Origin of the sequence: Pseudomonas sp. BLCC-B112 (genome assembly GCF_028550695.1) — a bacterium.
GTDB classification, from domain to species: domain Bacteria; phylum Pseudomonadota; class Gammaproteobacteria; order Pseudomonadales; family Pseudomonadaceae; genus Aquipseudomonas; species Aquipseudomonas danubii.
Genome location: NZ_JAQQGK010000014.1, coordinates 80712 through 132002, shown reverse-complemented (window position 1 = coordinate 132002; position 51291 = coordinate 80712). Strand labels below are relative to the sequence as shown.

Below are 51291 nucleotides of genomic sequence, written 5' to 3'. Positions count from 1 at the left end.
CAATAAATGCACATGTTTCAACCGATCGGGTCATCAAGGCAGCTAAAACGAGAAGACCTTGAAAGGGATGGCTGTAAAGGCGAAACCATCAGCGGCCATGACCACAGGAATGAATATCTACCCCGTCCTTCTAGCCGCAAAGCCGGCAAAGGCATCCACCCAGACGCTGCACGCCTCACGGGCCCCTTCGCCGGCAAGCCGCTCCTACAAGGCGGCGGCAGGTTGCAATTGACGCTTGCGCTGCATCAGGTAATAGGCGCCATAGCACAGAGCGATAAAGCCCGACCCCCAATACAACGACGGCCGCTGTGTTTCATCCATAGCCAGAAACACAAACAACGAGCTGCACAGCACGATGCACAGCAATGGCACCAGGGGAAACCAGGGCGCGCGGTACTTGAGCTGCTCCAGTTGCCCACCCTCGCGCAGGAACTGGCGACGGAAACGGTACTGCGCCAGGGCGATGACGATCCAAGTCACGGTGCCGGCCATGCCGCTCACGGCCATCAGCACCATGAACAGGGTGTCGGCAGCGATAAAGCTGGTCATCAACGAGATCAGGGCAAAGCACAGAGTGATGAACAGGGCACGCAGGGGCACGCCCTGTTTGCTCAGGGGCGACAGGGCCTTGGGCGCCATGCCGGATTTGGACATGGCCCAGAGGATGCGCGTAGAGGCATACAACCCGGAGTTGCCCACCGAAAGAATCGCCGTGAGGATCACGAAGTTCATCAGGTCGGCAGCGTAGGGAATGCCCACCATGTCGAACACCTGGACGAAGGGGCTTTCCACCAGCCCGGCTTGCTGCCAGGGAATGATCGCCGCCAGCACCATCACCGCCAGGACGTAGAAGATCAGCACGCGGAACACCACGTTGCGCACGGCACGCGGAATGCTTTTTTCCGGCTGGTCGGTTTCGCCAGCGGCCACGCCCATGATCTCGCAGCCCTGGAAGGCGTAGACCACGGTCATCATCACCGCGAACACCGCCGGCAGGCCGTTGGGGAACAGGGAGTCGCCCTTGAGGTTGTCGAACATCGGCGCCGGGGCGCCGCTGGGCAGGTCGATAACGCCGAAGATCACCAGCGCGCCCACCACGATGAAGCTCAGGATCGCCAGCACCTTGATCCCGGCGAACCAGTATTCGGCCTCGCCAAAGGCCCGGGTGGCCAGGGCGTTGATGCCGAACAGCAAGGCCACGAACAGCGCCGACCAGTACCAGATCGGCACATCGGGGAACCAGCGCTGCATCAGCATGCCGGCGGCGGTGAATTCCAGGCCCACGGTGGTGGCCCAGCTCATCCAGTAGACCCAGCCGATCATGAAGCCGGTGGCCGGGCCGATGTACTTGGTGGCGTGGGCCTGGAACGAGCCGGACACCGGCATCTGCACCGACAGCTCGCCGAGGCAGACCATCACCAGGTACATCAGGAACCCGGCCACCAGGTAAGAGAGGATCGCCCCCCAGGGGCCGCCCTGGTTGATGGTGACCCCGGAGCCCATGAACAGCCCGGTGCCGATCACCCCGCCCAGGGACAGCATGAAAATGTGCCGGCTCTTCAACGAGCGGGTCAGGTGGATGCCTTTACGTTCAGTGGTGGTTGTCATGGCGCACCTCAGCAGTCGGTAAGGCGCGGGGCGCGGAGCGAAGGGGTGTGGCGGAAGGCGGAAGCAGCTTGCAGGCAGTTCATTATTATTATCTCCAATAAGCTTCGAAGACCGCGGCGGGCGCGGCTCAAGCGATTATTGGAAAGCCATGTAAGTTCGGATTGAACGCCAGGATCGAAGATGTAAAAAGTCGTAAGGATTTTGTACGTCAGGCCGCCAACAGCTGTTGCAGCAAGGCCCGGGACTGTTGCCAGGACGGATGCAGGCGCGCCGCCAGGGCCGTCAGCGCCGAGCGATCCGTCTGCTGCGCCGCCTCCTCCACTTCCCGCAGCACCCGGGCCAGGGCGCAGAAGCCCAGGGAATCGGCGCTGCCCGCCAGGCGATGGGCCAGGTGCTGGACTTCGGTGCAGTCTTCGGCGGCCAGGGCATCGGTCAGCAGGGGCAGTTGCTGATCCAGGGCATCGGCCAGGACTTGAAGCAGGCTGTGTAATTTCTGCTCGCCCAACAGGCTGCGATGGGTGTCCAGCAAGCCCTGGTCGAGCAAGCCCTCCTCTGTGTCGGCCTGCGGCAACTGCGCCTGCCCGGCCAGCACCTGACGCAGGCTCTCCAGCTGCAACGGCTTGCCAAGAATGCCTTGCATCCCGGCCTGCAGATAACCGCGCACCACGGACGGCTGGACGCTGGCGGTCAGGGCGACAATGCGCACCTGCCGGTTGGGCCCGGGACGCTGGCGGATCTCGCGGCACAGCTCGACTCCGCTGATGCCCGGCAAGTGCACATCCAGCAGCAACAGGTCGAAGGCTTGCTGCTGACACAGGGCCAGAGCGCTTTCACCGTCTTGCGCCAGCCACACCTGATGGCCGTCACGCTCAAGCAGTCCGCTGGCCACTTCGCGATTCAGGGCCACGTCTTCCACCACCAGGATTTTCAAAGCCTGCGTCGGCAGCTGAAGCGCGGGCGCCGACAAGGGCTCCTGGCCGATGCCCAACGCCAGCTCGAACCAGAAACAACTGCCCTGCCCCAGCTCGCTGTCGACGCCGATGCGTCCGTCCAGTTGCTGCAGCAGATGCTTGCAGATGGCCAAGCCCAGGCCGGTGCCGCCATAGCGCCGGGTCACCTCGTCACTGGCCTGGACGAAACGCTCGAAGATCTTCTCGCGCATCGACGCAGCAATGCCGATGCCGTTGTCGCGCACGCAGCAGCGCAGGCGCTGGCCCTCGGCGGCGCTGTGCAGCACATGCACCTCGACCCGCACCCAGCCGTCTTCGGTAAAACGAATGGCGTTGGCCAGCAGGTTGCTCAGCACCTGGCGCAGGTACTGCTCGGCGCCCTGCTGACGCGGCGCCAGTTGTTCGTCGATGTGCAACTCCAGGCGGGTGCGGTTGGCCTCGGCCCGGGGCTGCAACAGGGTGGTGACTTCTTCCAACAACTGACGCAGGGAGAAGTCCCGTAGTTCCGGGCGGCTTTCGCCCTCTTCCAGGCGGGCAAAGGACAGCACTTCGTTGAGGATGCTCAGCAAGCCCTCCCCGGCCTGATGCAAGGCCTGCAAACGCTGACGGTCCTGCTGGTCCAGGGGCGCCTGACGCAGCAGTTCGGCCATGCCGAGGATGCCGTTCAACGGGGTGCGCAGTTCATGGCTCATGGTCGCCAGAAAGCGCGACTTGGCGAGGTTGGCGGCTTCGGCCTCGTCCTTGGCGTGCATCAGGCTGGCGGTGCGGCGCTGGACCATTTTCTGCAATTCGTCGCGCTTGTCCTGCAAGGCCAATCGGTCGGCTTCTCGGCGCTGCACATCGTCGAGCACTGCCCGGCGCATGTCGTCCAGGGCCCGGGCCACGGTGTCGATCTCGTCGCCGCCGGGGCGCTGGCGCTTGTCCAGATGCAGGGGCTCGTGCAGCTCGCCGGCCGCCACACGCCGGGCGAAATCGGCCATCACTTGCAGGTGCCGGGTCACCAGACGGTAGAACAGCCCGGACAAGGCCACCGCCAACCCGCAGAGAAACACGCTCATCCACAACAGGCTGGCCAGCCCGGTGGCGTACAGGCGCCGATACACCGCCCCCAGGTCGGTGCTGACCTGCAACTCGCCCAACTGGCGCAAGGGCCCGGATGGCGGTTGATAGCTCAAGGGAAAACGCTCGACCCGCAGCGGCCCGATCAGCTCGGCGCTGCCCTGCTGCAAGTCGAAATCGTTGCTGATCAGGTGCACCCGGGCCACGTCGGAAAAGTCCACCAGCCCCTGCAACTGCACGGTCAGTTGCTCCTGGTTGAGGTCCCACAGGTTGCGTTCTAGGCTGCCCAGGTAACCGGCGCGAATCAGCTCCATGCGGCTGTCGATCTCGCGCATTTCCCGGCGGTATTCGAAGTACAGCTGCACGCTGCTGGCGAGCACGGTGAAGCACAGGCTGAACAGCAAGATAAACAGCAGCAGGCGGCGCAACAGGCCGGCGGAACGCAGGGAGATCATGGCGCCGTCCCCCGTTGCGCCTTGAGCATGGCGCGGTAGTCGTCCTGGCTTTGCGCCAGCCAGCGCTGCACCGCGCCGCTGTCCACCTGCTGCTGCAAGCGGGCGTCGATCTCGGCCATGCGCGGCGCCAGGGGCGAATGGCGCGACACCGCCAGGCGCAGGTAGTCGACGCTCACCGCCTGGGGCAAGGCGATGATGTCTTCGGCACCCGGCAACTGCTCGATATACAGCTGCCCGGTGCGGCGTTCATGGGGGATGAAATCGATGCGCTGGCGGATCAGCTTGCCGAAGTTCTGCTGACTGCTGGACACCCATTCGATGTTGCCGTGCTGCACCACTTCGCGGTCGAAATCCTGGCCGTAGCTCTCGCCGAACAGCAGGCCGCCGCGATAGGCCCGCAAGTCCTGCAAGTGCGTAAAACGCGGCAGATGGCGGCGGTTGACGAACAGCGCGACTTCTTCGCGCAGCACCGGCACCTGGGAAAACAGCAGCTCCTGCTGGCGCTGGCTGGTGCTGTAGGCCAGCACCACATCCACCCGGCCTGCGGCGGCGTCCAGCAGGCAGCGCTTCCAGTTGCCCAGCACCACCACCTGCACCTGATAACCCAGGTCCCCCAGCACCTGACGCACCAGGGTCGGCGCCAGCCCGCGCACTTGCTGGCCGTCGCTCCAGGAAATCGGCGGGTACACCGGGTAGTCGCAATAACGCAGCACGGGCCGGGGTTCAGCGAACGTCGGGCCGGCCAGCAGGATCAAGCACAGGCTCAGGCACAGGCCCAGTGCGCGGCGCAGCAATTCAGGCGGCCACACTGGCGGTGAACAGGTAACCGGCACCGTGGATGGTGATGATCAGCTCCGGCTCGGCCGGGTCGTCGTGCAGCTTGCGCCGCAGGCGGCCCACCAGCACGTCGATGGAACGGTCGCTGGGCACCCATTCACGGTTGCGGATCTGGTCCATCAACTGGTCGCGGCTCAGGGTGTGGCCGCTGTTGCGCAGGAACACGCTGAGCAACTGGTACTCGCCATGGGTCAGCAGGGTTTCAGCGCCCCCGGCATCGATCAGCCGACGGCGGTCGGTGTCCAGGGCCCAGTCGGCGAACTGCTTGACCGGGCTCGGGCTCGACGCCTGGGGTTGCGGCTGGCGCGCATGACGCACCCGACGCACCAGGTTCTTGGCTCGGGACACCAGCTCGCGCGGATTGAGGGGTTTGATCACGTAGTCGTCGGCGCCGCATTCCAGGCCGACGATGCGGTCGATGTCGTCGTTGCGCCCGGTGATCAGGATGATCCCCACTTCCGAACGCACCCGCAGTTCCCGGGTCAGGGTCAGGCCGTCCTTGCCCGGCAGGCGGATGTCCAGCATCAGCAGGTCCACCGTGTGCTGGCCGAGAAAGCTCTCCGCCTGCTCCGCGGTGGCGGCGCAATGCACGTCGTAGCCTTCCTGAGAGAGATAAGCCTGAAGCAGTTCGCGAATCAGCGGATCGTCGTCGACGATCAAAACCCGAGGAGTCATCGCCTGTTTCCTGATTATTTTTATTAGAAAAGAAACCTTGTGCGCAGCAGCCTAGCCATTACTGAACAACCGATCAACAGCCCTATGTCGGCCTGATAAACCCGCGCCCCTGGCTGGCCAGCAAGCCCTCGACCCAGGCTTCACAGATCTGCACGCCCTGCTGCGGGCTGAAGGTCCCGGGGTTGAGCCCGGACTCCAGCCACAGGCCGTCGAGCAAGGCACTGAGGCTGATGGCCGCCAGATCGGCGTCGAACTGCGCCCAGCCCTGCTCCCCGGCCAGCCGGGTCAGCAGGCTGGCCAGCTCGTTGCGGTATTCGCCGTAGGAATGTTCATGGGCCAGGTTGATCGCCTCGGCGGTCTTCACCGCGCCCCAGAACGCCAGCCAGGCGTCCAGCAGCTTGGGGTCCAGCAGTTCGGCGCAGAACGAGGCGCGGAAGAACGCCGACAACCGTTGCCTAGGAGTGGGCGCGGCCTGCTCCATGGCCTCGCGCAGCAGGCTCATGACCCGCCCGGTGACCGCCCGATACGCCTGGGCCACCAACTCGTCCTTGCCGGCGTAGTGATGGCTGATCAGCCCCACCGACACCCCGGCCTCGGCGGAGATCTTGCGGATCGACGCACCCTGAAAGCCGTGGCGCTTGAGACAGGTCAGGGTCGCCTCGATCAGCTCGGCCTTGCGCAGGTCGGGTTCCAAACGGGAAAAGCGCGCTTCCTGGCTCATGGGGCGGGTTCCTTGGAGAGTGGCGGGAAATTGAAACTGAACGACTGTACAACAGGCCTTTCGTGGCGATCCAGCGTTTGTGTGGCCGCCCAAGCCGCACCGCTTCCTGTAGCCGCTGCCGAAGGCTGCGAACGGTCTGGGCGGCATTCCGTCGTAGGGACGCAAAGATCCTGCGGGCGCCACAGGTTCGGCTGAAGATCGTCAAGCAAGGCCCTGCGGGCCTTTTCGCAGCTTCGCCGTGGCTCAGCAGCGGCTACACATGACAAAGCCGGGAGCACCGTGACAAAAACAACAAACGGCGCGGTCCCTGTAGCCGCTGCCGAAGGCTGCGCACGGCCCGTAGGGACGCAACGATCTTTAAGACGACACAGGTTCGGCTGGAGATCGTCAAGCAAGGCCCTGCGGGCCTTTTCGCAGCTTCGCCAGGGCTCAGCAGCGGCTACAGGTAGATACAAACCCACAGGGGGTCAGGCGCGGTAGTCGGGGGCGATGCGCTCCAGCAGGCGCAGCAACGCTGCCCAGGCCAGTTGCATGGCGTCCGGGTCGTTGAGTTCACCTTCCTGCAGCGGCCGCCCCGGGTCGTTGAACTGGCGCTCGGTGTGGGCACAGACCGCGTCAGGCGGCAGGACGATCTCCCCTGCTGCCTGGGCCGCCAGCTGAATCTCGCAGGCTTTCTCCAGGTAGTACATGCGCAAAAACGCCTGGCTCACGGTTTCACCCACGGTGAGCAAGCCGTGGTTGCGCAGCATCAGCACGCTCTTGTCGCCCAAATCAGCCACCAGCCGTTGCTGCTCGCCCAGGTCCAGGGCCACGCCTTCGTAATCGTGGTAGGCCACGCGGCCATAGAACTCCATGGAAATCTGGTTCACCGGCAGCAAGCCGCATTTGAGCGCCGCCACCGCGCAACCGGCCTTGGTGTGGGTGTGCAGCACGCATTGGGCGTCTTCGCGGGCGCCATGAATCGCGCTGTGAATCACGAAACCCGCCGGGTTCACCGGGTACGGCGACGGCTCAACGGCTTCGCCGTTAAGGTCGATTTTCACCAGGTTGGAGGCGGTGATTTCCTCGAACATCAGGCCGTAGGGGTTGATCAGGAAGTGATGCTCGGGCCCGGGCAGGCGCACCGAGATGTGGGTGAAGATCAGGTCGGTCATGCGAAAGTGCGCGATCAACCGGTAGCAGGCCGCCAGCTCTTCGCGCAGGCGCTGTTCCGTGGCGCTGCGCTCGGTCAGGGCGTGGGGGCTGGGAGCGATATTGTTCATTGTTGGAGTCCTCCAGGCGGGTGGGCGGGCAAACGGGGTCGGTAAAAAGAGCCGGCAAACAATAGGACCGGACGCCCGCAGGCGTCCAGCCCGTTGCGCTTACTTGCTGGCCCAGGCGTTGAAGCGCTCTTCCAGCTCCTCGCCATGATCCACCCAGAACTCCACGTTCATCGCCAGGGCGTCCTTGAGGTTCTGTTCCGAGGTCGGCACCCACTGCGCCAGGGCCGGGTCGAGCTTGGCCGCGGCCAGGGTGTTGGTCGGGCCATAGGGGATCTGCTTGACGTAGTCGACCTGGACCTCGGGGCGGTTGGCGAAGGCGATGAAACGCTTGGCCTGATCCACGTGTTTCGAGCCCTTGATGATCGCCCAGTAGTCCATGCCGTACAGGCTGCCGGGCCAGACCACCGCCTGGGAGGCGCCGCCCTGGGCCGCCACGGCGATACGCCCGCTGTAGCTGGAGGTCATCACCACATCACCGGCGGCCAGCCACTGCCCCGGCTGGGCGCCGGCTTCCCACCACTGGATGTAGGGCTTGAGGTCGGTCAGCTTGGCGAAGGCCCGTTCCACCCCTTGGTGCGTGGCCAGGACCTTGTACACGTCCTCGACCTTGACCCCGTCGGCCATCAGGGCGAATTCCAGGTTGTACACCGCGCGCTTGCGCAGGCCGCGCTTGCCGGGGAACTGCTTGACGTCCCAGAAATCCGCCCAGGACGCCGGGGCCTTGGCCAGCTTGTTGCGGTCGTAGGCAATGGCCACGCTCCACACCAGCACCGCCGAGCCGCAGGGCTGGGCGGCGTCGGCAATCAGCTGGTCGGCGCGGCCCAGGGCCTTCCAGTCCAGGGGTTCGTACATGCCTTCGTCGCAGCCGCGCATCAGGTCCGGGCCTTCGATCTGCACCAGGTCCCAATCGACGTTGCCGGTGTCGACCATGACCTTGATCCGGGCCATTTCGCCGTTGTATTCGCTCTGGATCAGCTTGCTGCCATCGGCCTTGCTGAAGGGTTGGAACAACGCCACATCCTGGGCTTTTTGTCCGGCTCCGCCGTACGCCACGACCACCATGTCGGGGGCTGCCTGGGCCTTGTTGTGAATCAGCGGCTGGCCCAGGGTCAGACCCAAGGCCAGGCTCAGGGCCAGGAAAGAACAACCGTGCTTGCGGGTGAGCGCTTTCATCTGTGAATCCTCGTCGCGGTGCCACACCGGCAGGCGCCGGCACAGCCCTTTTTTATTGTTGTGAGGTTCGCGCCAAAAGCGGGCGCAGGTCGAAGCTACTGCAAGCCTTAGTAAAAAAACAAGTTGATTTTTTACTGGAGGTAAATTTTGATAGACCAACAATAACAACGCCAAGGCTGTGCTCCCCTGCCCTTGGCCCGCCTGGAGTCACCGCAATGACCAGCGCCTTCCCGCACCTGTTCGCACCCTTGCAGATCCGTGGCAAACGCCTGAAGAACCGCATCATGTCCAGCGGCCACGACACCTCGATGCCCACCGACAACCTGGTCAACGAACAGCTGATTGCCTACCACCGCGCCCGGGCCGAAGGCGGCGTGGGCCTGATCGTGCTGCAGGTGGCCGGGGTCCACGACAGTGCGCGCTACACCAGCCACGTGCTGATGGCCACCGACGACGCCTGCATCGACGGCTACCGGCGCCTGGCCGAAACCTGCCACGCCCACGGCACGGTGGTGCTGTCGCAGATCTTCCACCCGGGGCGGGAAATCATGGAGTCCGCCGACGGCCTGCTGGCCGTGGCCTACGCCCCTTCGGCGGTGCCCAACGAACGCTTCCGGGTCATGCCCCGGGCCCTGGACCAGGACATGATCGACGAGATCATCCAGGGCTACGCCGACGCCGCCCGGCGCCTGCATCAGGCCGGGCTGGACGGCGTGGAACTGGTGGCCAGCCACGGCTACCTGCCGGCGCAGTTCATCAACCCACGGGTCAACCGCCGCACCGATGGCTACAACGGCGAACTGGAACAGCGCCTGCGCTTTATCCGGGAAATCCTCGGCGCCATGCGCGCCAGCACCGATGCCGAGTTCATCATCGGCCTGCGCATTTCCGCCGATGAGCGCGACCCCGAAGGCCTCACCGAAGACGAATCCCTGGCCGCCGTGCAATTGCTGCAAGGGCAACTGGACTACGTGCACATCGTCGCCGGCACCTCCGCCTCCCTCGGCGGCGCCGTGCACATCGTCCCGCCCATGGCGGTGGAAGCGGCTTATCTCGCCCGGGAAGCCGGCACCTTCAAGGCCGGGCTGTCGATCCCGCTGTTCGTCACCGGGCGCATCAACCAGCCCCAGGAAGCCGAGGCGATCATCGCCAAGGGCCAGGCCGATGTGTGCGGCATGACCCGCGCGCTGATCTGCGACCCGCAAATGCCCAACAAGAGCGACAGCGGCCACGCCGAAGACGTACGCGCCTGCATCGCCTGCAATCAGGCGTGCATCGGCCACTTCCACAAGGGCCTGCCGATCTCCTGCATCCAGCACCCGGAAACCGGTCGCGAACTGCTCTACGGCCAGCCCAAGCCCAGCGCCCGCGGCAAACGCATCCTGGTGGTGGGCGGCGGCCCGGCCGGGATGAAAGCCGCTGCGGTGGCCGCCCAACGCGGCCACCGCGTGACCCTCTACGAAGCCAGCGCGCAACTGGGCGGCCAGATCCAACTGGCACAACTGCTGCCCCGGCGCAGCGAGTTCGGCGGCGCCAGCACCAACCTGCAACGGGAAATGCAACTGGCCGGTATCGAAGTGGTACGTAACACCCGGGTCGACCGCACCCTGATCGAGCGCGAAAACCCCGACCACGTGATCATCGCCACCGGCGCCCAACCCTACTGGCCGAACTTCGAACGCGGCGGCGACCTGCAAGTGGTGGACGCCTGGCAAGTACTGCGCGACGAAGTGCAACTGGGCCGCAGCGTCGTGGTGGCCGACTGGCGCTGCGACTGGATCGGCCCTGGCATCGCCGAGCGGCTGGTGCGCGCCGGGCACCAAGTGCAACTGGCGGTCAACGGCACCCACTGCGGCGAAAGCCTGCCGCTGTACGTGCGCGACCAGATGGCCGGCGAACTGCACAAACTGGCGATCCCGATCATCCCCTACGCCCGCCTCTACGGCTGCGACGACAGCACCGTGTACCTGCAACACACCGCCAGCGGCGAACCCATGCTCCTGGAAAACGTCGATAGCCTGGTCCTGTGCCAAGGCCACCAATCCGTGGACGACCTCGGCCAGCAACTCAAAGGCCTGGTGCCCTTCCAACGCATCGGCGACTGCTTGGCACCGCGCACCGTGGAAGAAGCCATCCACGAAGGCTTGAAAGTCGCCTGGGCGCTTTGAGGCTGCTTTATACTCCAGGCCTTTTGCAGGACGGGTGCCCGGACGCGCCCGTTCACCTGGTCCGGAGCCCGCCATGAACCCCAGCAGCAAGACGCCGCCCGCGAGCCGCCCTCCCGCACCGGAGCCCGGCACCGACAACCAAGCCCCTGGCGGCCCGCAGTTTCTTGGCACCCGCATCCGCGGCCTGCGCAAACGCCGCGGCCTGACCCTGAGCGAACTGGCGCAACAGAGCGAACTCACCGCCGGCTACATCAGCCAACTGGAACGCAACCTCGCCTACCCCTCCATCCCCGCCCTGTTCAACATCGCCCGCAGCCTGGGCGTGACCATCCAATGGTTCTTCGCCAGCGAAACCCAGACCGCACCCGAGGATCAGGGGTACGTGGTGCGCAAGAAACAGCGGCTGCAGGTGAATTATGAGAACGGGATTATCGATCAGCTGCTGACCCCGCAACCGACCCGGCAGCTGGAGTTTTTGCACTCGCGGTTTCCGCCGGGGACGTACAGCAAGGAGAGTTATAGCCATGAGGGAGAAGAAGCCGGGTATGTGCTGTCGGGGAGCTTTGAGCTGTGGGTGGGGGAACGGTATTTTCAGCTGAGTGAGGGGGATAGCTTTAGTTTCTCCAGCCAGGAACCGCATAAGTATGGAAATCCTGGGGAGGAGGATGCGGTGGTGTTGTGGGTGATTACGCCGCCGACGTTTTGAGAGGGTGTTGAGTGGGGTTAACCGAACGGCTGCTACCAGCCAGCAGCGGATTTACTGCCAATCGATTTTTCGAGCTTTGCGCTAAAAAGCTTAAGGCAACATGCGTGATATCTTATTTTTTAAGTCGTCAAACTCTTCAGGAAAATTTTTATAAACAATACCGCAGACCAGTATTAAACAACGTTCAGGATCTAGATTTACTTGCTCACCCACTTCGACAAATTCTTCATGCTTACCTGCCTGTAATGCGTATTCGACGATTTCGGTAGCGCGCTGAGGTTCAACGCCTAGCTCAACTCCTAGTTCGTGCGGGATTTCGCTACACTTTTGCAAAAGCCAGGCTTCTGGCCATGTGTCGCCAGGAAGATAACCTGTGCGCGCAAGCAACCAATTATTAATATCAACATCTTTCCTCTCTGCCATGTTTTTGGCGTGCTCGATATTCTTCGCCTGCAATTTTTTCTGATCAGCATCATATATAGCTAATATATTTGCACTCTCATCTCTCAAAAAATTTGCTGCTAACTGGCGAGCTACTGCAGCGGCGGAGCCTATCCGAGTGATATTTATTCGACTGCGTACGCCTCCATTTAAAATTGTTTCAATTATAACTTTTGCAACTGGATCCTCAACAAATATCTCAAGTTCTTTCTCACCAATAGCTCCCATTTTTGAGAACGCAAATTCCGCTGATATACCGGGAGTTATTTTTGTCTTAAGCCCGGCTCTTTCAATAAAAAACCTGGCATCATCAGGCAAACATTGAAATATTTGCTTTGAGTGCGTGGTGCATATAACTTGAGTCCCCGTACTCATACATACTTCTTTAAGACGCTCCATAAACAACCTTTGAGCTCTTGCATGTAGACCAAGCTCAATTTCATCAAGAACCAACAAAGCTCCCTCGCCAGAAGCATATATGGTAGAAAAAATATCAAAAAGCGCGTTTTCACCTGCGCCCATATTGAAGCCAGAGTAAACTACATCACCAACCTTAACAATCGGAAGACCGTATTTTCTGTACTCTAACTGTCGATAATCATCGTAACGTTTACCAAGGATATAACCAACAGCGTCTTTAACCTGCTGCTCCCAGCCGTGAACTCTCAAATCTTTAAAGGCTCGCGAATAAGATCTTGATTGACTGCGTTCAGCGTGAGGGACAATTCGTTCAATACCCAAAAAAACTACCGTCCGTTTTACTCTAATGTCATAGTCGTTCCATTTCCCACCTGCCTTTTTCTTTCTTACTTGGGACGCGATCCCATCAGGCGCACTTTTCCAATTATTGTGAGCAAAGCTATACCAGATCTCTACTCCAGGAGGAGCAATTTCCTCCGAGTGCTGCACAAAAAAATCAGAAAAAGTGTAATAGCTCCTACTTCGCTTTGGAAGTTTAAAACCATCCAGCTTGTTATGATAAGCACAAGCGGCGAGCGCCAGCATAGTTGACTTCCCGGACCCATTAACTCCGGCAAACGCAGTTATCGGGTAGTCGAAATTCACCTTGAATGACGTCAGCCCGCGAATGCCGCCCGTTGAGATTTGAATACTCCGAAGTAAGGCTTTGGTATTATCCTTGCAGAACCAATTTCGTAATTTCTTATCTAAATTACTTTCCCTGTACTTCATTGGTTCTCCCCACAATTAATTAACACCGACTGAAGGACTGCATGGCCATTTGCTATTCCTAGCACAATTTTTGGAGACTTTCGAGCCGGCGATGAAACTTTTCCATCACGTAAATGGGGAGGCTATGGTAACTCCCCTGTTCAAGACAGCCGACGGGCGGCGCCAGCCACTCCTTACCATCAACAGGTTGAACTAATAGGTGAACGGAGCCCCGGCGCTGAGTCAATTTAATGCTAGATACGCCTTAAATTTTTCTGTAGAAACGACAAAGGCTAGGATCTTCCCTTGCGATCGGCCACGCACAGTTCTTTGCAGAAAACTTGAGGACAAGCTTTAACCGGTTTGTCCCCTCGTCCCTCGACCATCCACCGCCCACTAATGGCAGGCTAGCGACGGCCGGCCTCGACCGTCGCTATACATATTCAAACCTCAGTCGTTCCGCCATCTCCAGGGCGTCATCAACTTTAATTCCCAGATATCGAACGGTGCTCTCCAGCTTCGTATGGCCAATAGCACTTGAACTGCTCGCAGATTCTGCCTCCTGCGATAGATCAACGATGCCTTCGTACACCTCATTGTGTGAGTGCCATACATAGCTAGATCTAGGCCAACGGCCTCCACCCAGCCTTTGACAATCCGAGCATATTGACGTGTGGATAGATGGTCTGAGGTATGCAGTTGGCTCGAAAAAAGGCAGTCCTCGCTGCGGACTTGGGCCTGACATATCCAGGCCGCGATAGCAAACCGTGTTTGTTCGGTGATCTCAAACTGCACTGGCCGCTGCGTCTTCTGACGCATCACCAAAACTCTTGGTGATTCGTGCTCGCCATGGGCGAGGTCACACACGCACGGCCAACTCAACATACCTGAGCAGCAGAAGGCTGTTTTATAGATAGATGCAAGTCACCTTTACCAACCCCACTTGAGGCGATCATATAATGAAACTAATTTTTTAAAATATGAGGCATAGGGGTGGCTTTCAAATTTATCTTCGTTGGCGACCAAAAAATCTCTGAGTTGATCTAGGTTGATCTGATCCTCAGGCAGGAAGGGGATTAATGTTGCAGCACTTTCAGGCGGGCAGCCTTTGATTATTTCTTCCATGGTCTGCCCTTGGCGTTTAGTGAAGGCAGACTTGAAGGTTTTTAGACGTAAATTTTCACGATTATATTTGGCCCACTTGTTTAGCTTGAGCTCACTAGCTTTATAGCTCTCCTCATTAGTGATCCCTATTTCTCTCAGATACTTGTAAACAGGAACATAAGGAGTGTTCCGCCCAGCCCGCGGAATTGTTGAATGGAGAATCTGTGCAGGGTCATAGTTACGATCTTCGAATAGTGCATCATGGATCAAATCCCGCACTTCAGGTGCATCATAGCCAACCTTGGCGATTTCGCTTGGTTCGCCTGCGGCTAGCCCGACACCAACGATAAACTCAACATCTTCTTTGTTCTCAATTTCATCTATACCTACAACGCATAGCTTCTTTTCTGGCTCAAGAGAGCGAACCAATTCGTAGAGTTGCTCTTTGCAGTAGCGGAGAACTCGTGCGGGGATCTTTCTTCGAGTTGCTGAAAGTGCTTTATAAACTTCGGTAAAATCGTCTGTCTTGACAAGAATCAGAGGAATTTGAACCTTATCTATTGTGAGGTACGTATCCGATACACCAAGGCTCTCGCCGTTTTTAGGGCGTTGGACGAAAATTAAATTGCTACGTAGTTGCTCAATTTGGTCCTCGCCGATACAAAGAGAAATAGCACGTAACAAGCCTGTTATATTAGGATCGGATAGTGAGTAGCCCAAGAAAATTACAGGATGCTCCACAAATACGGTGATCAGTTTAGCGGCAAGGTAAGCGTTGCGTTCATTAAAGGTGGTGTAATCGTCAGACGTAAGTACGAGTGATTGTGGCTCAGTGGCACACCCATGAATCTTATAGATTTCGCATATTTCCTGGGGATTGGAGAACAGCAATTCATTTTGCCCAATAAAAACCTTGTAGTCTGGAAAGAGCTCCTCTAAAAAAAGATCCCAATTCGTGGTTATGATACCGTCGACATTTAGGCTTGATAATAGTTCTACCTCCTCCCTGTAGCCGTCATTGAGTGCTGCGCTAGGGTCTAGCTTAGCTAGGTAGTTACAGATTTCAATTCGCAATGCAGAACTACTGTCTTTTATCTTGTCTTTATTCAGGCTGACACTTTCTGAATAAGTTGGCGAACCCCACCAGTAATTATGAAAATCGTTTGCTAGAATTTTGGCAGCGACAGGCGTATTGCCATCGGCACTTCCTCGATAAAATTCATATGGTTTCCCCATTTCACAAAATCGGGATAGAAGGCCTTCCCAGCTTTCCAGTCCAATATACCGGCGAGAAAAACCTGAGCCGATGAAAAGAAATGCTCCAGCAGCTCGGTCTTTTAGAATTTGGGTAAGATGGTGCTCGATCGTCATGTGGGGTTAGCCTCGTATCCTTTAACGGATGTAGTCCATTTCTACCGAAAGCGTAGTCAATAGGAGAATTTAATCCGAAATGAGCTTCGCTGGATATGCCCTAGCGTGCTTCGATTACCGCAATGTGTAGCTGTAGCTAGCGGCTCGTGGCGAAGGGCAGCTTTGGATCAAAAACACCCTCTCAAGTAACAGAGACACCGCTTATCAAGCAGCGATAAGCGGTGTCTCTCTCAACTTCATGCGATGCTGCCCTAACTCAGAGCCCCTCCCTCAGCCCCTCTTCCCCCCCCAACCCCAAACACACATCATCAATCACCGCCTTACCCATCTCCGCCAAAAAGTGCGAGGCCCAAGCATAGCGTTCCCCCTGCTCTTCCATAGCGGCATCAAGTGCAAGTTTCTTGGCGTAGTACAGCAAAGTAGAGGCGTACTCCAACGCAAGCTCCAAAGGCACGTCAGCATTCACGCGAAACAGCTCTAGTTCAGGATCGGCACAACTGCCAAAGGTGACGAAACCCAGTGTCTTGACTGATGCTGAACTGCTCATCGGACACCTCCTACAACAGCCAGAAGACGGGTACTACGAAGGGAATGTCCACACAGATTACGGGCGTACATGATTGAAACTCCCATATCAGTAATGAGAGCTGCCACCTTCGTTCTCAGGCGAGTGGGTGGCAGCTGTGCGCGGGCTGAGAAACCGGAGATACAGGAACCCGGCAGACCCGAAGGTCTCCCACGCACAGCCGCCATAACACGAACAGACGGGCACAAAAATGCGCCTGCATTCATGGACGGGCGCTTGTGCGCCTGCATCTTACCGGGTTCTCAGGCCCGGTCGCTGATTTTGCAGCGACCGCAGCAGACTAGGCGGTCTGCTCACGCTGGGGCAACCGCTAAACCGTAGCCGGTTATGTCGCTCGGATTAGCGAGCCGTTATGCTCTCCCCCTCCCCGGATAAGGACATCTGCCCCCTCATGATCGACCGCGAACAACTCCATCAAAACGGTTACCTGTTGCTGCGTCAGGCGGTGCCCGCCGACTGGCTGGATGAGCTGCGGGCCACGTTCGAGGCGGGGGTGATTGAGCCGGAGCAATGGCCGGTGCCTCGGGGGCTGGACTGGCGGCATGCGCTGGTGGATCTGGATGCACGGGTGCAGGCGGTGTGTCGCTTGCCGGCGCTGTTGGCGGTGGCCGGGGAGTTGATCGGGGAAGGCTTTTTTCTGGCGCAGGTGGAGGGCCGCGAGCCGTTGGCGGGGGGCGGTCATCAGGTATTGCACCGGGATCTGTCGGAGCAGCGCCTCGGTGATCGGGTCACGGCGCTGGTCTATCTCGATGACTATGGGCCGGCCAATGGCGCGACGCGTATCGTGCCCGGCAGTCATCGCCCCGGGGAGCAGTTGGCGCCCTTTGATTTCAGTGATGAATCCCGTGTGGTGCAGCTATCCGGTGCTGCGGGGGACATTCTGCTGTTCGATGCTGATCTGGTGCACGGGGCCTGCCGCAACCCCAGTGGCGCGCGCCGGCGTTCGCTGCTGATCAGTTATTGTGCCGAGTCGCTGTACGCCAGCCAGCAGCAAACCGCGAGCCTGCGCAATGTTCAGATGGACACCCGCGAGCGCTTCGATCCCAAGGATTTTGCCCTCGTGGGCTGAGGGCTGCCCCCTTTCTTATGAACTCTGGATGATCAGGGCCCCGGCCATCAGGTCTTCGTCATCAATGCCTTGCTTCAATAACAGATAGCCGGTTCCGCCGACCAAGATGCCCTTGTGCCCTGGAGCGGCCCTGTTCAGCCGGGAGTTGTTGATCTGCAGCACATAGTTCAAGCCTGGGCGGGTCTCTTGATCCTGAATCCAGGCGGGTATTCCGGCGATCTTGGCCAGGCCGTTTTCGTCGCTGTCCTGCCCCGGATTTTCAACCACTTCGATTCGCCGCGCCGGGGTGATGGGCTGTCCGTAACCATCCACCTGTCGCGCCGCGGGTCTGTAGGCCAGCACCTTGCCGCCCTCTTGCATGGCTTGGTCGATGTAGGTATCGCTGACGATCGAGTAAGGCGTAAACAGCGAAACCACCAGTTCGTCATTCAATTGCATGCCTGCGACGTATCGATTGATAAAGCTGGCCGGCAGACTGGCGAGGTGCAGCAAAGGGGCGCCCATCGAGTCAGTGGGCCAAGGGATGGACTCAGGCAGGTAGGGGTTGCCGCCGAGGTAGGCGGAGTCCTGATCGGGGTCTTCGTGCAAAAACACTAGTTCGTTAAACAGGGGCTGTTCCTCTCAGGTGTGCCGTTGCCCAGGTGGTTGCGTGGGCACTGGTCTTGGGGCTGCTTTAGTCCGCAAGGCGGCTGGCCAAACGTTGCAGTGCCTGGGCCAGTTCCAGGGCCTGTTCTGCCGTCAGTTCCACCGGGTCGTTGTGTGGGCTGATGGCCTTGAGATGAATGGCACTGCCCTGCTCTATCCATAGGCGCACGTCGCCGTCGCTGCTCTCGAAATAATCCGTTGTGCGGTCAATCGGCATGCTCATTAACCTTGTACGTGGGCGCTGGCCAGTTCCAGCAGCCGAGTGAAGCTGGCGATGGCGAAATACAGGTCATCGCGGGTGTCGCCGTCCCAGTCTTCGACGGCTTCCCTGTCTGCCTTGAGTGAGGCGATGCGGGTTTTGATCTCGGCGATTTCCGCCGCGCCGCACTGGGTGGCGATGGCCTCCCAGCGTTCCTGGGGAATGTTTTGCTGGACCGACAGCCCGGCTCGGGCTTGGGCGATCAGTGCGGTGAGTTGGCTCATGGGGTATTCGTCCTGAAGAAGCGGCCTGTCGATCAGGCGGATCGCGGCAGGAATGTGCAGAGGCGCGGCATGTGCGTCAAGCAATTCCAGCAATCTTGTGTTGTTGAATCTGAGCGATCACGCCTGCTTGAGCTGTCACCGAAAAGGCTCCAACTGCCTTTCACTACATATTTTTCGGAGCCACCATTGAGCCTGTGCAACATTCCGATGGACACCAGCGACCAAGCAACCTCATTCGACTCAATCGCTGGTAATCGGACCAATCGACAGCAAAGAACTAAGCACTGTGAGCGCTGATCACTTTATCTGGCTCAAGCCTATATAAAGAACTCAAAAGTTGAACTAAACCAATTTCCTGCATGTAACTGTAGAACTGGTTGCTGGCGTCTCCCCCCTAGGGTGCCAACAACGTGACACGTCGCTTCGCACTCCCAGTAGCGCCCCGACATCCTGACCTGGATAAACTCGGCGTGCTCACATCCGGGCACTGCACATTTGGCTCATTTCCCGCATCCAGGAACAAGTTCGAGCCTCTACTCAGCGTGATCAGGGGCACTTCAACTTTACGGTGCGTATTAGGAGCTTCACGCTTCTGGTGCATCCATTGCGGACTACTCGTCTAATTGCGGGGCTGATGCGATAGAACTCGTCATTTTAGGTATTGAGTACCCAGCATATGGCGAATTTTTTTCCTGAGCATTTCGAACGCTACGAGCGCCAGTTTGATATTTGAGCGTGCATCAGGAAATAGGAGTACTGAACGAAGTAAGTGTGCCGCAGGTGAGTGCGGCACGCCCCCCCTTATTCATGCCCATCAAACGGGGTTATTTAACTCTGCTAATAAATTCGCCGCTGGATTGTTCGTAAAATCCCATACTTGAACGGGCAAGAGTTGAATTGCGTTACCGTTCGTGGTGATGCTGTCATGATTGTTTGAACTCTGAACGTTATGTCCGTTGAAGTACTGAGTCAGCCTGCTACAAATCTGTTCTGCGCCCAAGCCTGGGCTAAATCCTCCCCAAGTGAACCCTACTGCAATGATGTTGCTGAGTGGAAAGTACGCGGCGAGCACAGGGTTTAGCGACGCGTTCACTTTGGCCTCGGTGTATGGGCCAGCAAAACCAACAGAAAAGTGAGCGCATCGCTTTGTTACGACGCCATTCGGGTCGTTTTGATAGATAACAATTAGTCCGACGCAAGGGTCGCAGCCGCGTGTTCTGATCTCGTTCGCTCCATCACATTCAAGCAGCTCACCCACATTTACAGTTATAGGCATGAGGTTTCATCCTAGAAGGTTGTGAGGCTCAGAATCTAGTTTTGTTATGTAAACATGTCTGCATGGAAAGATTGCCGGGGCAAACTGAACCGGCGTCGTTGATAGTTCAGTTTTTTTGAATGTGATTGGAGGTGAGATATTTTTTCACGATCAGTCGCGTCGAACGGATATGTCCGAACGTTCATCTTAGAAGCCCCTCGCACTGCGCAGGGCACCTGTTTAATTAGGTGATGCGGACTCGGGCATAGTTCTGATTTTTTGATTACTGGATATAGCTCGCCCTGTAAATAACGCCCTGAAAGCTTGTGCAGGATCTTCCGTTGTTTTTTGCATTGTAAAGATTTTTATCAGACTCTGACAAAATGGCGTCAATGCTTTTGTCAGTGGAAATATTGGCCAGTCCTGCGCTAAAGGAATAGTTTATGCTGTTGTCTGATTTTACTGATTCGAGAATTAAGTTTATCAAGCGTATTACCGCCGTCAGGTCGACTGAATTTATGATCAAGCCGAATTCCTCGCCGCCGAGTCGTCCAAAAAAAATAATATCAGCGTATTTTTCCAGTTTTCTTGTGAAGTCTATTAAAACTTTGTCTCCTGTATCGTGGCCGTAAAGGTCATTGATGCGTTTGAAAAAGTCTATGTCGATCATGACGAACCATAGGCATTTTTTATGTGCTGCTGATTTTTCAGCGCTAAGAAAATTCATCAGCGCTCGTCGGTTTTTAGCTCCGGTTAACGGGTCTGTTTCGGACAAGGTGCGAAAGTCCTCCGCAAACTTTATTAGCTTTATTAGAGAGGTGGTTACCATGATATTCAGGCAGGCACCAATCGAAGTGGAGGCTAATATGTAAATGGCGCAAAGATTGTAGTGGTGAGGATCGATTTCTAAAAAGCTCACGTCCCACATTACAACCCAAACCAGTATTATGGAAATCGCGTAATCGATGAATTTTATGAAAAAAACACTCATGCCTGTAATGATGAGTGCAGTTACCAAAATCCCCCACATGGCTTTATTTTGCTCCATCCTAGAGACTTCTTCGGAATAGAGTAGCGATAAAAAAAGTACGTAAAAAACTCCACTTATTCGCCAAGTGGCGGTGTTGCTGGTTATATAGGCCATGCTGGATGAGAAAATGGCTAGCGATATATATACCAATATCGCGTAGTTTAGTTGCTTTTCAATGAACGGATTCAAGTACCAACTTGCTGCCCAGGCGATGAGGCCTACTGCGTGCACGATTCGCGCCGGAACGTATACTATGTTTCTTATCTTTTCGGTGTTTGGCATCTATACGTGTCCTTGTTGGTATAAACTTGGCTTCTTCAGTATCGCTCATAAAGCTATGTACGCCTGTCTATCCCTCCAAGGCGAGTCTTTAAGGGAGTAGCATATTTTAATATTAGTCAATATTGTTTTTTTGTGCAAACTGCAACATGGGTATTTTCAAGTTCTTGTCCGGATCTAGAAGAAAGCGTCGAGTTAAGCAGGGAAGAATAAAGTAGTCGAAGGTAAAGGGGTGTCGGCGGTGTGCGAAAAAGCGTGAGACCCAAGTTATTAGGCAAGGCTTTATCTATTTAAATAATTATTAAGTTATATGGTTTTGTATTTGAGCTGAAGTGACGATGTCGTATCGCTGGGTTCGGTAACTGCAACAGAAGGCTTGTTCAGTGGAATGTGTCGGTAGGTGAAAGTGCATTGTTTGATGCGCACCAATGGCCTGCCTTCGGCCTGGAAGCGCAAGTTTGCGGATGCGACCTGTAACAAGCATGATCTGCCGGTTGCCGAGAATGTGTTGAACCGTCAATTCGTACCCGAGATTGTCAAAGGCCTGGCTGGCATTGCCTACATCCGACGCCCTAGCGGTTGGCTATAGCTGGGCTTGTGAATACGCAAGATCATGGCTGCTCCATGGCTGTGAACATGCCTGCCGAGCTGGTGTGCAGTGCAATGCAGTCGGCTACGGCTCAACGCCAACCGCCACCTGATCTGATCTGGACCGAAAGCTCGGCTCGGGCTTGGGCAATCAATGCAGTGAGTTGGCTCATGGGGCTGGGGCCTGATGAGGCGTGAGGTGTACCGGCGGCCTTGCCGGGCAAGCCGGTCGCGGTGCGTGCGTTACGCCTTGGCGCCGAGGCGGCGGATGGTAACCCACTCGCGGGTGGCACGGCGTGGGTTGTGCACCAAGGTTTTTTATCCCGCCTGTTGCCTTGGGTGCTTGGCAGCGCCGCATGGGTCGGCTTCAATAACCGCCCCTTTTCATGTTCAGGAGCTAGAAGGATGCAGCTTTATTACCGTTGGGCGGCCGCGTGGGTCATGGCGTGGGTACTGGGAACCGGGCTGGCGCAGGCCGAGGAACGACCACAGGTGGCGGACAAGATCCTGGCCTACACCGGGCCGCACGGGGTGAAGGTCTGGACCTTGCGCATTGGTGAGCGCAGCGCCCATCAGGCGTTGGTGCAGGTGGAAGACGCCGACCACGACTGGAACATGCGCATTCAGAAAATGAACGTGGAGCAAACCGACCGCGACACCCGTTACTTCACTCAGGTGGACGGGCAGAAGTTCGTGGTGCTGCTGCTTCAGGAAGGCTATGGCGAGCTGCATCTGCCGGGTGAGGCCAAGCCGCTGAAGGTGGGCTATGACAGCAACCTGTCCAGCTATGGCGATGCCCAGGCGTTTCTCAATGAGTACCTCAAGGCCAAGTAGAGCGTCGGGCGGGCGCTGCAGGTGCGGTGCTCGTTGATCTGCAGCGCTCGTGCCGCGAGCGCTCTGCAACAACGCCTCCCTAGGGAGGCGTTGTCGTTTTACCCGGCCTAAAACCTCCTCAGCGCAGATCGAACCGATCCAGGTTCATCACCTTGTCCCAGGCGGCGACAAAGTCCTTCACGAACTTCTCCCCCGCATCCGCCGCCGCATACACCTCGGCCAGGGCCCGCAGTTGCGAGTTGGAACCCAGTAGCAGGTCGACCCGGGTGCCGCTCCATTTGTATTGCCCCGTGGCGCGGTCGCTGCCCTCGTACAGGTCGCGGGCCTCGGACTGGGGTTTCCATTGGGTGCCCATGTCCAGCAGGTTGACGAAGAAGTCGTTGCTCAGGGTGCCCGGGCGCGCGGTGAACACGCCGTGGGGCAATTGCCCGACGTTGGCCCCCAGCACCCGCAGGCCGCCCAGCAGCACGGTCAGTTGCGGGGCGGTCAGGGTCAGCAGTTGCGCTCTGTCCACCAGCAGGGCTTCGGCGGTGACGCCGGAAACCGGCTTGAGGTAGTTGCGGAAGCCATCGGCCACCGGTTCCAGCACGGCGAAGGATTCGACGTCGGTCTGTTCCTGGCTGGCGTCCATGCGCCCCGGGGCGAAGGGCACGCTGATGCTGTAGCCGGCATTTTTCGCCGCCAGTTCCACCGCCGCGCAGCCGCCAAGGACGATCAGGTCCGCCAGGGATACGCGCTTGCCAGTGCTTTGCGCGCTGTTGAAGGCGCTCTGCACCGCTTCCAGGCTGCGCAGCGCCTGGGCCAGTTGCTGCGGTTGGTTGACCTCCCAGTCTTTCTGCGGGGCCAGGCGAATCCGTGCGCCGTTGGCGCCGCCGCGCTTGTCCGAGCCGCGGAAGGTGGAAGCCGAGGCCCAGGCGGTGGACACCAGTTGCGCAACCGACAGGCCGGAGTTGAGGATCTGGCCCTTGAGCTGCTGGATGTCCTGGGCGTCGATCAGCGGGTGGTTCAGCGCCGGAATCGGGTCTTGCCAGATCAGTTCCTCGGCCGGCACTTCCGGGCCCAGGTAGCGGGCGCGCGGGCCCATGTCGCGGTGGGTGAGTTTGAACCAGGCCCGGGAGAAGGCTTCGGCCAGTTGCTCGGGGTGCTGGTGGAAGCGCCGGGAGATGGCCTCGTAGGCCGGGTCGAAGCGCAGCGACAAGTCGGTGGTGAGCATCGACGGCGTGCGGCGTTTATTCGGGTCGTGGGGGTCGGGCACGCTGTCGGCCCCGGCGCCGGCTTTGGGCCGCCATTGGTGGGCGCCGGCGGGGCTGGTGGTCAGTTCCCATTCGAAGCCGAACAGGTGGTCGAAGAAGTCGTTGCTCCAGCGGGTCGGGGTGCTGGTCCAGATCACTTCCAGGCCGCTGGTGATGGCGTCGCCACCGACGCCTGTGCCGAAGCTGCTTTTCCAGCCCAGGCCCTGTTCTTCCAAACCGGCGGCTTCCGGTTCCGGGCCGACGTGGGTCGCGGGGCCGGCGCCGTGGGTCTTGCCGAAGGTGTGGCCGCCGGCGATCAGGGCCACGGTTTCTTCATCGTCCATGGCCATGCGGGCGAAGGTTTCGCGGATGTCCCGGGCCGCCGCCAGCGGATCGGGGTTGCCGTTGGGGCCTTCCGGGTTGACGTAGATCAGGCCCATTTGCACCGCCCCCAGGGGGTTCTCCAGCTCGCGGTCGCCGCTGTAGCGCTGGTCGCCGAGCCAGGTGGTTTCGCTGCCCCAGTAGACGTGGTCTTCCGGCTCCCAGACGTCCTGGCGGCCACCGGCAAAGCCGAAGGTCTTGAAGCCCATGGATTCCAGGGCGACGTTGCCGGTGAGGATGATCAGGTCGGCCCAGGAAATCTTGCGCCCGTACTTCTGCTTGATCGGCCAGATCAGCCGCCGCGCCTTGTCCAGGCTGACGTTGTCCGGCCAGCTGTTGAGCGGGGCGAAGCGCTGCTGCCCGCCCCCGGCGCCGCCACGGCCATCGGCGATGCGGTAGGTGCCGGCGCTGTGCCAGGCCATGCGGATGAACAGCGGGCCGTAGTGGCCGAAGTCCGCCGGCCACCAGGGTTGGGAGTCGGTCATCAAGGCCAGCAGGTCGCGCTTCACCGCGGCCAGATCCAGGGTCTTGAATTCGGCGGCGTAGTCGAAGTCCTCGGCCATGGGGTCGGACAGGTGCGAGTGCTGGTGGAGGATATTCAGGTTCAGTTGGCCGGGCCACCAGTCACGGTTGCTGGTGCCTTGGCCGGCGGTGTGTTTGAACGGGCACTTGGATTCGTTGGACATGGGTCACTCCTTCGGTCATCGGAAACCTGCCGCTCGACGTTGGCCCCGGGTTGGACAACCGTGTGAACAGCGTAGTGAAGGACAAGCGAAGGTAAAAATAGCTTCGCTTGATGACCCTGGCAGAAAAAAACCATGACAGGTGTCAGGCTCGCAGCGGGCGCCCTGCCCCCTGGAGCCTGTTCACCCTCTGGCGAGCGATGCTCAGGCTTGTTTAACGCCCCATGAACTCAGCGCAGCAGATCGTCAACAGCGGCTTAGCCCTAGGCGTTCAGGCGACGCTGGGTGTCGATGTCGATCTGCTGGCGCAGGGCCTGGAACAACGGGCTGGCATCGGTGTAGCGGCGACCGTAATCGAGGTTGAAGCGGTAGTCGAAGTCCGCCGGGTTCTGGCCCTGGGTGTGTTGCAGCAGGGTTTCCAGCTTGTCCAACGCCTTGACCGTGCGCGCCTCGGCGCTGGCGGCGCCTTCGTATTCATCCCACAGGTCCAGCAGACGTTGGCGGGCCGGGGCGTCCAGGGATCGGGCGAGAAATTGCAGGTCGTCGCGCTCCTGCTGGCTCTTGTGTGGGTGGCCAGCCTGGGCCACCGCCGGGATGTCGCCGTGAATGGCCTCCCCCAGGTCGTGGACGATGCACAGTTTCAGCACCCGCAGCAGGTCCAGTTCGCCCAGTTGGTCTTCGAACAGCAACGCCATCAGGCACAGGCGCCAGCTGTGTTCGGCGGTGCTTTCCTGGCGGCCGCTGGAGGTGTGGGCGCTGCGCAGCACGTCCTTGAGTTTTTCCGCTTCACGGAGGAATTCAAGGCGGCCGCTGAGAAGTTCGGGGGTCATGAGCAAGCCTGCAGAAAGTGAAAAAAGCCCGCGCCGTTGGGCAGCGAGCGATGGCTTACCAGACTAGTCAGCGGCCGGAGCCCGGTCCACGGATAAAATATGCGTGGCGTGCCTCGACAGGCGCTTCAGAGGGTTTCCACCAGCCGCACGGCGTTGCCGTCGGAGAGGTTGAGGCGGGTCCAGCGGCACTGGCTGGGGGCGATGGGCACGATGGCCGAATGGTTGTGGCCGCTGAAGAATTCCACGGACGACGGCGCCAGCACTTCGCGCCAGCCCAGGTCATCCAGGGCGGCTTCCTTGCGGGTGATTTCCTCGGTGCAAAAGCCCCACAGGGACTGGCCCAGCAGCTCACTCAAGGGCACGCCGAACTGCCCGGCGCGGATCGCTGAACAGGCCAGCAGGCGGTGGGTCAGGTCGCACACCAAGTGCACGGCGCGCGGGCTGTCGTTCACCAGCCGCGCCAGGGCCTGATCGGCGGCGGCGCTGAGGTTGGCTGCCAGCAGTCGCTCCAGGCGCGCACGCTCTGTCGGCTCCATGGCCTGCTGGCCGTTTTCCCAACGGGAAATGCTCGACTGCGCCACGCCGAACAGCTCGGCGGCGTGCTGCTGCTTGACCCGGTGCAACAGGCGCCAGCGCCTGAGGGCCAAGCCCAGATGGGGTGAGGTGAACAGAGCTACGGACATGGCCTGGGCGATGCGAGTAAAGGGGCCGGCAGTTTCGCAGCCTCGGCCCACGGCGGGCAACTTGCGCCGACCAATGCAATTGGTCCGGCCCGCCACAAGTTGCTGGACAGTGCAGTAAAAGCCCCGAAAAATCAGCACCTTTGCCCCGCCCTCCAAGGGCCGGGCGTCTGTGCCAAGGAGTTCGGCCCAATGCTCAATGTCCTGTTTGTCTGCAGCCAGAACAAGCTGCGCAGCCCCACCGCCGAGCAACTGTTCGCCGACTGGCCGGGGATCGAAACCGCTTCGGCGGGGCTCAATCACGATGCCGAAGTGCCCCTGGGCCCGGAGCTGGTGCAATGGGCCGGGCTGATTGTGGTGATGGAAACCCGGCACCGGGAAAAACTGCGCAAGCGCTTCAAGGCGCAACTGCGCGAGCAGCAGATTGTGTGCCTGAACATTCCCGATGATTACGACTTCATGGACCCGGAGTTGATCCAGTTGTTGCGGCAGAAGGTGCCGCCGTTTCTTCCCGATGGCGGCGAGGGTCGCTGATATGCCCCTGATCTTCAGGGCCCCGCCTGAGCTGCGGGTGGAGCTGCGCAAGCCCCCATGGGTTTGCGAGATCGCTGGCGAGCCTGCGGCTCGTTCGCAGCCTTCGGCAGCGGCTACATGAAGCGGATGCGGGGTGGGGTCATGCGCGGTGTGCGGCGCCAAGGGCGGCGGTCAGTTCGGGCGAGGCGTTGTACAGCGGTGTGCTGCCCTGCAACAGGATCTGCGCGCTGCGCCGGTAGGCGGCGCCGTCGATCAGTAGCTCCCCGGCCACCTGTCGGGCATTGATCAGGGTCTCCAGCACCCCGGCGGGATTTTCAATCGCCAGCGGGTACTCGCCCGGGTCCTCGCCTAGCACCGGCGCCCGCGCCAACAAGGCATGGGCCACGGTGCCCTCGGCCAGGCAGGCCGCCGCCAGGCAGCAGCCACCGGACACCGCAAGGGACGGGTGGGCGTTCTGCGGGGTGAAGTAGCGGGTGGCGATATCCCCGCCTTCTCGCGCCGGGCTGACGATGCAGATCTTCGGGATGGTTTCGCTGCGCCGCAGGTCGTCGGCGCTCATCAAACGGCCGTCGCGCTGGCGCAGGCCCATGCGCAACCCGCCCAGCACCATCAGTTCCAGCAGACGCGCCTTGAACTGCGGGTCGGCGTCGAGTTCGGCCGGGGTTTCCTCGCCGGTCTGGCCCAGGTCCGCTGCGCGCAGGATGACCATGGGCACCGCCACATCGATGCAGGTGGCGGCGATGCCGTCCAGCAGGTCGACCCGTTGCCCGGTGGGAAACAGCGCGCCGGTCTTGGCCCCCACCGGCTTGTCGAGAAACAGGTCGACACCGGGAAACACCCCGTTGACCCCGGGAATCCGCGTGTCGCTGAGCAGGCGTCCGTCGCTAAAACCCAGGCGTGCATACATCGTGGTCTGGGTGTTGCTGTTGTAGATCTCGATCTGCCCACCGCCCTCCCCGGGCTGCAGCCAGCCGCGTTGCAGGGCGTACAACGGCAGGGCCGCGGACATGTTGCCGCAGTTGACGCTCCAGTCGATGGCGCTCTTGCCCGCCGCCAGTTGCGCCAGGGTGCTGATCATCCGTGTCTCGCCGGGGCGGCGCTCGACGATGAACACCTTGTTGCTGGTGGGCCCGCCGCGCCCCAGGCCGGTGATCTGGGTGTTGCCCGGCCACTCGCCCTGCAGCGGCACGCCCATCAGGTGGCGCAGCAGTTCTTCCACCAGGGCTTCGTCCCGGGGCAGCGCTTCGCGGCCCAGGATCAGCCCGGTGGAGGTGCCGCCACGGGCGTGGCACACGGGGAACTCAGGGATAGCAGCAGGCTTTTGCAGATCGGGCATGGCGGGCGCCTCCACGGTGGGCGAAAAGAGCAGCCCCTGGTCGCGCGGGCAACGGGCGGCAGCGCAGCATGATAAACCCTGGCGGCCGATCCCGGGGCGGCGGCATGGCGAGCCGCGGTCGCCTGATACAGCGCTTGCTCGCGCAGCCCGAGCACCGTACTTTCTAGCGCCGCGCGCGACCCTGCCGTCAGCGCGAGGGTTCAATCCACCGCCCATGGACCCGGAGCGATGCCATGCCCCAAGCCCCCCAACAACTGTTGTTCCTGCCCGGCGCCTCGGGCAATCGTCAATTCTGGCAACCGCTGGCCGCGCAGCTGCGCCATCCGGCGCGCCAGGTGCACCTGGGCTGGCCGGGTTTTGGCGACACCCCGGCCCGGGCGGACGTCCAGGGCATGGACGATCTGGTGGACCTGGTGCTGCAACACATCGACCAGCCCACCGCGCTGGTGGCCCAGTCCATGGGCGGCATCATCGCGGTGCGTGCGGCCCTGGCGCGGCCGCAGTTGATCACCCATCTGGTGTTGAGCGTCACCTCCGGCGGCGTCGACATGTCCGACCTGGGCGCCAGTAACTGGCGCAAGGATTACACCGCGGCCTATCCGCAACTGCCCCGCTGGTTTGTCGATGACCACAGCGACCTCGGCCCGCGCCTGGGGGAATTGCCCATGCCGGTACTGCTGCTGTGGGGCGACTGCGATCCCATCAGCCCGGTGGCGGTGGGTCAGCGTCTGGCCCGACTGTTGCCACAAGCCCTCTTGCGCATCGTGCCCGGGGCCGACCACGACCTGGGCCTGAGCCATGCCACTCAGGCGGCGCAATGGCTCGACCAGCACCTGGGCGCAGCCTGATCGAAGGCGCCCAAGTGGGCGCCTGCCCCTGGCCTTGCACCGCTCGTCTTGTGCTCGCTCTTTTTACAGCAGGCCATTTGACTAAGCGTCTTGAGGATCTAGATTCCACTCGCGACTTCACGGAAGTGCATCAAGCTCGAAGCCCGGCAAACCGGGGCCCGGGTACCGATGCTCAGTGGCCGCGCCCGGAAACTCGATTGCCTGTTTGCCTGGGCACTCCAGGCATCTAACGCGACAGCAGGGAGCTGGACATGAACGACAACATCATCGACATCATGGTCACCATTGATGTGGACACCATTCTCAATAGCCAGGGCAAACAATTCGACAGCGGCCAAACATTCAACCTGCAAAAAAGCGACCCGACGCAGCCCAGCCACCTCTACAACTTCACCACCGGCGGGGTAAGGCTCTCCAGTCAGGCGATCTACATGGTCGCCAGACGCAACAACGCCCCAGTCGGCGAAGGTACGGATGAACTGTCGGTCAACCTCAAGGAGGGCGACCTGATCCACTGGCGCAGCACCAGCCTGTCAGAGGGGCTGTACCACACGGTGCTGCTGTATCAGTACACCCAGACGTCGCCGGTAGTGACGCAACAGAACCCCAATTACGTGCAAGACATCACGCCGGTGGTCTTGAACCACACGCCCATGCCGATCATCAATCAAAGCAATCCATCCGCGCAGCCCATCGCCCAGAGCGTCAAGAATTTCTATTGGGAAGGCCGCGCCGTGCGCCAAGGCAGCATCACCTATACCTGGGCCTTCATGATTGTCGACAGTGACAACCAGGTGGTGGGTTACTGCGACTGGGACCCCTACATCAATATCAACTGAGTGCCTTGCCCCTCTCCCTGTCGGCACCGGGAGAGGGGCTTGCCATCGCCCTGCCCGATCACTGTCACTGCCTCTCCTCCCCGTTCAACCTTGGCCAAGCCTTGATGCACCGCGAACCAGGCACTTGCCTCCCGCCCGACGCGGCCCGTATTTTATCGACCCCCGCCGCAACAACGTCCCGGCCAGCCCCGAGGTCGCCGATGGCGTGGGCCCGTTCCCTTGCCTTGTCCCGGAGACTGTATGGATCTCGCCACCCTGAGCCTGTTCATCCCCGCCTGTTTCGCCCTGAACATGGCGCCCGGCCCGAACAACCTGTTGTCCGTGAGCAACGCCACCCGTTATGGCTATCGGCAATCCTGCCTGGCGGGCAGCGGCCGGTTGCTGGCCTTCGCCGCCATGATCGCCCTGGCCGCCGCCGGCCTGGCGGTGGTCCTGCAGACGTCGGAACTGTTGTTCCATGCCATCAAGATCCTCGGTGCGGGGTATCTGCTGTACCTGGCCTGGCAACTGTGGCGTGCCAACCCCGGCAATGAAGTGGCCGATGACCCGGCCCGCGTCGGCCTGTGGGCCCTGGCCCGCCAGGAATTCCTGGTGGCGGCGGGCAACCCCAAGGCGATCCTGATCTTCACCGCCTTCCTGCCGCAATTCGTCGATCCGGCGCAGCCGATGGGCCCGCAGTTCCTGACCCTGGGCGCACTGTTCCTGGGGCTGGAGTGGATCGCCATCTGCGCCTACGCCTACATGGGCCAGCACCTGCGCCGCTGGTTCGCCGAACCCCGGGGCAAGCGCCTGTTCAATCGCGGCTGCGCGGTGCTGTTGTCGGGGGCGGCGTCGGTGCTGTTGATGGCGCGGCGCGGCTAGAGGAGTACAACCTTCAGTCGGACGGGTACAGCCCATGCATGAGGGGTTCTATGCATTTTGCTCGGCGCGAGGGTAGGATTAAATCCTACTCAGCTGGAGAAACTCCCCATGCGTAGCACTCAGCAATTCAGCATCACCCTGCCAAACCAGATGGCCGACGCGGTGAAAGCCAAAGTCGCTACTGGTGAATATGCCAGCGAAAGTGAAGTCATACGCGATGGCCTGCGGGCATTGATGGCTCGTGATCGAGCCATGGAAAGCTGGCTCACCGGCCAAGTGGCAACCGCCTACGATGCCTTGAAAGCGGACGCTTCACGCACACTCAGTGTCGATCAGGTCCGTGCTCGGTTGTCAGCAGAGCACCAGAACGCCCGCAACAAACTGGAATGACGCACACCGTCGAATTTGCTCCAGAAGCTCTGGAGCAGCTAACCGCGCTCTATCGCTATATAGCCACGGCAGCCTCGCCAAACATTGCCCAGCGCTATACCGACGCCATCGTGAGCCATTGCCAAACGCTGCAGACCTTTCCTCAACGGGGAAACCAGCGGGATGACATACGCCCCGGCCTGCGTATCACACACTATCGCAAGCGGGTCGTGATCGCCTTTGCCGTCGAGACCCGGAAGGTTGTCATCTTGGGCCTTTTTTACGGTGGCCAGGATTTCGAAACCACTCTTCTGGTTGATTGGGAGAACTAAAGAGATGACGCCAACCGCAAGGGCTTTGCGGGGCAGGCCGACCAGGACAATCCAGCATCCGGTGACTCAACCCCGGCCACGGCGGCCTGATGCTGCCGAAAGGCCCGCTGCTCGCCCGCCAGCAGACGCGGCAATAACTGCAATTCGTCGCTGAGGGCGGCCAGCGGCAGGTGCCGCAAAGACTCCATGTCGAGGATCTCCATGCTCATCAGTTCGCCCCTTTAACGCCGAGACAACAATCCTGCGAATGAGCCTAGGAAACGGATGCGCCCTCGCGCACATTTTTCTCTGCGTGCCGCGTCCGGCTCGCTATGATGTTTTCCCATGAACACCAGCCTCGCCCTTCGCCAACCCTGTCCGCCCGGCGCCTGCATCTGCGAGCGCGAGCAGTTGCTGGACACCCCCGGAGCCGACCTGCGCATCCTCAATCTGACGCGCCAGGAGGAAAAGCGCCTGCTCGAACGCCTGGAGAATCTCAAGGACCTGGCGGACCTGGAGCACATGCAGCGAAGGATCTACCAGCAACTGGGGGTCCGTGTGGAGATCACCCCCAGCGACAACGAAGTGCGCAGCATGCGCGGTATCACGATCGCCCTGGCCGAGCACCCCGGCCTGTGCCGCAAGACCCGGCAGTCGATTCCCGCCGCCATCCGCCGGGCCATGGAGAACCGCCCGGAAATCGCCTACCGCCTGCTCGATGCCCAGGACTTGCTGCGCGATACCTGACGGCAAGTTTCAGCTACAAGCAGCAGGCTTGCGGCTTGTGGCTCAAAGCTGGAAACTTGCCGCTGCTTTTTCCAGGACTCCCCTCATGCAAAACACCCCACTGAACGCCGCCGACTTCGAGCTGATCGAAGACACCCTGCTCCAGTACGGCGACGACCACTCGGTGCTCAATCCTTGCGAGCTGGACGGCTACTTCACCGCGCTGGTGTCGGGCCCGGCTCAAGTCGATATCGCCGAATGGTTCCCGGGCATCTGGGGCGGCGAAAACCCGGCCTGGGAAACCCCGGAGCAATGCCGGCAGTTCATCGACCTGTGCGTGCGTCACATCAACACCCTGGCCGCGCAATTGACCCAGGCCCCGCAAGCGTTCAAGGCGCGCTTCGAACAGACCGAACACCAGGGCCAGGACCTGCTGCTGGCCGAAGAATGGTGTTTCGGCTACCTGCGCGGGGTGGCCGTGGGCAACTGGCCGGAGATGCCGGCGCCGCAGGTCCAGGCGCTGCAGTTGATCATCGACTGCGCCGAACAGGACAACTTCGAACTGCCCGCCGACCTCAACCTGGAGCAGCATCGCCAGCAGATCGCGGCCATCGAACCTGCCGCGCGGCAGTTGCATGCCTACTGGGCGGCGCAGCGCTGAAGTAAACCGCATCCGAAAAAAAACGCCGCGGGCTCCGATCAGAGCCCGCGGCGTTTTTGTTTGCGGCCTGCCAGCGACGCGAGGCTTACAGCAATTTGCGCTGCACCGCTTCATCCAGGGTGCTGCGGGCCAGTTGCTGGACCACGTCGCGGGTATCCGCCTGGAAAGGAATGGCGACGATCAGCAACAACTGCATCCAGGTGCGCACCGACTCGCTCTTGCGAATCCGCCCCAGCTCCTTGCCGTCCTTGTCCTTGAACACCGTCTCCAGGGTGAAGGTGTTCTTGGCCGTGGACGGAATCACGAAGAAGGTGGCGCCGGTGATGATGGCCGAGGCCATGCTGAACTGTTCGTTGTTGTACAGGGTGGCTTCGGCATACAGGTCCGATTCGACCTTGTCGGTGCTGACCCGGGCAAAGCGCCCGGACTGGCGGTAGGCGTCGGCCACCACGGTTTCCCAGGCGGCCGCCGGAGCGCCGGCGGCGGCATTGGCCGGGCCGCCGTTGACCTGGTACATGGCGGTGGTGCGGACAAAGGCGCTGGGCTTTTGCTCGGTGGTCTGTGCCGCCGGAGGCCAGGTGCCGACGGCTGTCAGTTCGTGTTGCGAGTAGGACACGCAGCCGCTCAGCAGCACTGCGCCGAGCACCAGGACGTGCTTGATGGAAACCAACATGTGTCTCTCCTTGATCTTAGCGTTGTGCCAACCGGGCGCTGGCGTTGTCGAGCAATTTGGCAACCAGTTCATTCAGTTGCTTGGCGCCCTGGGTCGGGGCCCAGTACTCACGGCCGTACAGGCCGACGTTGCGCTCGAACTTGAGCTGCTCCTTGGCACTGGCCAGTTCCTGGCCGTTGCGGTCGACGATCGACAGCTCGCCGGCCAGGTCGAAGCTGTCGACGTAGATCGGGCCGTTGACCCAGATCCATACGGTCAGGGTCAGCAAGGCTCCGGGCAGGTAGCCCGGGTGGGGCGCGCGGTGGCCCTTGAGGGAGGTCATGTTGAATTTCAGCACTACGTCCTCCTCGCCCAGGCGGGTGGGGAATTCGCTGAGCTGACGGAAGTAGCCGGCACTCTTGACGTAGGGGGTCAGCTGGGCTGTGAGAGAACGGCTGATGGCGGTGCGTGTGGCTTCGTCGATACCGGGAGCGGTGACCTGCACATCGGCAATTTGCGCAGTGCGCGGGCTGCTGATGGGCGCGGGATGCAGCGGCGCGCCCAGCGGGCCGGTGACGCTATAGGAGACACAGCCGGTCAGCGCCAGGGTGGCGATAAGGGCGGCGGCCCTGAGGAGGGTTTTGAACACGAAATATCCTTATTGATCAACGGACAGCACCAACGTCTCGACCCCAGGGCCCAGAACTTTAGGAAAACCTCGCATTCAGTTGGGGGCTACAGGCCCGCTCCCGGGCCTTATTGATAATCCTCTTCATAGGCCTGGAGCAGATTGAACAAGTGCTCCTGGGGCATCGCGCAGTCCTGCAACGGTTCGGGCGCAACCCCGTTCCACTCCTCATCAGGGTCGCTTTCGACAATCAGCAGCGGCACCTGGGCGTTGTTGAAGAAGGCGAGGATGTCGCGCAGTTCCTGCTCGCGCTCTACATGGTCGTTGTGAAACAGCTTGGCGCTGTAGAAGAAACCCTCGGCGCCACGGCGCAGATAGCCCTGGGCAACGCTCAGGGACAGGCCCAGGCGTTGATGGAGAAACTTGACCAGCGCCAGGCTGCTGGTGGGGGTCGCCGTGGCGAGGCTGATGCGGGACATGGCAGGTTCCTTGAAAAACGACAGGTAATGACAGCGCGGTTACTCGGGGCGCCACAGTTCGAGCCCCTGCACATGACGCTCGATGTCGTCCATGTCGTCCTCCCCCAGGGTGCGGTCGAAGGGCTCGCTGAGAATCCTGCGCACCTGCGCCAGGCGCTGGGTGACCTGCTGGTTATCGATGAAATCGGTGGTGGCGCGCTGGTAGTCGGCCACGGGTTTATCCCTGTAGTAGGCGCCCATCTTGTGCAGCGAGATCAACACGAACTCCAGTTCCGCCAGGGCTTGCAGGGCCTGCTCCCCCGAGAGGGTGATGGTGCGGTTGCTTTCCAGCATCGAATACTTCCTTGACTCTCAACCATTGGACAGACCGCCGCCACCTGGGTAGCGTGCGGCGCACATTTCAAACAGGCAGGCCCCCAAACATGCTGATCAGGGACTTTCAAAGCAGCGATCTGCAAGCGTTGCTGGCGCTCTGGCTGGACGCCTCGATCCAGGCCCACCACTTTGTCGACCCCGATTTCTGGCGCGCCAAAGTCGAGGACATGCGCAACCTCTACATTCCCCATGCCCAGACCCGAGTGGCCGAACGCGACGGCCAACTCCTGGGTTTCTACTGCCTGCATGAGGATCAGCTGGCAGCGATTTTCGTCAGTGTGCAGCACCAGGGCCAGGGCGTGGGCAAACAGCTGCTGGCCGATGCCCGCGAGCGGCGCTCACGCCTTGAACTGGCGGTGTATGCCGCCAACCTGCCGAGCATCGGCTTTTACCGCCAGCAGGGATTCCAGGTGATCGGCAACGGCATTGACCCCAATACCGGAGAAGCCGAGCTGATCATGGCCTGGCCGGGCTGAAGGGCGCGACTCTACTCCCACAGGCGGTGCCCGGACAAATCCGCCGGCGGGTATCAGGCCGGCTCGTTAAAGCCACCGCTGCTTCAGAGGAAGAGGCTGCCCTTGAGGTACAAGGCGCCGTAGCCGCTGATGATCACCCGCCCGTTATCCAGCACCTGACACTCCAGCTGGCCCTTGCGCGCCCCGCCCTGTTGCGCCCGCAACTGACGCTTGCCCAGGCGCGCGGCCCAGTAAGGCGCCAGGGAGGTATGGGCGGAACCGGTGACCGGGTCTTCATTGACTCCGACCCGCGGGCCGAACCAGCGCGAGACGAAATCGAACTCCCGGGACGGCGCCGTCACGGCAATGCCGCGCACATCAAAGGCCGCCAGTGCGGCGAAATCCGGCTTGAGCGCCTCCACCAGAGATTCGTCGTCCACCACCAGTAGATAATCGTCGGTGCGATACAGGGCCTCGGCCGCCGGCAACCCCAGGGCTTGCAGCAGGGCCGGAGCAATCGCCACGGCCTCGGGCTGCTTGGCGGGAAAATCCATGGACAGCAGGCCGCCCTCGCGGCTCACCCGCAACTCGCCGCTGCGGGTGGCAAAACGCAGCACGTCGCGGCGCTCGCCCAACTGCTCGAACAGCACCCAGGCCGCCGCCAGGGTGGCGTGCCCGCACAGGTCGACTTCCACCGTGGGGGTGAACCAGCGCAGCTCGAAGACTTCGCCCCGGGGCACGAAATAGGCGGTTTCCGACAGGTTGTTCTCCAGGGCGATGCGTTGCAGGAGTTCATCCGGCAACCAGGCCTCCAGGGGGCACACCGCCGCCGGGTTGCCACCGAAGACGTGGGAGGTAAAGGCATCCACTTGAAAGATATCGAGTTGCATCGCGGTCATTCCTCGGCGCCTTCGGCGCGGATCTGTTCCAGGTAGTTGTAGATGGTGTAGCGGGTCACCCCCAGTGCCGCCGCGGCCTTTTCGATCCCGCCCTTGACGATGAACACCCCGCGCTCCTGCATCTGGCGCACGGCGTCGAGCTTGTTCTGCTTGCTCAGGCGCGTCGCGTTTGCCGGGCAGGCGCCCTGGATGATCTGGGCCAGCAACTGCTCCATGTCGCGGGTTTCATCGTGGCGCGGCGCAGGCGCGCTGCCCAGGCCCAGCAACTGGCCCAGGCAGGCGTGGGCGGCGGCGATGCCGCTCAGGTCGCTGTTGCTGCACAGGCTGGCGAAAGGCTGCCCGCTGCGGTCGCGAAAGATCACCGTGGAGCTGCGCAGCTCACGGCCGTCGGGGGCCAGGGTCGGGTAGTTTTCCAGCACCAGCGGGGTGCTCGCCGAGCGGTCTTGCAGGGCACTCAGCACCGCGGCAAAACCCAGGTCCTGGCGCGGCCCGCCCAGCACCGGGTCGCCCACCCGGCGCCCGGTGACATGGCCGTTGGCGATGGCGACGATCGAGGATTCCGGGCGGTCCAGGTCATGCAGGACGATTTCCACATGCTGGCCAACCACGCTGGCAAGCATCTGCAAGGTGCTGCGCAGCACCTGCAGGACCAGTTGGCGCTCGGCAAGAAGGGCATCGCAAGGCGGGTTCATGGGCGGTTACCAAGGAAAGTGGCCGGGAAAAATATCAACAGCTTGTTGAATATTCAACTTTTAGTCGATCAACGACTCAATCCTGTCAACCCATCGTGGCAATTGCACAGCCAGGGGCATTGCTGCAATATCCGCAAATGTAAAACATTCTCATTAGAGACCTCCATTCAAGTGCTCTCCCCCATGCCCCCCAACCTGCTCCTCGTGGAAGACGACGCCCGACTGCGCGACGATCTGGATCGGCATTTGCGCCAACGCGGCTTTGCCGTGACCACCTGCACCGACGGCCGCCAGGGCCTGGCAGCGGTGCGCGCCGGCCGCTTCGATCTGGTGCTGCTGGACATCATGCTGCCGGGCCTGGACGGCCTGGCCCTGCTGGAAACCCTGCGTCAGGAGCAAGACACGCCGGTGATGCTGATGTCGGCCCTGGGGGCCGAGCAGGACCGCATCACCGGCTTCACCCGGGGCGCCGACGACTACCTGCCCAAGCCCTTCAGCCTGGCCGAACTGGACGCCCGCGCCGACGCCCTGCTGCGGCGCATGGCCCGGGTGCAACAGCAGCAGGCCACACGCCATGACCCGGACCTGAGCTTCGACGACCAGGCCCAGGATGTGCTGCACCAGGGCCGCGCCGCGGGCCTGACCGGTTCGGAGTACCGGCTGCTGGTGACCCTGCGCGAGCACCCCGGAGAAACCCTGAGCAAGCCCTTTCTCTATCAGCACGTGCTGCACCGCATCTATACGCGCCTGGATCGCGGCCTGGATGTGCACGTGTGCAACCTGCGGCGCAAACTCGCCGACCTTGGGGTGCAGCACCTGCAGATCCAGGCGGTGCGCGGCGCCGGCTACATCCTGGTGGAGGCGCAACGTCACTGATGCGCCGTCATCCCCTGCTGTGGAAACTGGCCGGGCTGCAGATCGGCTTCTGCCTGCTGCTGACCTGGATCATCTGGACCTGGGGCCTGTCGGCCGAGCGCAGCACCTATTTTCTCGACCCCGCCGATCGCCAATACCTGGCCCGCTATGCGCAGCAGGCCGAGGCCGCCTGGCAGCAGGGCGGCGCGGCGGCGGTGGATGCCTTTGAAAAACGCCTGGCGGCCGAGGAAGACACCTGGGTCGCGGTGCTCGGCGAACGCCTGCAACGCCTGGGCAGCACGCCGCTGAGCGCCGAGGACGCCAGCCACCTGACCTTCATGCGCAAGCTCGACTGGCCCATGAGCCGGCGCCTGCAGGACGAGTTGCCCTACGTCAGCATCGAGTTCCCCGAGCACCCGGAACAAGGCCGGCTGGTGCTGCAACTGCCCGAGCGCCTGCTGCCCAGCGGCCTGACGCCCTGGACCCACCTCTTCAGCCATGGCGTGGTGCCGACCCTGCTCGCCGCCCTGCTCGGCCTGTTGCTCTATCGCCATCTGGTGCTGCCACTGAACCGCCTGCGCGACCGCGCCGATGCCTTGCGCGCCGACGACCTGGAAAGCCAGGGGCTGGGCACGCCCCTGGTGAACCGCCACGACGAACTGGGGGAACTGGCCCTGGCCTTCGAGCACATGGCCGAGCGCCTGCGCCAGAGCCTGGCCCAGCAGCGCCTGTTGTTGCGCACCTTGTCCCATGAGCTGCGTACGCCCCTGGCGCGGTTGCGCATCGCCCACGACAGCCCTTTGCCGCCGGAGCAGTTGCGCCAGCGCCTGGACCGCGAGATCGCCGATATGCAGCGCCTGCTGGAAGACACCCTGGACCTGGCCTGGCTCGACACCGAACGTCCGCAGCTGCCCACCGAAGCGGTGCAGGTGCTGTCGATCTGGGAGGCGCTGCGCGAGGACGCCTGCTTTGAAAGCGCCTGGGACGCCGAGCGCCTGCCCTGCCTGCTGGACGCCGAGTGCCGGGTCCAGGTGCACCTGGACAGCATCGCCCAGGCCCTGGAAAACCTGCTGCGCAATGCCATCCGCCACTCACCCGCCGACGGCCGGGTGAGCCTGCGCGGCTGGCGCGAAGGTGCCTATTGGCACCTGTGCCTGGAAGACCAGGGACCGGGCGTGGCCGAGCATGACCTGCAACGGATCTTCCAGCCCTACCAGCGCCTGGACTCGGCACAGGGCGACGGTTTCGGCCTGGGCCTGGCCATCGCCCGGCGCGCAGTGGAACTGCACCAGGGGCGGATCTGGGCCAGCAACAGTCACCCCGGGTTGTGCATGCACCTGCTGCTGCCTGCCGCCTAGACCCACGACCTGGAAGTGTTTAGAAAGTTAATGCGCTTTACTCGCAAATAGCAGTCATTATCATTCGTGATCTTCTGTTTCTGCCTCTGTCCGGAGATCACCGATGTCCATGCGCTCGCTGCGTCCTTTCGCCCCCTTCCTGCTGTCCGGCTGCTGCCTGCTCAGCCACGCGGTGCAGGCCGCCAATGCAGGCTCGACCCCGCCGGTCCTGGAGCTGGAACCCCAGAGCGTCATCGCCACCGCCAAGGAAGAAACCAAGCAGGCACCGGGGGTCTCGGTGATCACCGCCGAGGACATCCAGAAGCGCCCGCCGGCCAACGACCTGTCGCAGATCATCCGCACCATGCCCGGGGTCAACCTCACCGGTAACTCCACCAGCGGCCAGCGCGGCAATAACCGGCAGATCGACATCCGCGGCATGGGCCCGGAAAACACCCTGATCCTGGTGGACGGCAAGCCGGTGGGCAGCCGCAACTCGGTGCGCTACGGCTGGCGCGGCGAGCGCGACAGCCGCGGCGACACTAACTGGGTGCCGGTCGATCAGGTCGAACGCATCGAAGTGATCCGCGGCCCGGCGGCGGCCCGCTACGGCAACGGTGCCGCTGGCGGGGTGATCAACATCATCACCAAGCAGGCCGGCAGCCAGACCCACGGCAACGCCACGCTCTACAGCTCGTTCCCGACCCACAAGGACGAAGGCGCCACCCAGCGCGCAAGCTTCGGCCTCAACGGCCCGCTGACCGACACCTTGAGCTACCGGGTCTACGGCAACGTGGCCAAGACCGACTCCGACGACGCCGACATCAACGCCGGCCATGAATCCCTGCGCACCGGCAACCAGGTCGGCACCCTTCCCGCTGGCCGCGAAGGCGTACGCAACAAGGACCTCAACGGCCTGTTGAGCTGGCGCATGACTCCGGACCAGACCCTGGATTTCGAGGCCGGTTTCAGCCGCCAGGGCAATATCTACACCGGCGATACCCAGAACACCAACAGCAACAAGAATGTGCAGAACCTGCTGGGCCACGAGACCAACCGCAGCTACCGCGAAACCTACGCCCTGACCCATCGCGGCGATTGGGACTTCGGCAGCTCCATGGCCTACCTGCAATACGAGAAGACCCGCAACACGCGGATCAACGAAGGCCTGGCCGGCGGCACCGAGGGCATCTTCAGCAACAGCGAGTTCTACACTGCGGTGCTGCGCGACCTGACCGCCCATGGCGAAGTCAACCTGCCGCTGCACGCAGGTTTCGAGCAGACCCTGACCCTGGGCAGCGAATGGTCCCAGCAGAAGCTCGACGACCCCAGCGCCAACACCCAGAGCACCAGCGAAGGCGGCGCCGTGGGCGACCTGAGTTCAAGCAACCGCAGCACCCAGTCCAGCGCGCAGATCTTCTCGCTGTTCGCCGAAGACAACATCGAACTGCGCCCGGGCACCATGCTCACCCCAGGCCTGCGCTTCGACCATCACAACATCGTGGGCGACAACTGGAGCCCGTCCCTCAACCTGTCCCATGCCCTGAGCGACACCCTGACCCTCAAGGCCGGCATCGCCCGGGCCTACAAGGCGCCGAACCTGTACCAGCTCAACGCCGACTACCTGCTCTACAGCCGCGGCCAGGGCTGCTATGGCCAGAGCACCAGCTGCTACCTGCAGGGCAACGACAAGCTCAAAGCAGAAACCAGCGTCAACAAGGAACTGGGCCTGGAGTACAAGGCCGACGGCTGGGTCGCCGGCCTGACCTACTTCCGCAACGACTACAAGAACAAGGTGGAATCCGGCCTGGCGCCAGTGAGCCGAGCCAGCGGTGGCAGCGGCGCTTACCGCAACGCGGCGATCTACCAGTGGGAGAACGTGCCCAAGGCCCTGGTGGAAGGCCTGGAAGGCACCCTGACCATCCCCCTGGCCAGCCAGCTGACCTGGAACAACAACTTCACCTACATGCTGCAATCGAAGAACAAGCAAACCGGCGACTACCTCTCGGTGACCCCGCGCTACACCCTCAACTCGATGCTCGACTGGCAGGCCACCCAGGACCTGTCGTTGCAGGCAAGCGTGGCCTGGTATGGCCAGCAGACGCCGAAGAAGTACGACTACCACGGCGACCGGGTCACCGGCAGCGCTACCCAGCAACTGGCGCCCTACGCCATTGCCGGGGTCAGCGGCACCTACGCCCTGACTCGCCACCTGAGCATCACCGCCGGGGTCGACAACCTGTTCGACAAGCGCCTGTTCCGTGAAGGCAATGCCCAGGGCGTGAACAATATCGCCGGGGCCGGCGCCGCCACCTACAACGAACCCGGGCGCACCCTGTACACCAGCCTGAGCGCATCGTTCTAATGCCATCGCCCAGCCCCCGCCGAGAACGCCTGATGAGACGTTTTGTTCTGCCTCTGGCCCTGGCCTGGGGCCTTGCGGGAACGGCCCTGGCCGCCCCCGCCCCGGACCAGCCCATGGACCGCAGCCTGCTACAGCGCCAGGACCTGCCCTACCGCTTCAGCAGCCTGCAACTGGATTCCGCCGACGGCCAGCGCCACTACCAGCTGTGGATCGGCCAGCCGCTGCAGGCACCGCCGCCACAGGGTTATCCGGTGCTGTGGATGCTCGATGGCAATGCCGCCATCGGCGCTCTGGACCCCGAGCAACTCAAGCAGCTGGACCGCGGCCTGGCGCCGCTGCTGGTGGCGGTGGGTTACCAGACCCCGCTGCGCATCGAACGCAACGCCCGCACCTATGACTACACCCCGCAGCAACCGGGCCTTGAAGCACAGCAAGACCCGCTGACCGGGCAGCCCAGCGGCGGCGCCGAGGCCTTCCTGCAGTTGTTGCGCGAACGCATGCGCCCGGCCGTGGCGGCGCAGGCGCCGATCGACCCGGCGCAGCAGACCCTGTGGGGCCATTCCTATGGCGGCTTACTGGCGCTGCAAGCGCTGTTCGCCCGGCCCCAGGAATTTCGCCACTACGCCGCCGCGAGCCCTTCGCTGTGGTGGGGCGACGGCCTGGTCCTGACCCAGGCCCAGGGCCTGGCCGGACGCCTGCAGGGCCAGCGTGCACAACTGTTGCTGATGCGTGGCGGCGCCGAACCGGGCAACCCGCGTCAGCCAGCGGGGCCCGAGGCCGACCAGCGCGCCCGCCAGTTGCAAGCGCAACTGGCCCAGGTGCCGGGGCTGGCCCTGGACTACCACAGCTTCGAAAAACTCAGCCATGGCCAAACCCTGGCGGCTTCCCTGCACTACGTGCTGGAGCAGCTCTACCTGCCGGCGGCCAAGGACTGAAACCCTGCGCCCGGGTGCAAGGCCCGGGCAGCGAGTTCCAGCGCAAGAGACGGGGTGCAAGCCTTGGGGCGGCGGGCTAATCTGCCGCTCGCCCCGCCACGTGTTCCGGATCGCCAATGCCCACCTGCCCCGCCACTCGTTTTCTTGCCGCACTGGATGCCGACTGGGCCGCGCTGATCGCCGCCGTCGGCCCCTGCCTGCACCAGCCCCGCCCGGAGCGCGAGCCTTATCAGGCGCTGGTGCGCGCGGTGGCCTACCAGCAACTGCATGCCCGCGCCGGCGACGCGATACTCGGCCGCCTGCGCGCCTTGTTTCCCGGGCAGGCCTTCCCCACGCCCCGGCAACTGGCCGATGCCAGCCTGGAGCGCCTGCGCGGCTGCGGCTTCTCCGCACGCAAGGTGGCGACCCTGCACGGCATCGCCCAGGCCACCCTCGACGGCCGCGTCCCCGATGCCGCCAGCGCCCGCGGCCTGGACGATGAACACCTCATAGAGCGCCTGACCCAACTGCCTGGCATTGGCCGCTGGACCGTGGAGATGCTGTTGATCTACAGCCTTGAGCGCGAGGACATCTTGCCGGTGGACGACTTTGGCGTACGCGAAGGCTACCGCCGCCTCAAGGGCCTGGAGCAACCGCCCAGCCCCCGCCAGCTGCGCCAGATCGGCCAGGCCTGGAGCCCCTGGCGCACCACCGCCGCCTGGTACCTGTGGCGCGTACCGCCCGGCCAACCGTAACCCTGTAGCCGCTGCCGCAGGCTGCGAAAAGCCCCGAAGGGGCTTCAGGGACCTCAAGAGCGGCGCCTGCTTCGCAGTCGTTCGCAGCCTGCGGCAGCGGCTACAGACAGCCAGTGCAACCAGTTGGGCAAGGCCAGAGAGATCAGCGGGACGTAGGTCATCAGGATCATCAGCATGATCGACAGTCGGCCCGACTCCAGCAGCATCTTGGCGCAGTCGCGCAGCGCCATGTCGCGGTACCCGCCACGGCAATCGAGCCCACCGTGGCCGGCGACGAACCGGACAACGCGGCGAACAGCATGCAGGCCAGTACCGCGGCAAACGCCAGGCTGCCGCGGATATGGCCGACGCAGGCGTTGGCGTGGGCCAGGCCGACGCCTTCGCCAGCGCGCCAGCGCCGGCAAGTGGGCAATTGAACCGCGCGCGCGTAACCCCTAAAGTCACGCCTCCCGCTATCAATCTGAGATCGCCGATGGCCGCTCTTCGCCTGACTACCCTGCACACCACTCAAGCGGTGCTGGACGCCTTTCGCGACAGCGATGTATCGCCCGAGGTGCTGCTCGAAGGCAGTGGCATCCAGCTGGCCGACCTGGACCTGCCCAACAGCCTGATCAACATCAGCCAGGAAATGCGGGTGTTCAGCAACGCCGTGAAATTTCGCCAGGACCTGGGGCTGGTGCTGGGGCGCAACCTGCATATCAGCGCCTACGGCATGTTCGGCCTGACCCTGCTGACCAGCGCCACCCTGCGCAAAGGCTGGTCCCTGGCGCTGCGCTACCCCTTGCTGCTGGGCACCTTCTTCCGCCTCGACCTGGAGGTCCGCGACGGCCTGGCCTGGCTCACCGCCGACCAGTACAGCGAGACCGAGCTTGAGGTGTTCAACACCGACTTCTGCATGTCGTCCTACCGGGTCACCTGCCAGGACCTGCTGGGCTGCTCCCTGCCCTTGCGCCAGGTGCAACTGATGCACGGCCCGCAACCCTACCTGGACAGCTACGAGCAGGCCTTCAACTGCCCGGTGCAGTTCAACGCCGGGCGCAATGCCATCGGCTTCGACCTGGAATGGCTGGACCGGCGCCTGCCCCTGGCGGACCTGGTCACCCAGAACGACATGCTGCAACGCTGCATCCGCCTCAACGAGGAACTCAGCGCCCGGCCGACCTGGATCGATCAGGTGCGGCGCATCCTCAATGAACAGCTGCACGCAGTGCCGGACTTCGACAGCCTGGCGCGCCAGGTGCACTGTTCCCCCAGTACCCTGCGCCGGCGCCTGCGGGCCCAGGACACCAGCTATCAGCAGTTGCTCGATGAGCTGCGCTATGCCCGGGCGCAACAGTTGCTGGGCCAGCACAGCCTGCCCATCTACCGCATCGCCGAAGCCCTGGGCTTCAAGGAAACCGCAAGTTTCCGCCATGCCTTCCAACGCTGGAGCGGTGTCGCTCCCGGGCGCTTCCGGCAGTTGGCCGGCCAGCTCGGCCCGCTCTCGGACTGCGCTGAAGATTGACGCTAAATATCCCCTATTGACCGTTGCCAACATTCTCTCAGGGACCTATCCGGCCAAGAATGATCCACCCGGAAGGTCCCGCTCATTTCAGACATGGAGTTGTCGCATGAAATCGCTGCATACCGCCCTCACCCGCCTGGCCCTGAGCTGCTCCCTGAGCGCCCTGGCCCTGAGCGCCAGCTTCAGCGCCCACGCCGCCCCCGAGCGCACGGTGAACATCTTCAACTGGTCGGAGTACATCGCTCCCAACACCATCAAGGACTTCCAGGCCCAGAGCGGGATCAAGGTCAAGTACGACATCTTCGAAAGCAATGAAGTGCTGGAAGCCAAACTGCTGACCGGCAACAGCGGCTACGACGTGGTGGTGCCTTCCAGCGGTTTCGTCAGCAAGCAGATCAGCGCCGGAGCCTTCCAGCCCCTGGACCGTGGCCAACTGCCGAACTGGAAGAACCTCGACCCGGCAGTGATGAAGCTGCTGGAGCAGAGCGACCCGGGCAACCGCTACGTGATCCCCTACATGTGGGGCACCAACCTGATCGGCTACAATCGCGACAAGGTCCAGGAACTGCTGGGCACCGATGCCCCGGTCAACAGCTGGGACCTGGTGTTCAAGGAAGAGAACCTGAAGAAGCTCAGCCAGTGCGGCGTGACCTTCCTCGACTCGCCCGCCGAGATGCTGCCCCTGGCCCTGCACTACCTGGGCCTGGACCCCAACAGCCAGAACCCCGAGGACTACCGCAAGGCCGAGGCCCTGCTGCTCAAGCTGCGTCCCTATGTGCGCTACTTCCACAGCGCCAAGTGGATGGGCGATATCGCCAACGGCAACATCTGCGTGGCCGTGGGTTACTCCGGCGGCTTCCTGCAGGCGGCCAACCGCGCCAACGAAGCCAAGAACGGCGTGCACATTGAAATGCGCATTCCCAAGGAAGGCACCCTGGTGTGGATCGACACCGTGGCCGTTCCCGCCGGCGCCAAGCACGTAGACACCGCCCACGCCTTTCTCAATTACCTGATGGAACCGAAAGTCATCGCCTCCATCAGCAACTACGTCGGCTACCCCAATGGCGTGACCGACTCCAAACCGTTCATCCAGCAGACGCTGCTGGACAACCCGGACCTGTTCCCCAGCGCCGAGACCATGACCCGCCTGTACCCCCTGGCACCGCTGCCGGCAAAGGCCGAACGCACCCGGACCCGGACCTGGGTCAAGGTCACCAGTGGCCGCTGAGTTTTTGACCCTCAAGGGTTTGCGGGCCGCCACCAGCGGCGCGTTCGCAGCCCTTGCCCGTTGGCCCGCCACCGGCGCCCCACGGCCTTGATAGAAGAGCTGCCCATGTCGTTATCCCCGTCCAGCCCACCGGCCCTGCACCTGCTGTCCATCGAGGCATTGCTGCACGGCTTTGCCGCCCGGCAGTTCACCCCGGTGGATCTGCTGCACGCCGTGCTGGCCCGGATCGAACGCCATGAGTCGCAACTCAATGCCCTTTGCGAGCGCCAGGACGAAGCAGCCCTCGCCGCCGCCCAGGCGGCTACCGCGCGCTGGGCCGCCGGGCAACCGCTGGGCCGGCTGGACGGCATCCCGATCCTGGTCAAGGACAACAGCGACATCCAGGGCTGGCACACCCGCAGCGGCTCCAGGGCGCTGGCCAACCGACCGCCCATGACCCGCGACACCAGCCTGGTGGCGCGGTTGCGCGAGGCCGGGGCGATCTTCATTGGCAAGACCACTCTGCCGGAACTGGGCAGCACGCCGCTGACCGACAGCCCGCTGACCGGCATCACCCGCAACCCCTGGAACCTGGCCCTGCATGCCGGTGGCAGCAGTGGCGGCAGCACCGCAGGCGTGGCCGCCGGTTACGCCCCGGCGGCCACCGGCAATGATGCCGCCGGATCGATCCGCACCCCGTCGAGCTTTTGTGGGGTGATCGGTTTCAAGCCCAGCCATGGCCTGGTGTCCGCCTGCCCGAGCATCGACCCGGGGGGCATGGCCGCCGAAGGCCCGATTGCCCGGCATGTACGGGATATCGCCCTGCTGATGGAGCTGATGAGCGCCCATGAGCCTGATGAACCTTTCGCCTGGCCCCATGCTCCCGGCCAGTTCCTGTCCGGCATCGAGGACGGCATCAGCGGCCTGCGCATCGCCTTCAGCGCCGACCTGGGCCATGCCGCCCATGTCGATCCGCAGATTGCCGCCCGTTGCCTGGCCGCTGCCCAGTTGCTGCAGCAGGCCGGGGCGACCGTGGTCCAGGCCTCGCCGGACATCGGCCAGCCGGCCGCGAATTACCTGCGGGCCTGGCCGGTGGAAGTGGCCAGCGCCATGGCCGAGGAAATCCCGCTGGAGCGCCAGCACCTGGTCGGCGACTTCCTCCAGCAGGCCCAGGTCCGCGCACGCCAGCTCAATGCCCTGGATTACGCCTGCGCGGTGCAGGAGCGGCATCGGGTCGCACAAAAACTGCATGACTTTCTCGGCGACTACGACCTGCTGCTGACCCCCACTGCGGTGGTCGAGCCCTTCGCCGTGGAGCGCCAGATGCCGCCCGACTGGCCGGAGCAGATCAGCGCCATGTGGCAGCCCACCACCTTCCCGTTCAATTTCAGCCGCCAACCGGCGCTGAGCATGCCCTGCGGCCTGAGCGCCGCCGGCCTGCCCATAGGCCTGCAGATCGTCGCCCGCTTCGGCCATGACGAACGGGTCCTGCGGGCCGCCCGGGCCCTGGAAAAACTGCTGCCTGCCGGGGTGTTCGCTCATCCCGCCGGCCTGCTGGACGCCCCCCCGGGCGTGAACTGCACTGAACAACCCGCTGACGCAGCAACATCGCGCCGCTTTACGGACAAGGAGGTGGACCATGGAGTCTTCTAGCAGTTGGTATCAAGACACTCAATTCGACCACGACATCTACGTGATGATCATTCGTGAGCCGAGTTCGCCGAGCCTCTATGCACATCAATCCGGCGCCAGCTTCAGCTACGTCGGGCGGCTCACCGGCCATGGCCAGCACCCGTGCTTTTCCGTGCACTTTGCCTGCCCGCCCTACGGCAACGACTACGCCAGCACCGAAGCCGCCCTGCAAGCCGGGCTGGCCCATGGTCGCGCCCTGATCGAACACTGGCGCACCCGGGGCAGCAAGCCACCGGCGCGCAACACCGAAGTCGCCCTTTCCAACTACAGCAACTGAACGCACCGGCGCCGCTGGCCCTGGGCTAGCGGCTCAAGGCCGGTCCAGGCTGTCGAGGTACTCGATGGCCTGGCGGTACTTCTCCAGGCGCCGCCGGTCATCCTCGCTGGGTTCGGGGATGCGTGACAGGTCACTGTTCTCCGCCAGGTCCGCCCGCTTTACCCGCCGCGCCAAAGGATTCTGTGCAGCGCGGCGGATAAACCCCGGATAGTCCTCACCCTCGACCTTGGTCAGCGCCGCCAGGGCCTGCAGCACCTCTTCACTGAAACCTTCGCCGCGCAGTTGCTCCAGGGTCACCGGGCTGTCTTCGATGACGTCGTGGAGCACCGCGACCAGCTGTTCCCGGGGCTCGGACAGCCGCAGCATGACCCGCAGGGGATGGAGGATATAGGGCGCCCCGCCCTTGTCGACTTGCCCTGCATGGGCCCGGGCAGCAATGGCGATGGCGCGTTCCAGGGTACTCATGGGCGGTGGCTCCGGATCTCGGCAAAAAATGCTACGGCCATACTAACCCGGCCGATTCAGGCCAGGGCCAGCAGACGCCGGGCCCGTTGCAGCACCGGCGCGTCGACCAGCTGCCCGTCCACCTGATAGGCACCGGATCGGGCCATGACCGGTGATCGCCAGCCGAGGCGCGACAGCAGCGGACATTGATGCCGATCAAGCGCCCGGGTCGCCGGCGGAGTAAAGCTTGTGGCAATCACCTGCCCTTTGCTTCCCCGGAGACTTGATCATGTCCAGCAGCGCCCTCGATGTCCTCGCCCAACCGCCATTTCCGGCCCAGCAAGGCCAATACTGGATCGACGCCCTGAGCGACGGCAGCCACGTGCTGATCCGCCCGCTGCGCCCTGAAGACCGGGGCCGGGAAAAGGCCTTTATCGAAAACCTCTCCCCCGTCACCCGGCACCAGCGCTTTCTCGGTGAGGTCAAGGAAGTCGGCGATCAGTTGCTGGATCAGCTGATGGACGTCGGCACCCCGCAACGGGTGGCCTACGTGGCCCTGGTCCACGACAACGGCGAGCTGCGGGAAGTCGGCATCAGCCGCTATGCCCAGGTCGACGACCAGCCCTGGCGCTGCGAGTTTGCCGTGACCATCGCCGATCAATGGCAAGGCAAGGGCCTCGGTGCCCTGCTGATGCAGCATCTGATCGACGAAGCCCGTACCAATGGCTTCCAGCAGCTGTATTCGGTGGACAGCGCCGCCAACTACAGCATGCGCCGCCTGGCGAAGACCCTCGGTATGCGCAGCGCCATCGACCCCGACGATGCCACCCAGGTGATCCACAGCCTGGAGCTGTAACCTCCTCGCGCCGCGCCTCGACCCGAGGCGCGGCCACCTTCGCTTAACACTCTTTGACAGTTTCCAGACAAAGCTGCCAAAGACTCCTCAGACGCCCTTCCCTAGCATCCGCTCATCGAATTTCCGGTCGGGTGCTGCATGTCCCCCAAACTTCTCGGCCTGCCACTGCTGGGCATCCTGCTGAGCAGCCTCGGCTGCAATGGCCAACCACCTGCGCCGCCGGTCATAGCGCCCGGCGACTACGCCAGCATCATCAGCTACTTGAAGCAGTACATCCCCCGGGAGATGGCCGAGCACCAGGTCCCGGGGCTGTCCATCGCCCTGGTGGACGGCCAGGAGCTGATCTGGGCCCGAGGCTTCGGGTTTGCCGACCAGGCACGGGGCCTGCAAGTGACCGAGAACACCGCGTTTCGCGCCGGCGCCCTGTCGCAGTTGCTGACCGCTACGGCGGTCATGCAACTGGTGGAACAGGGACGCCTGCAGTTGGATGCGCCCCTGCAGGACAGCCTCAAGGAATTCTACGTCCGCTCGCGCTTTCACCAGGACCAGAACGCCGCCGACCAGGCCGTGACGGTGCGCCGCCTGCTCAGCCATCAGGCCGGGATGCCCGCCGAGTACCTGCGCGACTCACGTACGCCCCAGGCCCTCAACGAGCTGCCGAGAAAGGTCAGCGGGGTTTGGCTGAACAATGCCCCGGGTACCCGGACCGCCCCCTCCAACCTGGGCTACGCCCTGCTGGGCGCGGCGGTGGAACGCAGCAGCGGCCTGGATTTCGAGATGCAACTGCAAAAAAGCCTGCTGCGCCCGCTGGGCATGAGCCAGTCGAGTTTCATAGGCGGCAGCGGCGCACAACCCTACCGCACCCAAGGCTATACCGACGGCTCCCGCAGCAATGATGTCCTGGTGCGCGACCTGTCCGCCGCTGGCTTGTGGAGCAATCCACGGGACCTGAGCCACTTCGTGCGCATGCTCTTCGCCCAGGGCAGCTACAAGCATCAGGCGTTGCTCTCACCGGCCTCGATCAAGGAGATGGTGCGTCCGCAGAACAGCGGCAACCCGCTGGATTTCGATTGTCAGGTGGGCCTGGGCTGGTTCCTCTCGCCCTGTGGCGACGAGTGGGTCAACCCGGGGATTGGCACTTGGCAGCGCAGTGGCTCCGGCGATGATTTCCACGCCCGGATCAGCGTGCTCCCGGAGCAGCAACTGGCGGTGATCGTGATGAGCAATTCCGGCTCTGGCGCAGCCCTGGCCCAGCCGTTGGTGCCGCAGATTCTGCGCATGCTGCAGCAGGCCCATGGCGCCCCCGAAGGGATGCAAGCCGGCCCTGTTCAGCAGGGCTGCGTTCAGCACGATTCCGGCCAGGATGGCTCCGTCCCGAATGGCTCCGTACTGGATAGCCCCGTAGTGGATAGCACCGTACTGAGAAGCCCCGTACCGAGTAGCTCCGTCCAGGGTCGCACTGACCAGAAGGGCTCAGACCAGAACGGCTCCGACCAGCCCAGCCCGCGGCGCCGGGTGCCGGAAGCCGCCGACCGCCAGCATCTGGCGGGGTTCTATGCCACGACCTGGGGCGTGCTGCGCATCAAGGACCAGGACCAGCGGCTGTTTGGCGAACTGGCCGGCACGCGCTTCGAGTTGCTGCGCGACGAACACGGCTGGCTGCGGGCGCAGAAGAAAATCCTCGGCCTGTGGCAGCAGGACCTGGGCGACCTGGGACGGGTGCAACTGGACGTCATGAACGTTCAGGGCAACCGGGTGTTTACCGCCAAGCGCCACGGCCAGCTACTGGCCATGGGGGAACGGATCGACCCGGTGCCCCTGCCCGACAACTGGCTGGCCATGGTCGGCACCTATCACGCCCTCAACGATGACGAAGCCAACGCCCCCTTGAACGGCGTCAGCATCGCCCTGGAAGACGGCTTCCTGATGATCCGCAGCCTGCAACAGGGCCGCACCCTCACCGATTACATCCTGGCTCCGGTGGACAACGCCCATGCGGTGATTGCCGGCCATGGCCCCGGGCTGGGCGACACCGTGCGCCGCCAGGTCAACGGGGTCAACGTCCTCGGCTACTCCTTCAAACGTATCTACACCCCCCACTACCTGAGGTTCTAAAACACTATGAAAAGCCTGAAACGCTGCACC

53 protein-coding genes and 2 pseudogenes (1 of these 55 cut by a window edge) are annotated in these 51291 nt (G+C 62.3%); 25 read left to right on the top strand and 30 right to left on the bottom strand.

The window, feature by feature from the left end:
- Nucleotides 1-204: 204 nt before the first annotated feature.
- From PQT43_RS28870 to PQT43_RS28840, 7 genes are all read right to left on the bottom strand, one after another.
- Nucleotides 205-1608 carry an amino acid permease gene (locus PQT43_RS28870; RefSeq protein ID WP_272755348.1) on the bottom strand — a complete coding sequence of 468 codons (1404 nt, stop codon included), beginning with the start codon at nt 1606-1608 and terminating at the stop codon, nt 205-207.
- Between the two features lie 208 nt (nt 1609-1816).
- On the bottom strand, nt 1817-4072 hold the full coding sequence (locus PQT43_RS28865) for an ATP-binding protein (RefSeq protein WP_267269951.1): 2256 nt from the start codon (nt 4070-4072) through the stop codon (nt 1817-1819).
- Nucleotides 4069-4866, bottom strand: coding sequence for a substrate-binding periplasmic protein (locus tag PQT43_RS28860; protein WP_267269950.1), 798 nt, complete (start codon nt 4864-4866; stop codon nt 4069-4071). The genes PQT43_RS28865 and PQT43_RS28860 overlap by 4 nt, the downstream gene beginning before the upstream one ends.
- Nucleotide 4867: 1 nt before the next feature.
- Nucleotides 4868-5584, bottom strand: a complete 717-nt coding sequence (locus PQT43_RS28855) for a response regulator (RefSeq protein WP_047304616.1) — start codon at nt 5582-5584, stop codon at nt 4868-4870.
- Between the two features lie 82 nt (nt 5585-5666).
- Nucleotides 5667-6305, bottom strand: a complete 639-nt coding sequence (gene betI / locus PQT43_RS28850; RefSeq protein WP_110653560.1) for a transcriptional regulator BetI — start codon at nt 6303-6305, stop codon at nt 5667-5669.
- Nucleotides 6306-6772: 467 nt separating this feature from the next.
- A complete protein-coding gene (locus tag PQT43_RS28845) occupies nt 6773-7567 on the bottom strand; it encodes a class II aldolase/adducin family protein (protein WP_102879683.1) in 795 nt (264 codons plus the stop codon).
- 99 nt (nt 7568-7666) lie between these two features.
- Nucleotides 7667-8740 (bottom strand): ABC transporter substrate-binding protein, encoded by a 1074-nt coding sequence (locus PQT43_RS28840; RefSeq protein WP_272755346.1) that lies wholly within the window; start codon nt 8738-8740, stop codon nt 7667-7669.
- Nucleotides 8741-8955: 215 nt separating this feature from the next.
- Between PQT43_RS28840 and PQT43_RS28835 the strand changes: the two genes are divergently transcribed.
- Nucleotides 8956-10908 (top strand): oxidoreductase, encoded by a 1953-nt coding sequence (locus PQT43_RS28835; protein WP_272755345.1) that lies wholly within the window; start codon nt 8956-8958, stop codon nt 10906-10908.
- A 73-nt stretch (nt 10909-10981) separates the two neighbouring features.
- A complete protein-coding gene (locus PQT43_RS28830) occupies nt 10982-11614 on the top strand; it encodes a cupin domain-containing protein (RefSeq protein ID WP_123393902.1) in 633 nt (210 codons plus the stop codon).
- Nucleotides 11615-11704: 90 nt separating this feature from the next.
- On the opposite strand, the gene PQT43_RS28825 is transcribed toward PQT43_RS28830, so the two are convergent.
- The 4 genes and pseudogenes from PQT43_RS28825 to PQT43_RS28810 all read right to left on the bottom strand — a co-directional run bounded on the left by PQT43_RS28825 (nt 11705) and on the right by PQT43_RS28810 (nt 16247).
- Nucleotides 11705-13246: an AAA family ATPase gene (locus PQT43_RS28825; protein ID WP_272755344.1), complete on the bottom strand. Its 1542-nt coding sequence runs from the start codon at nt 13244-13246 to the stop codon at nt 11705-11707.
- Between the two features lie 412 nt (nt 13247-13658).
- Nucleotides 13659-14092 (bottom strand): annotated as a pseudogene (locus PQT43_RS28820) (tyrosine-type recombinase/integrase); the annotation flags it as partial.
- 63 nt (nt 14093-14155) lie between these two features.
- Nucleotides 14156-15700: an SIR2 family protein gene (locus PQT43_RS28815; protein ID WP_272755342.1), complete on the bottom strand. Its 1545-nt coding sequence runs from the start codon at nt 15698-15700 to the stop codon at nt 14156-14158.
- A 256-nt stretch (nt 15701-15956) separates the two neighbouring features.
- The gene (locus PQT43_RS28810; protein WP_272755341.1) at nt 15957-16247 is read right to left on the bottom strand and encodes a DUF3077 domain-containing protein; all 291 of its coding nucleotides are present in this window, start codon (nt 16245-16247) and stop codon (nt 15957-15959) included.
- 430 nt (nt 16248-16677) lie between these two features.
- Here PQT43_RS28810 and PQT43_RS28805 point away from each other — a divergent pair, with 430 nt between their 5' ends.
- Nucleotides 16678-17355 carry a phytanoyl-CoA dioxygenase family protein gene (locus tag PQT43_RS28805; RefSeq protein ID WP_272755350.1) on the top strand — a complete coding sequence of 226 codons (678 nt, stop codon included), beginning with the start codon at nt 16678-16680 and terminating at the stop codon, nt 17353-17355.
- A 15-nt stretch (nt 17356-17370) separates the two neighbouring features.
- Here PQT43_RS28805 and PQT43_RS28800 read toward each other — a convergent pair whose 3' ends face one another.
- From PQT43_RS28800 to PQT43_RS28780, 5 genes are all read right to left on the bottom strand, one after another.
- Nucleotides 17371-17943, bottom strand: coding sequence for a hypothetical protein (locus PQT43_RS28800; protein WP_272755340.1), 573 nt, complete (start codon nt 17941-17943; stop codon nt 17371-17373).
- A gap of 85 nt (nt 17944-18028) precedes the next feature.
- The gene (locus PQT43_RS28795) at nt 18029-18217 is read right to left on the bottom strand and encodes a DUF6360 family protein (protein WP_253278692.1); all 189 of its coding nucleotides are present in this window, start codon (nt 18215-18217) and stop codon (nt 18029-18031) included.
- A gap of 5 nt (nt 18218-18222) precedes the next feature.
- The gene (locus PQT43_RS28790) at nt 18223-18483 is read right to left on the bottom strand and encodes a hypothetical protein (protein WP_272755336.1); all 261 of its coding nucleotides are present in this window, start codon (nt 18481-18483) and stop codon (nt 18223-18225) included.
- A gap of 814 nt (nt 18484-19297) precedes the next feature.
- The gene (locus PQT43_RS28785; RefSeq protein ID WP_272755335.1) at nt 19298-19759 is read right to left on the bottom strand and encodes a hypothetical protein; all 462 of its coding nucleotides are present in this window, start codon (nt 19757-19759) and stop codon (nt 19298-19300) included.
- A 262-nt stretch (nt 19760-20021) separates the two neighbouring features.
- Nucleotides 20022-21050 (bottom strand): GGDEF domain-containing protein, encoded by a 1029-nt coding sequence (locus PQT43_RS28780; RefSeq protein WP_272755333.1) that lies wholly within the window; start codon nt 21048-21050, stop codon nt 20022-20024.
- 990 nt (nt 21051-22040) lie between these two features.
- On the opposite strand from PQT43_RS28780, the gene PQT43_RS28775 reads away from it, so the two are divergent.
- Nucleotides 22041-22469 (top strand): hypothetical protein, encoded by a 429-nt coding sequence (locus PQT43_RS28775; RefSeq protein ID WP_272755331.1) that lies wholly within the window; start codon nt 22041-22043, stop codon nt 22467-22469.
- Between the two features lie 118 nt (nt 22470-22587).
- On the opposite strand, the gene katG is transcribed toward PQT43_RS28775, so the two are convergent.
- From katG to PQT43_RS28760, 3 genes are all read right to left on the bottom strand, one after another.
- Complete coding sequence (katG, locus tag PQT43_RS28770; RefSeq protein WP_272755330.1) at nt 22588-24768, bottom strand: catalase/peroxidase HPI; 2181 nt, start codon at nt 24766-24768, stop codon at nt 22588-22590.
- Nucleotides 24769-25028: 260 nt separating this feature from the next.
- The gene (locus PQT43_RS28765) at nt 25029-25595 is read right to left on the bottom strand and encodes an HD domain-containing protein (protein WP_272755329.1); all 567 of its coding nucleotides are present in this window, start codon (nt 25593-25595) and stop codon (nt 25029-25031) included.
- 125 nt (nt 25596-25720) lie between these two features.
- On the bottom strand, nt 25721-26278 hold the full coding sequence (locus tag PQT43_RS28760) for a helix-turn-helix domain-containing protein (RefSeq protein WP_272755327.1): 558 nt from the start codon (nt 26276-26278) through the stop codon (nt 25721-25723).
- A 189-nt stretch (nt 26279-26467) separates the two neighbouring features.
- Between PQT43_RS28760 and PQT43_RS28755 the strand changes: the two genes are divergently transcribed.
- On the top strand, nt 26468-26809 hold the full coding sequence (locus PQT43_RS28755) for a low molecular weight protein tyrosine phosphatase family protein (RefSeq protein ID WP_110653544.1): 342 nt from the start codon (nt 26468-26470) through the stop codon (nt 26807-26809).
- 139 nt (nt 26810-26948) lie between these two features.
- On the opposite strand, the gene PQT43_RS28750 is transcribed toward PQT43_RS28755, so the two are convergent.
- Nucleotides 26949-28145, bottom strand: coding sequence for a PrpF domain-containing protein (locus PQT43_RS28750; RefSeq protein WP_272755325.1), 1197 nt, complete (start codon nt 28143-28145; stop codon nt 26949-26951).
- Between the two features lie 233 nt (nt 28146-28378).
- On the opposite strand from PQT43_RS28750, the gene PQT43_RS28745 reads away from it, so the two are divergent.
- The 5 genes from PQT43_RS28745 (at nt 28379) to PQT43_RS28725 (ending at nt 31394) form a co-directional block, all read left to right on the top strand.
- Entirely contained in the window at nt 28379-28993 is a 615-nt protein-coding gene (locus tag PQT43_RS28745; protein ID WP_253085714.1) for an alpha/beta fold hydrolase, read from the top strand.
- Nucleotides 28994-29244: 251 nt separating this feature from the next.
- Nucleotides 29245-29832 carry an AidA/PixA family protein gene (locus tag PQT43_RS28740; protein WP_102879701.1) on the top strand — a complete coding sequence of 196 codons (588 nt, stop codon included), beginning with the start codon at nt 29245-29247 and terminating at the stop codon, nt 29830-29832.
- A gap of 240 nt (nt 29833-30072) precedes the next feature.
- Complete coding sequence (locus PQT43_RS28735; RefSeq protein ID WP_272755323.1) at nt 30073-30693, top strand: LysE family translocator; 621 nt, start codon at nt 30073-30075, stop codon at nt 30691-30693.
- Nucleotides 30694-30801: 108 nt separating this feature from the next.
- Nucleotides 30802-31083, top strand: a complete 282-nt coding sequence (locus tag PQT43_RS28730) for a ribbon-helix-helix domain-containing protein (protein ID WP_102879703.1) — start codon at nt 30802-30804, stop codon at nt 31081-31083.
- Nucleotides 31080-31394, top strand: a complete 315-nt coding sequence (locus PQT43_RS28725; RefSeq protein ID WP_102879704.1) for a type II toxin-antitoxin system RelE/ParE family toxin — start codon at nt 31080-31082, stop codon at nt 31392-31394. The genes PQT43_RS28730 and PQT43_RS28725 overlap by 4 nt, the downstream gene beginning before the upstream one ends.
- Here PQT43_RS28725 and PQT43_RS28720 read toward each other — a convergent pair.
- Nucleotides 31391-31603 carry a hypothetical protein gene (locus tag PQT43_RS28720; RefSeq protein WP_123393888.1) on the bottom strand — a complete coding sequence of 71 codons (213 nt, stop codon included), beginning with the start codon at nt 31601-31603 and terminating at the stop codon, nt 31391-31393. The genes PQT43_RS28725 and PQT43_RS28720 overlap by 4 nt on opposite strands.
- Before the next feature lie 115 nt (nt 31604-31718).
- On the opposite strand from PQT43_RS28720, the gene PQT43_RS28715 reads away from it, so the two are divergent.
- Together PQT43_RS28715 and PQT43_RS28710 are read left to right on the top strand one after the other, a co-directional pair.
- On the top strand, nt 31719-32120 hold the full coding sequence (locus PQT43_RS28715; RefSeq protein ID WP_123393887.1) for a hypothetical protein: 402 nt from the start codon (nt 31719-31721) through the stop codon (nt 32118-32120).
- An 85-nt stretch (nt 32121-32205) separates the two neighbouring features.
- Nucleotides 32206-32760, top strand: a complete 555-nt coding sequence (locus PQT43_RS28710; RefSeq protein WP_102879707.1) for a UPF0149 family protein — start codon at nt 32206-32208, stop codon at nt 32758-32760.
- 85 nt (nt 32761-32845) lie between these two features.
- Here the strand turns inward: PQT43_RS28710 and PQT43_RS28705 are convergent, their stop codons facing one another.
- From PQT43_RS28705 to PQT43_RS28690, 4 genes are all read right to left on the bottom strand, one after another.
- Nucleotides 32846-33433, bottom strand: coding sequence for a hypothetical protein (locus PQT43_RS28705; RefSeq protein WP_110597002.1), 588 nt, complete (start codon nt 33431-33433; stop codon nt 32846-32848).
- A 16-nt stretch (nt 33434-33449) separates the two neighbouring features.
- Nucleotides 33450-34061, bottom strand: a complete 612-nt coding sequence (locus tag PQT43_RS28700) for a hypothetical protein (protein WP_110597001.1) — start codon at nt 34059-34061, stop codon at nt 33450-33452.
- A 107-nt stretch (nt 34062-34168) separates the two neighbouring features.
- Nucleotides 34169-34519 carry a hypothetical protein gene (locus PQT43_RS28695; RefSeq protein WP_272755322.1) on the bottom strand — a complete coding sequence of 117 codons (351 nt, stop codon included), beginning with the start codon at nt 34517-34519 and terminating at the stop codon, nt 34169-34171.
- A 39-nt stretch (nt 34520-34558) separates the two neighbouring features.
- The gene (locus PQT43_RS28690; protein WP_110653538.1) at nt 34559-34852 is read right to left on the bottom strand and encodes a hypothetical protein; all 294 of its coding nucleotides are present in this window, start codon (nt 34850-34852) and stop codon (nt 34559-34561) included.
- 89 nt (nt 34853-34941) lie between these two features.
- On the opposite strand from PQT43_RS28690, the gene PQT43_RS28685 reads away from it, so the two are divergent.
- Nucleotides 34942-35370, top strand: a complete 429-nt coding sequence (locus PQT43_RS28685; protein WP_181430935.1) for an N-acetyltransferase — start codon at nt 34942-34944, stop codon at nt 35368-35370.
- 83 nt (nt 35371-35453) lie between these two features.
- Here the strand turns inward: PQT43_RS28685 and PQT43_RS28680 are convergent, their stop codons facing one another.
- Together PQT43_RS28680 and PQT43_RS28675 are read right to left on the bottom strand one after the other, a co-directional pair.
- On the bottom strand, nt 35454-36239 hold the full coding sequence (locus tag PQT43_RS28680; protein ID WP_272755349.1) for a PhzF family phenazine biosynthesis protein: 786 nt from the start codon (nt 36237-36239) through the stop codon (nt 35454-35456).
- Between the two features lie 5 nt (nt 36240-36244).
- The gene (locus PQT43_RS28675) at nt 36245-36940 is read right to left on the bottom strand and encodes a helix-turn-helix transcriptional regulator (RefSeq protein WP_272755321.1); all 696 of its coding nucleotides are present in this window, start codon (nt 36938-36940) and stop codon (nt 36245-36247) included.
- Nucleotides 36941-37123: 183 nt separating this feature from the next.
- Here PQT43_RS28675 and PQT43_RS28670 point away from each other — a divergent pair, with 183 nt between their 5' ends.
- The 5 genes from PQT43_RS28670 (at nt 37124) to PQT43_RS28650 (ending at nt 43166) form a co-directional block, all read left to right on the top strand.
- Nucleotides 37124-37816 (top strand): response regulator transcription factor, encoded by a 693-nt coding sequence (locus PQT43_RS28670; RefSeq protein WP_272755320.1) that lies wholly within the window; start codon nt 37124-37126, stop codon nt 37814-37816.
- Nucleotides 37816-39153 carry a HAMP domain-containing sensor histidine kinase gene (locus PQT43_RS28665; protein ID WP_272755319.1) on the top strand — a complete coding sequence of 446 codons (1338 nt, stop codon included), beginning with the start codon at nt 37816-37818 and terminating at the stop codon, nt 39151-39153. Before PQT43_RS28670 ends, PQT43_RS28665 begins: the two co-directional genes overlap by 1 nt.
- Nucleotides 39154-39256: 103 nt before the next feature.
- Nucleotides 39257-41497 carry a TonB-dependent siderophore receptor gene (locus PQT43_RS28660; RefSeq protein ID WP_272755318.1) on the top strand — a complete coding sequence of 747 codons (2241 nt, stop codon included), beginning with the start codon at nt 39257-39259 and terminating at the stop codon, nt 41495-41497.
- A gap of 32 nt (nt 41498-41529) precedes the next feature.
- Nucleotides 41530-42432 (top strand): alpha/beta hydrolase, encoded by a 903-nt coding sequence (locus PQT43_RS28655; RefSeq protein WP_272755317.1) that lies wholly within the window; start codon nt 41530-41532, stop codon nt 42430-42432.
- Between the two features lie 116 nt (nt 42433-42548).
- Nucleotides 42549-43166 (top strand): DNA-3-methyladenine glycosylase family protein, encoded by a 618-nt coding sequence (locus PQT43_RS28650; protein WP_110596995.1) that lies wholly within the window; start codon nt 42549-42551, stop codon nt 43164-43166.
- A gap of 53 nt (nt 43167-43219) precedes the next feature.
- Here the strand turns inward: PQT43_RS28650 and PQT43_RS28645 are convergent, their stop codons facing one another.
- Together PQT43_RS28645 and PQT43_RS28640 are read right to left on the bottom strand one after the other, a co-directional pair.
- Nucleotides 43220-43396 (bottom strand): hypothetical protein, encoded by a 177-nt coding sequence (locus PQT43_RS28645; protein WP_272755351.1) that lies wholly within the window; start codon nt 43394-43396, stop codon nt 43220-43222.
- Nucleotides 43397-43404: 8 nt separating this feature from the next.
- Nucleotides 43405-43527: pseudogene (locus tag PQT43_RS28640) on the bottom strand (TRAP transporter large permease subunit); the annotation flags it as partial.
- A gap of 111 nt (nt 43528-43638) precedes the next feature.
- Between PQT43_RS28640 and PQT43_RS28635 the strand changes: the two are divergent.
- The 4 genes from PQT43_RS28635 (at nt 43639) to PQT43_RS28620 (ending at nt 47846) form a co-directional block, all read left to right on the top strand.
- Nucleotides 43639-44670, top strand: coding sequence for an AraC family transcriptional regulator (locus PQT43_RS28635; RefSeq protein ID WP_272755316.1), 1032 nt, complete (start codon nt 43639-43641; stop codon nt 44668-44670).
- 106 nt (nt 44671-44776) lie between these two features.
- Complete coding sequence (locus tag PQT43_RS28630) at nt 44777-45898, top strand: polyamine ABC transporter substrate-binding protein (RefSeq protein ID WP_102879720.1); 1122 nt, start codon at nt 44777-44779, stop codon at nt 45896-45898.
- Nucleotides 45899-46003: 105 nt separating this feature from the next.
- Entirely contained in the window at nt 46004-47530 is a 1527-nt protein-coding gene (locus tag PQT43_RS28625) for an amidase (RefSeq protein WP_253085722.1), read from the top strand.
- The gene (locus PQT43_RS28620) at nt 47517-47846 is read left to right on the top strand and encodes a hypothetical protein (RefSeq protein WP_102879722.1); all 330 of its coding nucleotides are present in this window, start codon (nt 47517-47519) and stop codon (nt 47844-47846) included. Before PQT43_RS28625 ends, PQT43_RS28620 begins: the two co-directional genes overlap by 14 nt.
- Before the next feature lie 33 nt (nt 47847-47879).
- On the opposite strand, the gene PQT43_RS28615 is transcribed toward PQT43_RS28620, so the two are convergent.
- The gene (locus PQT43_RS28615) at nt 47880-48311 is read right to left on the bottom strand and encodes an HD domain-containing protein (protein WP_115582293.1); all 432 of its coding nucleotides are present in this window, start codon (nt 48309-48311) and stop codon (nt 47880-47882) included.
- Between the two features lie 268 nt (nt 48312-48579).
- On the opposite strand from PQT43_RS28615, the gene PQT43_RS28610 reads away from it, so the two are divergent.
- The 3 genes from PQT43_RS28610 to PQT43_RS28600 all read left to right on the top strand — a co-directional run.
- The gene (locus tag PQT43_RS28610) at nt 48580-49146 is read left to right on the top strand and encodes a GNAT family N-acetyltransferase (protein WP_102864490.1); all 567 of its coding nucleotides are present in this window, start codon (nt 48580-48582) and stop codon (nt 49144-49146) included.
- Nucleotides 49147-49284: 138 nt separating this feature from the next.
- Entirely contained in the window at nt 49285-51261 is a 1977-nt protein-coding gene (locus tag PQT43_RS28605) for a serine hydrolase domain-containing protein (RefSeq protein ID WP_272755315.1), read from the top strand.
- Nucleotides 51262-51267: 6 nt separating this feature from the next.
- A protein-coding gene (locus PQT43_RS28600) for a MipA/OmpV family protein (RefSeq protein WP_102879724.1) crosses the window boundary here: on the top strand, nt 51268-51291 show its beginning. 777 nt of this gene lie beyond the right edge of the window; 24 of the gene's 801 nt are visible here — the first part of the coding sequence; its start codon is at nt 51268-51270; its stop codon lies beyond the right edge, outside the window.

Excerpts from the sequence above, each read along its gene's own strand:
- PQT43_RS28765 (WP_272755329.1), bottom strand. The coding sequence starts at position 25,595 with ATGACCCCCGAACTTCTCAGCGGCCGCCTTGAATTCCTCCGTGAAGCG.
- PQT43_RS28725 (WP_102879704.1), top strand. The coding sequence starts at position 31,080 with ATGACGCACACCGTCGAATTTGCTCCAGAAGCTCTGGAGCAGCTAACC.
- katG (WP_272755330.1), bottom strand. The coding sequence starts at position 24,768 with ATGTCCAACGAATCCAAGTGCCCGTTCAAACACACCGCCGGCCAAGGC.
- PQT43_RS28830 (WP_123393902.1), top strand. The coding sequence starts at position 10,982 with ATGAACCCCAGCAGCAAGACGCCGCCCGCGAGCCGCCCTCCCGCACCG.
- PQT43_RS28815 (WP_272755342.1), bottom strand. The coding sequence starts at position 15,700 with ATGACGATCGAGCACCATCTTACCCAAATTCTAAAAGACCGAGCTGCT.
- PQT43_RS28785 (WP_272755335.1), bottom strand. The coding sequence starts at position 19,759 with ATGCCTATAACTGTAAATGTGGGTGAGCTGCTTGAATGTGATGGAGCG.
- PQT43_RS28810 (WP_272755341.1), bottom strand. The coding sequence starts at position 16,247 with ATGAGCAGTTCAGCATCAGTCAAGACACTGGGTTTCGTCACCTTTGGC.
- PQT43_RS28620 (WP_102879722.1), top strand. The coding sequence starts at position 47,517 with ATGGAGTCTTCTAGCAGTTGGTATCAAGACACTCAATTCGACCACGAC.
- PQT43_RS28730 (WP_102879703.1), top strand. The coding sequence starts at position 30,802 with ATGCGTAGCACTCAGCAATTCAGCATCACCCTGCCAAACCAGATGGCC.
- PQT43_RS28835 (WP_272755345.1), top strand. The coding sequence starts at position 8,956 with ATGACCAGCGCCTTCCCGCACCTGTTCGCACCCTTGCAGATCCGTGGC.
- PQT43_RS28795 (WP_253278692.1), bottom strand. The coding sequence starts at position 18,217 with ATGCCGATTGACCGCACAACGGATTATTTCGAGAGCAGCGACGGCGAC.
- PQT43_RS28665 (WP_272755319.1), top strand. The coding sequence starts at position 37,816 with ATGCGCCGTCATCCCCTGCTGTGGAAACTGGCCGGGCTGCAGATCGGC.
- PQT43_RS28685 (WP_181430935.1), top strand. The coding sequence starts at position 34,942 with ATGCTGATCAGGGACTTTCAAAGCAGCGATCTGCAAGCGTTGCTGGCG.
- PQT43_RS28675 (WP_272755321.1), bottom strand. The coding sequence starts at position 36,940 with ATGAACCCGCCTTGCGATGCCCTTCTTGCCGAGCGCCAACTGGTCCTG.
- PQT43_RS28635 (WP_272755316.1), top strand. The coding sequence starts at position 43,639 with ATGGCCGCTCTTCGCCTGACTACCCTGCACACCACTCAAGCGGTGCTG.
- PQT43_RS28625 (WP_253085722.1), top strand. The coding sequence starts at position 46,004 with ATGTCGTTATCCCCGTCCAGCCCACCGGCCCTGCACCTGCTGTCCATC.
- betI (WP_110653560.1), bottom strand. The coding sequence starts at position 6,305 with ATGAGCCAGGAAGCGCGCTTTTCCCGTTTGGAACCCGACCTGCGCAAG.
- PQT43_RS28735 (WP_272755323.1), top strand. The coding sequence starts at position 30,073 with ATGGATCTCGCCACCCTGAGCCTGTTCATCCCCGCCTGTTTCGCCCTG.
- PQT43_RS28740 (WP_102879701.1), top strand. The coding sequence starts at position 29,245 with ATGAACGACAACATCATCGACATCATGGTCACCATTGATGTGGACACC.
- PQT43_RS28695 (WP_272755322.1), bottom strand. The coding sequence starts at position 34,519 with ATGTCCCGCATCAGCCTCGCCACGGCGACCCCCACCAGCAGCCTGGCG.
- PQT43_RS28855 (WP_047304616.1), bottom strand. The coding sequence starts at position 5,584 with ATGACTCCTCGGGTTTTGATCGTCGACGACGATCCGCTGATTCGCGAA.
- PQT43_RS28670 (WP_272755320.1), top strand. The coding sequence starts at position 37,124 with ATGCCCCCCAACCTGCTCCTCGTGGAAGACGACGCCCGACTGCGCGAC.
- PQT43_RS28610 (WP_102864490.1), top strand. The coding sequence starts at position 48,580 with ATGTCCAGCAGCGCCCTCGATGTCCTCGCCCAACCGCCATTTCCGGCC.
- PQT43_RS28715 (WP_123393887.1), top strand. The coding sequence starts at position 31,719 with ATGAACACCAGCCTCGCCCTTCGCCAACCCTGTCCGCCCGGCGCCTGC.
- PQT43_RS28775 (WP_272755331.1), top strand. The coding sequence starts at position 22,041 with ATGCAGCTTTATTACCGTTGGGCGGCCGCGTGGGTCATGGCGTGGGTA.
- PQT43_RS28710 (WP_102879707.1), top strand. The coding sequence starts at position 32,206 with ATGCAAAACACCCCACTGAACGCCGCCGACTTCGAGCTGATCGAAGAC.
- PQT43_RS28840 (WP_272755346.1), bottom strand. The coding sequence starts at position 8,740 with ATGAAAGCGCTCACCCGCAAGCACGGTTGTTCTTTCCTGGCCCTGAGC.
- PQT43_RS28660 (WP_272755318.1), top strand. The coding sequence starts at position 39,257 with ATGTCCATGCGCTCGCTGCGTCCTTTCGCCCCCTTCCTGCTGTCCGGC.
- PQT43_RS28825 (WP_272755344.1), bottom strand. The coding sequence starts at position 13,246 with ATGAAGTACAGGGAAAGTAATTTAGATAAGAAATTACGAAATTGGTTC.
- PQT43_RS28870 (WP_272755348.1), bottom strand. The coding sequence starts at position 1,608 with ATGACAACCACCACTGAACGTAAAGGCATCCACCTGACCCGCTCGTTG.
- PQT43_RS28755 (WP_110653544.1), top strand. The coding sequence starts at position 26,468 with ATGCTCAATGTCCTGTTTGTCTGCAGCCAGAACAAGCTGCGCAGCCCC.
- PQT43_RS28745 (WP_253085714.1), top strand. The coding sequence starts at position 28,379 with ATGCCCCAAGCCCCCCAACAACTGTTGTTCCTGCCCGGCGCCTCGGGC.
- PQT43_RS28630 (WP_102879720.1), top strand. The coding sequence starts at position 44,777 with ATGAAATCGCTGCATACCGCCCTCACCCGCCTGGCCCTGAGCTGCTCC.
- PQT43_RS28790 (WP_272755336.1), bottom strand. The coding sequence starts at position 18,483 with ATGAGCCAACTCACCGCACTGATCGCCCAAGCCCGAGCCGGGCTGTCG.
- PQT43_RS28845 (WP_102879683.1), bottom strand. The coding sequence starts at position 7,567 with ATGAACAATATCGCTCCCAGCCCCCACGCCCTGACCGAGCGCAGCGCC.
- PQT43_RS28805 (WP_272755350.1), top strand. The coding sequence starts at position 16,678 with ATGATCGACCGCGAACAACTCCATCAAAACGGTTACCTGTTGCTGCGT.
- PQT43_RS28680 (WP_272755349.1), bottom strand. The coding sequence starts at position 36,239 with ATGCAACTCGATATCTTTCAAGTGGATGCCTTTACCTCCCACGTCTTC.
- PQT43_RS28645 (WP_272755351.1), bottom strand. The coding sequence starts at position 43,396 with ATGGCGCTGCGCGACTGCGCCAAGATGCTGCTGGAGTCGGGCCGACTG.
- PQT43_RS28750 (WP_272755325.1), bottom strand. The coding sequence starts at position 28,145 with ATGCCCGATCTGCAAAAGCCTGCTGCTATCCCTGAGTTCCCCGTGTGC.
- PQT43_RS28655 (WP_272755317.1), top strand. The coding sequence starts at position 41,530 with ATGAGACGTTTTGTTCTGCCTCTGGCCCTGGCCTGGGGCCTTGCGGGA.
- PQT43_RS28865 (WP_267269951.1), bottom strand. The coding sequence starts at position 4,072 with ATGATCTCCCTGCGTTCCGCCGGCCTGTTGCGCCGCCTGCTGCTGTTT.
- PQT43_RS28760 (WP_272755327.1), bottom strand. The coding sequence starts at position 26,278 with ATGTCCGTAGCTCTGTTCACCTCACCCCATCTGGGCTTGGCCCTCAGG.
- PQT43_RS28605 (WP_272755315.1), top strand. The coding sequence starts at position 49,285 with ATGTCCCCCAAACTTCTCGGCCTGCCACTGCTGGGCATCCTGCTGAGC.
- PQT43_RS28690 (WP_110653538.1), bottom strand. The coding sequence starts at position 34,852 with ATGCTGGAAAGCAACCGCACCATCACCCTCTCGGGGGAGCAGGCCCTG.
- PQT43_RS28705 (WP_110597002.1), bottom strand. The coding sequence starts at position 33,433 with ATGTTGGTTTCCATCAAGCACGTCCTGGTGCTCGGCGCAGTGCTGCTG.
- PQT43_RS28720 (WP_123393888.1), bottom strand. The coding sequence starts at position 31,603 with ATGAGCATGGAGATCCTCGACATGGAGTCTTTGCGGCACCTGCCGCTG.
- PQT43_RS28615 (WP_115582293.1), bottom strand. The coding sequence starts at position 48,311 with ATGAGTACCCTGGAACGCGCCATCGCCATTGCTGCCCGGGCCCATGCA.
- PQT43_RS28780 (WP_272755333.1), bottom strand. The coding sequence starts at position 21,050 with ATGCCAAACACCGAAAAGATAAGAAACATAGTATACGTTCCGGCGCGA.
- PQT43_RS28650 (WP_110596995.1), top strand. The coding sequence starts at position 42,549 with ATGCCCACCTGCCCCGCCACTCGTTTTCTTGCCGCACTGGATGCCGAC.